Source organism: Limnobaculum eriocheiris (assembly GCF_021010575.1).
In the GTDB taxonomy this organism is placed as follows: Bacteria; Pseudomonadota; Gammaproteobacteria; order Enterobacterales; family Enterobacteriaceae; genus Limnobaculum; species Limnobaculum eriocheiris.
In genome coordinates this window covers 1-42,803 of sequence record NZ_JAJNAG010000028.1, presented here as the reverse complement: position 1 = coordinate 42,803, position 42,803 = coordinate 1, and the positions used below count along the sequence as shown (strand labels likewise).

Genomic DNA, 42,803 nt, shown 5'->3' with positions numbered 1-42,803 from the left:
GAAAAACTTCTGACATACTTGGTAAACAGGCATAGAGGTGATCTCATTGAATTGATAGCACAATCAGTAGATCACAAAACTCTATGCCTGTCTTTTTTTACCTGCTCATTACTGGGGATTCCTCAGGACCTATGCGGTTATCTATCAGGCTGCTTATGACAAGTTCTACGAAAAGGAAATGGAAACCTACGGCACCGGCAGCAACGTTGGCCGGGCGATACAGGCGGCTGGCGCGGCGCTGACTGTCGCGATGGGCGGCGGTAGTGCGGGGAATGCGGCTGCTGCGGCTTCGGCACCGTTCCTGGCGCTGGAAGTGAAAAAACTTACAGAAGGCCCAGATACAAAAGATAAAGTTATCAATGCTATTGCGCATGCTATTGTTGGCGGTGTCGTGGCACAGGCGAGTGGCAATAGCGCGGCTTCCGGGGCTATTGGTGCAGCCAGTGGTGAGCTGATAGCTCATATTATTATCAAGGATTTGTACGATGGTAAAAAACCGGAACAGCTGACGGAAGCGGAACGCCAGACGGTTATTACGCTGTCGATGATAGCGGCGGGTGCGGTTGGTGGTGTGGTTGGAGATAGTACTGAATCAACTGCAACAGCGGCCGGAGCTGGATATAACGCCGCGGCGAATAACGCGACTGCTATTATAAAAGAAGTGATAAAATTCGGGGGCAAAGCTTGTGTCTCGAATGCAGTTTGCCGGACAGAGCTGGTTAAAGTCAGTGCAGAATTATTGATAAAAGCAGGAGTTACCGCAGAGGTAGCCAACCAGATATCGAATAATATGTCTGAGGGGCAGATAGATGCACTATCTTCCTTACTGACGGGCGATGCGGTAGGGGCTACGAAATATCTGTCTCAGATAGCTGCTGAATATGTGATGGATGTGGATGGAAATAAAGGTTGGACAACAATCCTGCCAATACCAGAGCAAGACCCTAATGGTGGTAAGCTGGTTAATCCAATTACCGATCAGCAGGGTGGGACGGCGTTAGTTAATCCGGATCAGAGTGGTCAGTGGGGGGCGAGCAATACAGGGAATCAGGAAGGTGTACCTGATGTTGGAGGAAATACTACAGTAACACCAATTGCTGATGGGCCAAGTAAGGACGATCTGGCTTATTTGAGCGATAATTTTCAAAGTGGTTCAGGTAGAGGGAGTGCTATTCCGGTACCTGAACCAGTAGAAGCTATCAATGGATTAATTTATCAATCAAATGGTAAGCATACCCCTGTAAGTATCCCAAATAATAGACCCATTCACTTTTTGAGATCCTGAATTGGTTTTTATCTATTAACCGTCTCAACGTGCTGATTTAGTCATGATTAATAGATAAATCAGGCGTAAAGTTTTTGATTCATTCAGAGATCCCGAGTGATGCAATTTATAGTGTTGCCGCCAGGCGATACAGACAGTGTTTTCGCAGCGGATGACCTTCAGCGAGTGCCGGATGATCAAAATAGTCTGGTGATAGCGTCATTCCCACTCTTTCCATTACCGCTCTGGAACGCTGATTCGCGATAGTGGTAAAGGCAACAATTTCTGGCAGTTCAAGCTGTTCAAAGGCCACTTGCAGCGCGCGTTTGGCGGCCTCGGTCGCGTAGCCTTTTCCCCAAAAATTTTTTGCCAGCCGCCAGCCAATTTCCACACAGGGAGAAAAAGGAAGTTCATAAGCCGGAATATGCAGGCCAACATAACCAATAAATTGACCGGTGGCTTTTAATTCAATCGCCCATAAACCCCATCCACGTTCAGCAATCAGCGACTGACAGCGGTCAGCCATGGCATCGCTGGTCATTTTGTCCAGAGTGGAAGGGAAGAATTCCATCACTTCCGGGTCAGCATTAAGCGCAGCGAAAGGTGCACGATCTTCAGGGCACCACTGCCGCAACCGCAGGCGTTCGGTTTCAGGTTCAATCAGTTTAGGCATCGGGTGTTTCTGTTTAATAGTTATCTATACCAGAGTGTAGGCCTTTTCCAACCCGTCATCTTTGTCATCCTTATCGGGTTTATCTTCCGGTTCATGATGTTCACGAATGATAATCACCGGAGGCTCGATATCCTCACTGGCAGCAGCGGTTGTCTCTGTAGCTTCGCTGTCTGAGTTGTCCGTATCGCCAGCCTCTTGCGAAATAATGATGTCTGGCGCGGGCATGCTCTCCTGAATCATCTGTTCATCAAAGCTGGGGTTAAGGGCCGGAGAGAGCGGAGAACTCATCAGGCTGTCCGGCATGGCGATATGTGGCAATGGTGCATCTTCCACGAAATGTATTTCCTGCTTTTTCGCCATACGGCTGAGTAGTACCAGCACCAGACTACACAGGGCAAAGAAAGCATACAGAATATTGCCCCCCAGCGGCTGCATCAGGGCACCAACAATCAGTGGGCCGATACTGGCACCTACGCCAAATGACATCAGTAAACAGGCCGCCAGCGAAACCCGGCGCTCTGATTCAATCAGATCGTTGGCCAGCGCGACCACCAGAGGATAGAGGGTAAATTGCAGCATGCCTACAACAAACCCGATGCCCAGCAACAGTGCAAAAGAGATATGGGTTAGTATGGCTAGTGGTAATGTGGCTAATGCCAGCGACAGGGCGATAATGCGTAATAAAACCAGCCGGTTATAGCGGTCAGAGAGCCAGCTAAACGGCAATTGGGCAATCAGTCCGGCACAAATGGAGATCGCCATAAACATCCCGGTCTGTTCAGTGGACAGGGATTGCAGGCTGGTATAAACCGGTGCCAGACCGTAAAAGGAGCCAACCACCATGCCGATCACCACAATAGAGGCCAGTACTTTAGGAATCGAGCCAATAAAATAACGCAGCTCCATGGGAGCAGGTGAAATCTGCTGTACGTGACTACGGGTGGTCAGGGCAATGGGAACCAGACACAGCGAGAAGCAGAGGGCGATAATCAGCAGAGTTTGAATACCTAAATCCGGTTGCAGGATTAAAACAATCTGCCCCAGAGCGGTTCCCAGATAGGAGGCCGCCATATAAAAACCAAATACTACCCCTCGTTGATTCGGTTCCGCCTGATCGTTAAACCAACTTTCCAGCACCATATACTGACACATCAGACACAGGCCGATAATCAGCCTCAGGGCAACCCACAGGGTCAGAATTTCGGTAATACCGTGCATCAATACCGCTGCGGTAATAATCCCGGCACAGGCTACATAGGTTCGGATATGCCCTACCCGAATAATTAACGAGTAGCCGACCTTGCCCCCAATCACCAGACCAATGTAGTTTGCGGCAATGATTGCCCCAATAAAGGCGCCGCTAACGCTGGTTGATGCTAACCGCAGGGAGATATAAGTGGTCAGCAGCCCGGAACCCAGCAGCATGATCATGGTAGTGGTATACAGGGGGAAAAATACGCCAAGGGCTTTTCTCACGGATCCTCCGGTGGAGTTTTTAACCAACGTCCCGATGGTAACAAAATATACCCGTAAGAAATAGTGACAGGAGGTTTTAGTCTCTGCTCTGCCTGAATAACATAAAGCGTTCTCAGACGTTTGATTGATCGCTTTTCCCCCGATATGATGCAGCACTGAAGAATTGGAACGAGGTAGTGGTCATGAACGGAGAGCAGGCATCTGTACCGGCAATCGGTATTGATTTAGGGACAACCAATAGTCTTATTAGCGTTTGGCAAGATGGTAAAGCCCATCTTATTCCAAATGCGTTGGGGGAATACCTGACCCCTTCCGCCATCAGTGTTGATGAGGATGATTCTATCCTGATTGGCCGGGCGGCATTGTCTCGCCTGACAACTCATCCGACTAAAACCGCCTCACTGTTTAAACGCTATATGGGCAGCAATCGTCAGTACAAACTGGGTGATAAAACTTTTACTGCTCCCGAGCTTTCCGCGCTGGTATTAAAGTCCCTTAAGGCCGATGCTGAGGCCTGGCTAGGCCAGTCGATTACCGATGTGGTGATCTCCATTCCCGCCTATTTTAGTGATGAGCAGCGTAAACAAACGCGTTTTGCCGCCGAACTGGCCGGGCTTAATGCGGTTCGTTTGATCAATGAACCCACTGCTGCCGCCATGGCTTATGGTCTGCATACCCAGGAGTTCGGGCGAACGCTGGTGTTTGATCTGGGGGGGGGAACTTTTGACGTTACGGTACTGGAATATGCGTTGCCGCTGATTGAGGTCCACTCTTCTGCTGGTGATAACTATCTGGGTGGTGGGGATTTTACTCATGCATTGGTAAAAGCCTGCCTGAAAGAGTGGAAGCTGGATGAAAGCACCATTACCCCAGAAGCGATGGCGCGCCTTAATGACAGCGCTGAAGAGATCAAGTGTGGCCTGAATAATCAGGAAAGCGTACTAAGCTGGAACTGGCAGGATAAGGATTGGAGCTATCGCCTCGACGATCAGCAGGCTGAAAAATTGTGGTTACCGCTGATGAACCGCCTTCGGGCACCAATAGAGCAGGCGCTGAGTGATGCCCGCTTACAGCCAGGCCAATTGGATAATCTGGTATTGGTGGGCGGCGCCTCCCGCATGAGCGTTATCCAGCGCATGGTCGTGCGGCTGTTTGGCAAAATGCCCCATCAGCATCTGGATCCCAGCACGATTGTAGCGTTAGGTGCAGCAGTACAGGCCGCCTGCCGTCTGCGCAATGAAGACATTGATGAAGTTATCCTGACGGATGTTTGCCCTTACACATTGGGCATTGCCACCAGTAACGATAAAACGTCCGGTATATTTTCACCGATTATTGAACGTAATACCGTGGTGCCAACCTCCCGGGTTGAAACCTTCTATACCAATCACCCGGAGCAAAAATTCATTCGGGTGGCGGTTTATCAGGGGGAAAGCCCACGGGTAGATAACAATATTCTGGTGGAGTCGTTTGAAGTTCCGGTAGAACCTAATGGCCGCATCCAATCTTTGGATATTCGCTTTAGCTACGACATCAACGGGTTGCTGGAAGTGGATGTTAACATGCTGGAAACCGGCAGCAGCTACTCCAAAGTCATCGATCATAGCCCCATAGGACTGAGTGAAAGCCAAAAGCAGGCCAGCCATGACCGACTTAAAGCGTTAAAAATTCACCCGCGAGACGCCATCCCAAACCGCGCACTACTGGCCCGTCTGGAACGCGCCTGGTCTCAATCTCTTGGTGAACAACGTATGCAAATTGGTATCTGGCTACAAGAGTTCGACCAAACTCTGGCCGAACACAAAGAAGAACTGATAACTCAGGTACGGGAAAGACTAATCGACTATCTGAATTCGATGAAGCTGTAATGTAAGGTGTTTCATAACTGCCCCAGGCGGACCAGACACCGTTGATAAATGCCTGCTGTTTAAACAACGTTGGATCGTTACGTTTCATCAGATTGACCTCCGGAAATGGTTTTTCAGGGTGGTCTTTAAGGATAGACCATCAGGTATGGGCAATTCGTGATGGGTTATCGACATTCAAATAAACACTGAATGCCGATAACAACGAATAATATGATTTAACTACAGTAATTCAGCGATAGCTTTGCCGACTTCCTGTGTTGAGGCATTGCCGCCCATATCGCGAGTTTTTGGTCCCTGAGCGATAACCTGTTCAATTGCCTGCAAAATACCATCATGGGCCTGTTGATAACGGCTGCCTCCTTCGCCGAGGAAACTGAGCATCATGGCTCCGGTCCAGATCATGGCAATTGGGTTAGCAATATTCTGACCATAAATGTCCGGCGCGGAGCCATGTACCGGTTCAAACATCGACGGGAAGTTACGCTCCGGATTGATATTGGCAGATGGAGCAATACCAATGGTACCGGCACAGGCCGGACCAAGGTCTGACAGAATATCGCCAAACAGGTTAGAGGCTACCACTACATCAAAATGTTCAGGATTAAGCACGAAGCGGGCACAAAGAATATCAATATGCTGTTTGTCCCAGGCGATTTGTGGATAGTTTTTTGCCATTAAAGCCAGGCGCTCATCCCAGTAGGGCATGCTGATCGCCATACCGTTGGATTTAGTGGCAGAGGTCAGTTTTTTACGTGGACGAGTCAGGGCTAATTCAAAAGCATATTTCAGGATACGGTCAACGCCGTGGCGGGAGAAAATTGACTCCTGTACCACAAACTCTCTGTCAGTGCCTTCAAACATACGGCCACCGAGGGAGGAGTACTCCCCTTCGGTATTTTCCCTCACCACATAAAAATCGATATCGCCGGGTTTTTTATTGGCCAGTGGACAAGGAACTCCCGGAAACAGACGTACCGGACGCAGGTTAACATACTGGTCAAATTCGCGGCGAAACTTAAGCAGTGAACCCCACAGGGAGATATGGTCAGGCACTTTATCCGGCCAGCCAACGGCACCAAAATAGATGGCATCAAACGACTGGAGCTGTTTAAACCAGTCTCCGGCATCATGCAGCCGTGTTCGAGATAGTAATCACAGCTGGCCCAGTCAAAGGTATGGAACTCAAGATTGAGATCCCAACGCCGGGCGGCGGCTTCCAGCACGCGAACCCCTTCTGGTAATACTTCTTTGCCGATACCGTCGCCGGGAATGGCGGCAATTCTGTAAGTCTTATTCATCAGGGGCCTCGCTTGTGTGACTAAATTAACTCAGTGGGCATCTTGTGCATTTTATGGCTGATTAAACCATCCGTTAGCAGGTGGTCCGGCTTTATTGGCAAAAGGAACGCCCGGAGCCAGCAGCAGGTAGATAATGCTTAAGGTCATACTGACAGGAAAAACGGCAGATACCACTACCATGATGATAACTGCGGTACTACTCAGGTTCAGGTCATTTGCTCGTCTGATCATGGCGCCAAGGCTGCTAACCAGTAGCAATGCCACTAAGACAATAGGCCCTACTGCGCTATTGGATACTTTGATCATAAGGACGCCGATGATAGAACTGAACAGAGTACTCAATAGCAGTTGAGCGGCAAACCCGGTGCGATTCAGGCGGGAGTTAAAACGCCAGAACTCCCAGAATTTACTGGGCTGTTGGCTCTTCTGCACTGGATTTTTGGCCCGATAGTGGGATTCCTGCAGTAATAATTTAGCCACCAGACGTAACGTAATGTCTTCATTGGGATTTAGCTGGCAATCCAGCAGAACTTTCTGGGATTTTTCCGAAATAACGCGATGGGGATTGCGGTACATATTTAGCGTTTCGCTAATTAACTCTTTTAATCGGGGGTTACGTACCTCATTGATTTGGGCATAAGGCGTTGTGTTAAGCAACGCGTTTCTGAGTGCTTCTTCCGCCGCATTATCAAGTTTCATCTCTTCGATTAGCGTGGTAAAACGCTTCTCCCGACTATTGATACCAAACCAGGCGCAGGCAGTATAGAACACCAATTGATTGATATTTGAGGATTTCTCAATGCATCCCCGCCATTCCAGACTGCTGATATAAAAATGGTCAATAGAATAGGAACGGGTAGTCTGCTGATTCTCCAGATAGTTTTCCGGCGTAATTGGCAGTCGGGTCCATGAGTGGTGTTGAAGAATATGGCTGAGTGTGAGCTTATCCCGATACTGGGTGACGATATCACCCCGCTGTGGATCCAGGTCGTTTATTAACGGGCAGAATTCATACAGCGGATGCTGCTCTTCCGGAGTGATGTTTTTTGCCTGTATCAACATCGATAATGATTCTGCCGGTCTTTCCAATAACAGAACCAGTGCATAGCACTGTCGGCACCATTGCCAGTAATCTTGATTATTATCGGGTTTTGGCAGTGACACGCTGTTATTCAGGGCAATAAAACTGATCCAGTCAGTAACCGTTTCCAGATTGTTGCCAAAGGTTTCGCTATTGGCTAAACGTTCTAACTGTTCATTGGCCATCCAGCGCCGTTGTAGCAGCCAGTGCAGACACTGTAAATGCGCTTCAGAATCGCGCTGTGCCAGTTCTGCCGGTAACGCTTCCGGTTGAGCCGCATACAGCCAATGGGTAAAGGCTCGAATAACCGTGGATGTTTTCAGCCAGTCTAAACGTTGTTGAGCCTGTAGTTTGAATCGACTCAGAATCAGGTCGTCTAACGGATCGCCACTTTCCGGTTCATCAATTATTTGCTGTAGCAGGGTCTCATTTCCCAATCGCAACATACTGGCATGGCGGTAGAGGTGTACGACCGGATCGCTGCCATCATCCAGAATCAGATGACGGGCCATGGTAAGTGGCGTCTCTTTATGCAGTCGCCAGTTAGTGAAATCCTGAGCTATCAGTGGCATTGGGCTCTGTAGTACTTCACCCCAGCGCAATAAGGTTTTGGTGGTTTGGGTTGGCGTAATATAACGCTGTTCCGGCGCGTCAATGGCTACGCCATCGGCCGGAAGATATTGCGCATTATCTAAGGCCTGAATCAGCAGTGGGGTACGCTCAGGTGCATGGTTAACGCACCAGGTTAGCAGCCAGGCTTCTGCGGTGGCGTGACGTTCAGCCTGATACAAACGGATCCAAAACGGCAGCGCTTTTTCATCATGACCGGACATGGAACATTGAGAGGCATATAAATAGAGCCAGTCGCTGTTATCCGGCTCTTCGCTTAGCCGTTGCAGGCAATAGTCGTTGAGATGTTCAGAACCTATTCCCGCCAGCGTGTACCAACGGCAGCGTAGCTCCATGATCTCCGGGGACTCAGGCCAGTAGATAACCATCGGTTGCAGCAGATATTCTCGCAGCATCCAGGCCGGTCTTTCCCAAAACAGGAAATTGATCGAGTTGATATGCTCTACGCTGGCATTTTGTGCCGCCAGCGGCAGGCCAGTAAGCAGCGTCATATCAAAGATATCGCCTTTGGCAATATAGTCGAGGTAGTCGTCCAGATGCTCGACGCTTTCCCCTTTCAGTTCGGTGATCCGCTGTTTCCAGCGCATACGTTCTGCCAAAATTTGAACGCAGTTTCTGGATACATAGCTGGTGTTATATAGCACCATCAACAACTGCCAGCGCAACTGATCGGTGACTTCGATGGAGTAACGGTCAATTTTCTGAATGTAATAATGCCATGCATCCGGCTGATAGCGCTGGTGAGCGTCATCCAACAGCATTTTGAGATCGGCAATTAACCGATCGATGACCGGTTGTTCCGGATGCGGTTCCGGCTCTTCTGGTTCCGCGTCCGGCAGGGGCCGGGTTGGTGCGTCGTTCAGGGCTGAGACCGGGGCAAAGTCTGGCTGAATACCCTTTTTGGCCTGTTCATAAGCCTGACGCAGGTTTTGGAAGCCTTGTGGATCGCTCTCCGGATGATATTCAGGTAATTTTTTACGGTAAGCGTTACGGATGATTTCCTGATCGCTCGTGGGTTCAATGCCTAGTATTTCCCAACAGCTTAGACTCATGACCAGTCAACCTCCTGTAGCGACTGAGGCTTTTCCATCTCCAGACCTGCCGGATCCATCTCCCAGATAAGATGCTGATAAGGGCTATTGGGTTCAGTAAACAGATTTTGGGAAATCGCCATATTCGAATCGAGTGAACCTTTACTGTTCAGGGCGTAGCATTTGAGTTCAGGTCGTTCTTCGCTGATGGATAGCCAGAAGGTTCTGCCAATCAGAAAGCCGGAGGCGTACTCTTGCCAACTGGTGTAGTAGTGGCGGGCGCGCTGGGCGATACGACAGTGAAACCACAGGCTCTCTTGTTCGGTAATCCACTGGTTTAACACGCCAATACGGCATAGAAAGCCCATTCGACACAGGTCCCAGGCGCGAATGCCGCCCGAGCCGCACATGAGTGCGGTATCGGCTACAAACTCCAGTAACACCTGACGCGACTCTTCCTGATGGGCAGAATAATCGCGCCAACGATTTGGTGTTAGCTGGTGCCATAGATAGTAAGGATAGGAGAGTTCATCGGCATGTCCGTGGTCGATCATGCGGGTAACGGTATCGAATAATGTTTCTCTGGAGTCGATGTCCCAGCTCTCTTTTAAATCCAGAGAGGAATCGTCAGGATAGAAGTCTGGTGCGGTGTAAGATGCCCCGTATTCAATGTTTAGCGCGACCATCGGGGCCGACAGAGCGTATAGCCAGTGTTGATATTGTTGGTCCATCAATAAGCTCAACGGGATAAAAAATCATTATTCAGGATACTACTACAGAAAGAAATCGCCTTCAAAGATGGAAAAATGTGTTGTGAGACACTTCATATACTGCTATCACTTTCTTCCTGGAAAAACTGCAACTACACATTGTGATATGTCAAAAGGGATATCCGGAGGTGTGCCTTTGTTTATCAATCAGCGGATTGAGACAAATTGTTCTATGCTTCATCCGCTCTGATATTTTCTGCCTGTTATAACAGGCGCTGAAATTCTACGTTATGAGGATAACTCTGGTGTCACAAGCTACGACTTTACAAAAGACGCTGGTTCAAAAAAAGGTGTCTAAGCATAAGCTGTTGACGATTGCCGGCCTGGGCTGGATGTTTGATGCTTTGGACGTTGGGCTGTTGTCGTTTTTATTGGCAGCGCTGAAACAAGACTGGGGACTAACGGCCCAACAAATGGGCTGGATTGGCAGTATTAACTCTATCGGCATGGCGGTAGGGGCATTTGTATTTGGCGTTATGGCAGATCGTACCGGACGCAAATCGGCGTTTATTGTCACTTTACTGTTGTTTAGCGTTGGTAGTGGATTAACCGCGCTGGTATCAACACTGGCCGCTTTGCTGGTGCTGCGCTTTATCATTGGTATGGGTCTGGGTGGAGAACTGCCAGTTGCCTCAACGTTGGTCTCTGAGAGTGTTGAATCACATGAACGCGGGCGCATAGTGGTATTGCTGGAAAGTTTTTGGGCGTTTGGCTGGCTGGCGGCGGCGTTGATCGCTTACTTTATCATTCCCAGTTACGGCTGGCGTGTGGCGATGTTAATCAGTGCACTACCGGCATTCTATGCGATTTATCTGCGCTGGAACCTGCCGGATTCACCGCGCTTTAAACGGGCAGAAACCAGAGAGGCAACACCTTCAATTATCAGCAATATCACTGCCGTCTGGTCCAGCGACTATCGTAAAGCAACGCTGATGCTGTGGATCCTGTGGTTCTGCGTAGTGTTTTCCTATTATGGAATGTTCCTGTGGCTGCCAAGCGTGGTGATGTTGAAGGGCTTTAGTCTGGTGAAAAGCTTCCAGTACGTACTGATCATGACGTTGGCTCAACTTCCGGGGTACTTTACCTCCGCATGGTTGATTGAGCGCTATGGACGTAAGTTTGTGCTGGCGACCTATCTGACAGGAACGGCTATTTCGGCCTATTTATTTGGCGCATCCGATACTGTTGCTCAACTGTTGATTTTTGGCATGCTGTTGTCGTTTTTCAATTTGGGTGCCTGGGGGGCGCTATATGCCTATACCCCGGAGCAATATCCAACGGCGATCCGCGGAACGGGGGCCGGAATGGCAGCTTCGATTGGTCGGATTGGCGGTATTTTAGGGCCGCTGATGGTAGGTTATCTGGTCGCAATGAATAGCTCGATTACGCTGATTTTTAGTCTGTTTTGTGCATCCATTATGGTGGCGGTGGTAGCCGTTATCTGGTTGGGGAAAGAGACTAAACAGATGGATTTGATACCTTAACCAATAACCTGCCGGGATCCGGCAGGTTGTAACACAGTAGTGGTGTACATCTTGTGGTGTTAACATTAGTCTAATGGGATTTAGTAAACTTTTAGTTGAGAATTTATGGCGACTCTGAAGGAAATTGCTCTGGCAGCAAATGTATCGGTAGCGACAGTTTCACGCGTACTTAATGACGATCCCGGTTTGAGTGTAAAAGAAGGTACGCGACAGAAGATACTGGAAGCGGCTGAACGATTGGAATATAAACTCAGTGCTTCCCGGCGGCACTATGGGCAACGTCTTACCTTTCTGGCTTTGTATTCCTATCCTCAGGTGTTGGAACTCAACGATCCCTACTATTTGTCTATTCGCTATGGTATTGAAACTCAGTGTGAAAAATTAGATATTACGCTGATCTCTCATTATGATTCCGATTTCTCGCGTGAATTCCCTGCTGTTAATGGCGTTTTGGTTATTGGAAAACCTCAGCCAGAACATTTGGCGATGGTGACTAAAATTTCACCCAATATTATTTTTATTGATGGAATTACGGACGATTTGCACCACGACTGTATCAGCGTTGATTTGGCAAAAATCAGTAAAAATATTATTGATTACTTTATTGCCCATGGTTACGCCCGCATTGGTTTTATTGGTGGACGTGATGACATCAGCCAGGCCGATCAACGAGAACAAGCCTTTTTAGATTATGGAATATCTAAAGGGGTCGTGATGGAGCAAGATGTTTACTATGGTGATTTTACCAGTCAGTCTGGTTACCAACTGGCAACGCGCATGATAAGCAGCCATGAGGGGTATCCTGAAGCACTGTTTATTGCCACTGACTCTATTGCTATTGGTGTACTACGAGCGCTGCATGAAAATAACATTTCAGTGCCGGGACAAGTTGCACTAATCAGCGTTAATGATATTCCTACCGCTCAATTTACCCATCCGCCTCTTTCTACCGTGCGTATTCATACTGAAATTATGGGGTGCCAGAGTGTGAATATACTGGCTCAACGCATTCGCGATGAACGTACTATTCCACTGAGTGTCATTATTCCCAGTATTCTCCTGTGTCGGGGTACGACTTGCGATGCCAGGGCGTGATGGTGAGGATAAACGGATAGAGTATCGTTGAAAGGCAATTTTTACTAAAATTTTTCGCTGTCATTAAACGCCATTATCTTCATGATTATATAGAGATTAACCTCTTCTATTTTCTTTCTTTACTATTATATTGGGCGCCTGTCAGGCGCCCTTATGCTGTTTGCCGTACCACGATGATTACCCTCTCCGAATAAATTCTGTTGTTCTGTTAAATTTAATTAGCTGATTATATTAATTATTTAAAATATTTCGTGACCGGTAAAACATTTAGTAAATAATTTAGTTAATTTTTACTTTGGCTCTCTTTATAGTTCTTCCGTCTTAATCAATGTGATGAGTTAACGGAGGATAAGGTGAAGAATTGGGAAAATATTCAGCGACAGTCTGAAAACCGAATGCCTGCCAGAGCCAGCTTCTATAGTTATTTGACCCCAGAGCTTGCCCATACTTTTGACCGTTCTCTCAGCAGTGGATTTCAACTGCTGAACGGGCGCTGGACGTTTCATTTTTTTGAGCACCCGGACTTAGTTCCTCCCGAATTTTACCAACAACCTATGGCCGACTGGGGAGATATCTCCGTTCCGGGAATGTGGCAAATGGAAGGACATGGTCAACTGCAATACACCGATGAAGGATATCCTTTTCCTATTGATGTTCCTTTTGTACCAACCAATAACCCAACGGGCGCGTATCAGCGGCATTTTAGGCTGGATGAAATCTGGCTGGATCGACAAGTTATCCTTAAATTTGACGGTGTAGAAACCTATTTTGAAGTTTATGTTAACGGCCAGTACGTTGGGTTCAGTAAAGGCAGTCGGCTGGCGGCGGAATTTGATATTTCAGCTTACGTACATCAGGGCGAAAATTTGCTTTGTGTGCGCGTTATGCAGTGGGCGGACTCAACCTATATTGAAGATCAGGATATGTGGTGGAGCGCGGGTATCTTTCGCGACGTATATCTGATGGTACGTGAACAGGTTCAGGTACAGGATCTGTTTATTAAAACGGTGTTTGATGAGCATTACAGAGATGCCTCGCTGAACATTGAAATTCTGTTGCACAATGATACTAAACAGCCTGTTGCTGGTTATGGTTTACGGGCGGAACTTTTTGACGCGGAACGGCTAATCGCAAGTCAATCACTCACGCTGACGGACATGGCGATTCAACAGCGCCCGCGTTTCTCAATACCGATAAACCAGCCAAACCAGTGGAATGCTGAAAATCCCTATCTTTATCAATTACTCATTTCACTTTATGACCAAAGCGGTACGCTGCTGTCGGTTATTCCTCAGCGGGTAGGATTTCGTGATATTTGCGTGCGTGACGGTTTGTTTTATGTCAATGGCCGCTATTTGAAACTGCATGGCGTTAACCGCCATGATAACGATCACCTTAAAGGGCGTGCGGTGGATATCAATCGGATTGAAAAGGATCTGGTTTTGATGAAACAGCACAATATTAACTCGGTGCGAACGGCACACTACCCTAACGATCCCCGTTTCTACGAGCTGTGCGATATTTATGGCTTGTTCGTTATGGCAGAAACCGACCTGGAGAGCCATGGATTTGCAAACGTAGGGGATTTGAGCCGGATTACGGACGATCCCCTTTGGGAACAGGCCTATGTTGAACGTATTGAACGTCACGTTCAGGCCCAGAAGAATCATCCGTCAATAATTATTTGGTCGTTGGGAAATGAATCAGGCTATGGCTGTAATATTCGAGCCATGTATCAACGCTGCAAGCAGTTGGATGATACTCGCTTGGTGCATTATGAAGAAGACCGTGATGCTGAATGCGTTGATGTTATTAGCACCATGTATTCACGCGTTTCATTAATGAATGCTTTTGGTGAATATCCTAACGTTAAGCCGCGTATTCTTTGTGAGTATGCCCATGCTATGGGAAATGGGCCCGGTGGCCTATCTGAATATCAGCAGGTTTTTGATCGTTATCCATCGATTCAGGGCCACTATATTTGGGAGTGGTGTGACCACGGTATTCTGGCCCATGATGAACAGGGGCGTGAATGCTACCAGTATGGCGGTGATTACGGCGACTATCCAAATAATGGCAATTTTTGCATGGATGGTCTGATTTATCCGGATCAACGGCCTGGGCCTGGTTTACGTGAATATAAGCAGGTGCTGTGTCCGGTAAAAGTGCATGGTGAACAGATTGATAAGGGTCTGATTCGTATCAAGAATGCCTATTGGTTTAGCACGTTGTCCGATATTACTTTAGGAATTAACATTCAGGCAGACGGAAAAATTATCAGCCGACAAAGTATAAGACTTCCCGCAATCCAGCCCGGAGAAGAGCAAGATATTCATGTTGCTCTGATGGCCGCCGATGGGCGAGAAACCTTTGTTAATGTCATCGTTTATAAAGAGAGTAAAACAGGTTACAGCGAGCGCCTGCATCAACTGGGGCAGTATCAGTTAGCCCTCCATCCTGCAAAACCTAAGCCGATACCGGGCAGTCAACCCGCAATGGCGCTGCGATGCGTTGAAGAGCGACTATCACTGGAGATTGAGGGAAAGGATTTTGCTTTAAGTTTCTGTCGGTTAAGTGGCGAACTTCAGTCGTGGCGAGTCAATGGCGTTGAGATAGTCGCCACCGCCCCGCGGATAAATTTCTTTAAACCGTTAATCGATAACCATAAGCAAGAGAATGAGAGCCTGTGGCAACCTAATCATCTGGCTATCATGCAGCAACATTTTCGTACAATGGCGTGGTCATGGCAAAATGACAATATCGTTATTAAAGTCAGTACGTTAATTGCACCGCCGGTATTTGATTTTGGTATGCGCTGCCAGTATTGCTGGCAGATATCACCATCAGGACAGGTAACGGTCACGCTATCGGGCTCTCCTTATGGTTCTTACCATGACATTGTCCCCAAAATTGGGCTGGATTTTGGTATCAACCGTCGGTTTGATTGGGTGGAATATTATGGGCGGGGACCCGGTGAAAACTATCAGGATAGCTGTGCCAGCAATTTGATTGGTCATTATTGTCAGCGGGCCAGCGAGCTGTTTGAACACTACCCTTTCCCTCAGGATAATGGAAATCATCAGGATATCCGTTGGCTGGCGCTCTCCGATGGAGAAGGCCACGGCATTTTTATTCAGCCTGCTCAACCCATCAATTTTAGCCTGTGGCCGTACAGTCAGCAGATGTTGCATCAGGCTAAACATATCAACGAGCTGGAAGAGAGCGGCTATCTCACGTTGAATCTCGATCACCAAATTTTGGGCTTAGGCTCCAATTCATGGGGCTCCGAAGTGCTGGATACCTACCGGGTCTATTTTTGCGATTTTAGCTATAGCTTCACTTTGGTGCCTTTCCCATCACAACAGGCTAAAGCCAGTGAACTGGCTCGTTACTGTTATCAACCACCGAAAACGCAAGGTCCATCGCTACCGGTTTCAACACTGGAAGGAGTTGAACAATGATTGTTTTGCATGATTTAGCGTTGTTTAAACAACTTTACCACCAGGGGAGAAAATGGCAGCGCTGCATTGAGGCAATTAATCATGTGCCCAATATTCAGCCGGATATTTTTTACTCTATCGGTGATTCTCTGATTTATCGGTTACAGGAAGGAGGCAATGTCTCCGGCTCTGAATTTATCGGTTACCGCCGCTACCTGAACGTGCATTACTACCTGGAGGGGGGAGAGAAAGTCGAAATAGCCGATAAACAGCGGCTACAGCAAGTTAAGGCCTATGACAATTGTACAGATCGGGAATATCTCATCGGGAAAGGCAGCATTGTAGAGCTTAAACAGGGAGAGGTGGCGATCTTTGAAAACCACGAAGCCTGTCGGTTACTGGGCCCATTGGCCGCCAAAAAGCTGATATTACAGGTTACTGTCGAAGGTGGTTATTTTAAGAATAAATAAGTATTCGATGGAGGGCGAATCGCCCTCTGTTTCTACACTACTTAACTCCTTTGTGGAGGATGCTATGTCTGCTACCCCAAGAGCCACAATCGGTCGTTTTATTTTGTTATCGATGACGATTGCTGCTGTATTTAGTTTTCGTAACGTGATTAATAATAATATTGAAATTGGTTTGGTTTCGGCCCCCGCTTTTCTCGTTGCGACAATGTTCTACTTTGTTCCTTTTGTTTTTATTATCGCTGAGTTTGTTAGCCTGAATAAAAATGCGGAATCTGGTGTATATCAATGGATTAAAACATCATTAGGCGAACGGTGGGCATTTATAGGTGCCTACTGCTACTGGTTTGTTAACCTGTTCTATTTCACCTCTCTGCTACCGAATATTTTGGTGTATGCCTCTTACACCTTCTTTGGTTATGAATATGTTTTTACTCCTCTGACGGTTGCCGTACTCTCGATTATCATTTTCACCTTTTCTACCTGGGTATCCACCAAGGGGGCTAACTGGATAGGCAGTGTGACCAGTATTGGCAGTACGCTGATGCTACTGATGTCTTTTGCGTTTATCTTTTTCAGCGTAGTGGCGCTGTTGGATGGCGTAGAACCGGCAACAGAAATCAATGCCGCCAGTCTGACCCCAAATTTTGGTTGGGCATTTATGGGTACCATGGCCTGGATCTTTTTTTCTGCGGGAGGGGCCGAATCAATTGGTGTTTACATCAACGATCTAAAAGGTGGTTCGCGCGCCTTTGTACGCACTATCGTTCTTGCCGGATTACTTATCGGTGGGCTTTACTCCGTGGGCTCGCTATTGGCTAACGTATTTTTACCCTCCAGCGATCTAACTTATACCTCGGGGGTGTTTCAGGTTATGGGGGCGCTTGGGAATTATTTTGGTCTGAACACCAAAATTCTTAACCATATCATTGGATTGGTAATGCTCTCCGCTGCGTTAGGCGGATTGATGATCTGGACTTCTGCCCCGGTAAAAGTGTTTTTCTCTGAGATCCCTGCGGGTATTTTTGGCGAGAAAACCGTAGCGCTTAATAAATATGGCGTCCCTGTACGTGCTGCGTGGATACAGTTTTTTATTGTGGTTCCACTGTTGATTATTCCTGCACTCAGTTCCGGCAATATCAATCAACTGCTGAATATTGTTATCAATATGACGGCTGCAACCTCGTTATTACCACCACTCATGATTATGACGGCCTATTTTGCACTGCGTTTAAAACACGATCATTTGCCGCGTGATTTTCGCATGGGGTCGCGTCTGACCGGATTGACTATTGCCGCTATTTTGTTGGTGATATTCACAATTTCCTTCATTGCTGCAACATTCCCGTCGGGTCAAAGCCTGTGGCTGGCTCTGGCCTATAACGTGGGCGGCGTGGTGCTATTTCTGGGCTGGGCCTTCTGGAAGTATCAGCGTTATGAAAAGCGGCTGGCTCAAAATAGGGCTGTGGAGATAGGTGAACTCGACGAGGCCGCTTCATCTTCATAAACCTTCTGAAAACATGTTGCACCACATTGTCAGACTTCTCTGTTAGCGGTTAATCCGGGAGAGGGAAGTCTGTCGATATTATCAATCTACTATGGCGAGATAACGCTCATCAAAGGCGATGGGTGAGTTTGACGCTGGTAAATACACTGGAAGTATAAAATGAGATTGTTATTAACAAAGAAAGTGTTATGCGCTTGTCTGCTATTCACTGCCTGTAGCGCACTGGCAGAAAATTCACCACCGGCTGGGGAAGATCCGATCGAACATAAAACAATTTCGCCACCTGATATTTCATCATCAGCATCGTCAATTCGGTTTTATGGTGAGATGGGTTTTGGTGGTAGCGTTGCTCTTGAAGGAAAAGATAAGCACCTCTATAGCGATGGCACCTATATCGAAGGTGGACTGGAAATGAAGTACGACCACTGGTTTGGTTTGCTTTATGGCGAAGGCTGGCCGGTTCAGGCGGATAAACAGGGGAATGCCTGGGCGGCAGACCACCGTTGGCGAGGTTTTGAAGGTGGGATAAACCGCTTGTATGGCGGATATCGCACCGATGCAAAAACCGAGATGATAATGAGTGCTCGTAATGACTCGTCCCTTGACGACCTGCAATGGTGGGGCGATTTTACACCCGAGTATGGTTACGTTATTCCCAATACGCGCGATTTGACCTATTCCCTGAAAGTACAAAATCTACAGGGCGCATTGCGCTATAGCATTACGGCGGCACCGAAAAGCACGATGGATGAAAGCGAAGCCTGGCTGGACTTCGGTAAGTATGACTTTTATGCCGATAAATATACTTACCCGGCGATGGTCAATGGTTATATCCAATATGATATTCAGGAAGGGCTTACATTGCTTAATGGCCTGGAGCTGACGGATGGAACCGGGCAGCTTTATTTGCTGGGTTTGCAGGGCAAAAATCTGGCAGGGCGGGTGTGGCGCCATACGGGGAAGGGCAATGGACATGACTCCGGTTCTGAAACAGGTTTTATGGCCAGTGCTGTGTACGAAGTGGTTAAAGACGTTTCACTTTCTACCGCCTACAGCTATGCGAAACATCAGTTAGATCAGGCTCCGGATAATACCACCTCTTATATGCAGTTTGGCGTTTGGTATGAGTATGGCGGAGGGGCATTTGCGACAGCGTTAGACAGTAAGTTCTATATGAATAATGACACGACGGGTGCTAACAATTCCGTATTTCTTATGCAGTATTTTTACTGGTAACCGGCATGAAGCAAGGATTGTATAAAATGATCATAAGTAAAAAAACAGCATCGATCGTGACGGGAACTCTTGCTGCACTGGCAATGACGATAGGTCAGGCTAATAGCACGCAATCGAGTGATGACGCACTACGAGCACTGTCGTTTAAAAATGTGATTAACCGTACTGGCTCGCCGGACTATATGCGGGACTATGACTTTGATGAACACCAACGTTTTAACCCAATGTTTGATTTAGGCGCATGGCACGGGCATTTGTTACCGGATAGTCAGGATGGCACGGGCGGTTTTCCCGGTCCGGCTTTGCTCACTGAAGAATATATCAATTTTATGGCGGATAACTTTGACCGACTCAGCATCTATAAAAACGGAAAAAGGGTTGCCTTCACTTCACAGGCATATAGCATTCCTGGCGCGCTGGTTCAGGAGTTAACCGCTCCGGATATTAGGGTAAAAATGACTTTACGTTTTGCTACCGCGCGCACCTCGTTACTTGAAACCCGCATTACTACCAGCGAGCCACTTGAGTTAGTTTGGGACGGTGAATTGCTGGAGAAATATTATGCCAAAGAGCAAAAGCCGCAGTCAGAGAAAACCATCAATCAGGCTTTTCCTGACTACCAAAGGAAGCTGGTTGCTACTGATGATGGCGTAAAGGTCTTGTTTGGCAAAGTGCGTTCCACCTGGGAGCTTCTCACCTCTGGAAGTTCAGAATATCAGGTACATAAATCTCTGCCGGTACAGACGCAGGTTGAGGGACTTCGGTTTGTCTCAAAAGCAAAGATTGATAACTCTGTCACTCTCTATACCACCTATTCGCATTTGCTAAACGCGGCGGAAGTTGCGCAAGAGCAGCCCAAAATAGCGGATATTTTCCATCAGCCACAAAAATATATGCAGGCTTCAATACGGCGTTGGGAAGGCTATCTGGAAAAAGGATTAACAAATCAACATGCTACACCGGAACAGGAACGAGTAGCGGTAAAAGCGATAGAAACGCTAAACGGTAACTGGCGCAATGCCGCAGGGGTCATGAAGTTTGATTCAGTAACACCTTCTGTGACCGGCCGCTGGTTTTCCGGTAACCAAACCTGGCCGTGGGATACCTGGAAACAGGCTTACGCGATGGCCCACTTTAATCCTGATGTTGCAAAAGATAATATTCGGGCGGTTTTTTCCTTCCAGATTCAGCCTGACGATCCGCTACGTCCCTGGGATGCGGGTTTTGTTCCCGATTTGATAGCCTATAACCTCAGTCCTGAGCGCGGTGGTGACGGAGGTAACTGGAATGAGCGTAACACCAAGCCAAGTCTGGCGGCCTGGGCCGTTATGGAGGTTTACAAACAGACCGGTGAAAAAAACTGGCTGGAAGAAATGTATCCTAAACTGGTTGCTTATCATGACTGGTGGCTGCGTAATCGCGACCATAATGGTAATGGCGTGCCGGAATATGGCGCCACTCGCGATAAGGCACATAATACAGACGCGGGTGAGATGTTATTTACCGTTAAACGCGGTGATAAGGAGCAAACATTATCCGGCCTTGGCAACTATGACAAACTGATTCGCAGTGGAAAATATGACAGCATAGAAATTCCGGCTCAGGTAGCGGCATCATGGGAATCGGGTCGTGATGATGCCGCTGTCTTTGGTTTTATTGACAAACCGCAGTTGGCGAAATACGTCAAACAAGGGGGAAAACGCGAGGATTGGGTAGTTAAGTTTGCTCAAAACCGTACTAAAGAGAATGTGCTATTGGGATATTCTTTATTACAGGAGTCGGTGGATCAGGCCAGTTATATGTACAGCGATAACCATTATCTGGCTGAAATAGCAGATATTTTAGGTAAGCGCGAGCAGGCGGCGGCTTTCCGGAGCGAAGCGAAAAAACTGGCTGACTATATCAATACCTGCATGTTCGATGCAGCAAGCGGGTTCTATTACGATATTCGTATCGAAGATAAGCCTCTGCCTGATGGTTGTGCCGGTAAACCGATTGTGGAACGCGGAAGAGGGCCTGAAGGTTGGTCTCCGCTGTTTAATGGTGTTGCTACTCAACAGCATGCCGACGCAGTTGTGAAAGTCATGACCGATGCAAAAGAGTTTAATACTTATGTCCCCTTGGGCACAGCTTCCCTGACCAATCCGGCATTTGGCCCGGATATCTACTGGCGCGGGCGAGTATGGGTCGATCAATTTTATTTTGGCTTGAAAGGGATGGAGCGGTATGGCTATCGGAAAGAAGCGGTTGCGATGGCGCAGACTTTTTTTGCTCACGCCGATGGTCTGGTAACCGATGGACCTATCAGGGAAAACTATAATCCACTAACCGGAATGCAGCAGGGCGCACCTAACTTTTCGTGGAGTGCAGCTCATCTCTATATGTTATATAACGATTTTTTCACCCGATAATAGCATCACCGCCAGCGCATTTGCGCTGGCGGTTGTAGTCAGTTAAATGGCTGCATGGAGGATTAGATACAACAATAAGAAAAAGAGTAATTAAGAGCAGCGATTATTTTTCCTACCACTATTTCTTCATTTTGATGATGTTCCGACACCGGTTTGGGAGCATGTTGGACGAATCGCGATATGAACTTTGACCTATTAACTTCCAATCTCAACAAAATGTAAAAGGGTACTTTGATTTGTACTCTGCCCGTCTGGCGCCTTGCTGATAGTAAAAAACGATGGTTTTCAGGTTGCCAATATCTCTGATTCGTTATTCATAAATTTCTTTGCCCAAGCGAATTGTACGTTTTACGATCCAGATCGTAGTACAATTTATTTAAATTGAATTACAATAATTCATCACAATGGAAATACTTGCCATTTTTGACACCCTGTACAAGACAGGTGAGAGTCAGACAGATAAAGTTGGTAAAACCGAAACTGATGCCGTAGTAGCACAGTCCTCAGTACAACAATGACATTTATCACTTTGGAGTTACTGATGCCACAGTCTGAAATGAGCAAAACCGATCGCATTATTATCGAGTTAGGTAAGCAGATCGTACACGGTAAATATATTCCCGGTTCTGCACTACCCGCAGAAACCGACCTTTGTGAAGAATTTAATACCTCACGCAATATTATTCGTGAGGTGCTGCGCGCGCTGGCGGCAAAGCGTTTAGTCGAGGTTCAGCGTTATCGGGGGGCATTTGTCACTTTCCGCAATCAGTGGAGTTATCTCGACAGTGATGTTTTGCAGTGGATTCTTGAGTATGACTATGACCCACGGTTAATTGCCTCAATGAATGAAGTGCGTCATTTAGTTGAGCCGAGTATGGCCCGCTGGGCAGCCGAACGAGCAACGCCCATCGAGCTGGTGCAGATTGAAAGAGCCCTGAATGACATGATTATTTACAGTCAGGACCGCGAGGCGTTTAACCAGGCGGATATCCGTTTTCATCAGGCGATTATGGTGGCAACCCATAACCCGATATTGCAGCAATTAGGGGTTGCGATTAGTTCGCTACAGCATGCGGTGTTTGAGCGTACCTACATGCCTGATGAAGACAATATGCCCCGTACACTGCGGGAACATAAGGATTTGTATGATGCGGTACGTCATCAGGATATCCCTGCCGCAGAGAAGGCCGCGCTGGCAATGATTGCCAGTTCTACCCAACGTTTAAAGGAGTCTACATGATTGAGCAATTTATCGGCGTTGATTGGGGTTCAACCAATCTGAGAGCCTGGTTATTTGATGGCGATCTGTGCGTCGATACGCTGCGTTCTGAACGAGGGGTAACCCGCTTTGACGGCCAACAGCCGGAGGCTATTTTTCATCAGCTGTTTGATAACTGGCTGGCTCAGTATCCTGACGGTATCCCTGTGGTTATGGCCGGTATGATTGGTAGCAATGCCGGATGGATCCCGACGCCTTATCAAATGTGCCCTGCCAATTTAAGCCAAATCGCCCATCACTTGATGCCGGTCGCTCAGTTGGCCCCAATGCGTGCCTGGATTGTGCCGGGGCTTGCCATTAATCAGGATGGCAACTGTAACGTTATGCGTGGTGAAGAGACGCAGTTAGTGGGTGCTCATGCACAAAAACCAGCGGCTTACTATGTGATGCCCGGTACCCACTGTAAGTGGGTTCAAATGGATGGCGATACGGTGGCCGATTTTCGCACGGTGATGACCGGGGAATTGCACCATCTGCTGATTAACCATTCTCTGGTAGGAGCCGGTATCGGCGTGCAGCGAGAGTCACAGCAGGCATTCAGGCAGGGCATGGAAATTGGCTTTAATGAAACTCATATTATCCGTCGTCTGTTTGAAACCCGGGCGGCCCATGTTCTTGGTCAGTTAGATCCTTCCGTGGTTCAGGAGTGGTTGTCCGGACTGCTTATTGGTAATGAAGTGGCGCAAATGCAGCAGCAATATGCCGATGTAAATCAGCGCGGCGTCACCATTATTGGTAACCAGAGTTTAACGGCTCGCTATCGTGAGGCGTTGGCTTTAGCCGGTATTCCACATCAGGCCATTGATGGTGATGATGCCTTTAAATCCGGTATAAGGAGTCTGGTTTATGAGTTGGAAAACTAATTTTCCGCTAATTGCTATTTTGCGTGGTATCAAGCCTCAGGAGGTGGAATCTCACGTTTCTGCCCTGATTGAGTCTGGTTTTGATGCCATTGAAATTCCGCTGAATTCGCCTCAGTGGGAGATCAGTATTCCAAAGATGGTAGAACAGTTCGGTTCCCGGGCATTGATTGGTGCGGGTACGGTATTAACGGTTGCTAACGTGGAGCGTTTAGCTTCAATGGGCTGCCAAATGATCGTCACGCCAAATACCAATCCAGCCGTTATTCGACGCTCGGTGGAGTTTGGTATGACGGTATGTGAGGGCTGTGCTACGGCAACAGAGGCCTTTACTGCATTAGAGGCCGGCGCTCAAACGCTAAAAATATTCCCGTCTTCATCGTTTGGTCCTGACTACATTAAAGCGCTGAAAGCGGTGTTACCGCCAGAAATACCGGTATTTGCGGTGGGTGGCGTGACACCGGAAAATCTCCACCAATATATGCGGGCGGGATGCGTGGGTGCCGGACTGGGAAGCGACTTGTATCGTGCTGGTCAGACACCAGAGCAAACTCGTCAACAGGCGCAACGTTTTGTTAAAGCCTATAAGGAAGTGCAGTTATGAAAATCACTAAACTCACCACTTACCGTTTAGCCCCGCGCTGGATGTTTCTTAAAGTAGAAACGGATGAAGGCGTGACTGGCTGGGGGGAACCGGTGATAGAAGGTCGCGCTCGCAGCGTTGAAGCTGCAGTACATGAACTGTCAGAGATGATCATCGGTCAGGATCCTGCCCGTATTAATGATATCTGGCAAACCCTGTATCGCGGTGGATTTTATCGCGGTGGCCCTATTCTGATGAGCGCTATCTCTGGTATCGATCAGGCATTGTGGGATATCAAAGGTAAAGTATTAGGGGTTCCGGTTTACCAACTGCTGGGTGGACTGGTACGCGATAAGATTAAAGCCTACAGCTGGGTTGGTGGCGATCGCCCATCGGATGTGATCTCTGGTATTAAGAAACTGAAAAGTATCGGCTTTGATACCTTTAAGCTTAATGGCTGTGAAGAGATGGGGATCATTGATAACTCACGTAAAGTGGATGAAGCCGTGGGAGTCGTGGCAGAAATTCGTGAGGCTTTTGGTAATAGCATCGAGTTTGGTCTGGATTTTCATGGTCGTGTTGATGCACCAATGGCAAAAGTTCTGATTAAAGAGCTGGAACCTTATCGTCCGCTGTTTATTGAAGAACCAGTACTGGCAGAGCAGGCGGAATATTATGTTCGTCTGGCAGCGCAAACCCATATTCCTATTGCGGCTGGTGAACGTATGTTCTCTCGCTTTGAGTTTAAACGCGTACTGGCAGATGGCGGCCTGGGCATTGTTCAGCCAGACCTTTCCCACGCTGGTGGTATTACCGAGTGCTATAAGATTGCGGCCATGGCGGAATCTTATGATGTAGCGTTTGCAGCACATTGCCCACTGGGGCCGATTGCGCTGGCTTCCTGTCTGCATATTGACTTTGTGGCGCGTAATGCAGTGCTTCAGGAACAGAGCATGGGTATTCACTATAATCAGGGTGCAGAGTTACTGGATTATGTACTGAATAAAGAAGACTTCTCGATGGAAGATGGTCATTTCTATCCACCAACCAAACCAGGGTTAGGGGTAGAGGTGAATGAAGAACTGGTGATTGAACGTAGTAAACATGCTCCTGACTGGCGTAACCCGGTTTGGCGTTATCCGGATGGTGCTGTTGCCGAGTGGTAATAATATTGTGGAAGCATGGCGTTTATTTAAAACGTAATTAGTCGGTCATTTTAAATATTAAAGCAATAAAAAGGCGTAAATACCCGCTGGGGTTCCTTTGCGCCTGAATCTGACCGGGGTTGTTCTGGTTGCGTTGAAAATAGGGCAATAGAGCAATTTTTATTATTTTCCGGCAGGATAAAAACAATTAAACAGGATACTCTACAATGGATAAAACAATCGATTCGGTAGAGGTAATAAAGCCCACCAAGCGTCGCTATATTACCTTATTGATGATATTTATTACGGTGGTAATTTGCTATGTTGACAGGGCAAACCTGGCCGTAGCATCCGCTAAAATTCAACAGGAATTTGGTATTACCAAAACGGAGATGGGATATATTTTCTCCGCCTTCGCATGGACCTATACCGCCTGTCAAATCCCTGGCGGTTGGTTTTTAGATCGGGTTGGTTCCAAACTGACCTATTTTATTGCCATCATGGGCTGGTCAGTCGCCACCTTGCTGCAAGGTTTTGCTGGCGGCTTAGCCTCTCTGATTGGTTTACGGGCCGTGACCGGTTTGTTCGAAGCCCCGGCTTTCCCGGTGAATAACCGTGTTGTTACCAGTTGGTTCCCTGAACAGGAACGTGCCGGTGCGGTTGGTTTTTATACTTCCGGGCAGTTTGTTGGTCTGGCATTTTTAACACCAATGCTGATTTGGGTTCAGGAAATACTGAGCTGGCACTGGGTGTTCTTTATTACCGGTGCAATTGGTATTGTCTGGGCATTGATCTGGCACTTTAATTATCAAAGCCCAAGAAAAAGCAAAAGGATAAATCGTGCCGAGCTTAAGTATATTGAGCAAGGTGGCGGTATGGTGGATGGCGATGCTCTGATTGAGAAAAAAGAGAAAGTGCCATTTACCCGTGCAGACTGGAAACTGATTTTCCATCGTAAACTGATTGGCGTCTATTTGGGCCAGTTTGCGATAGCCTCTATGTTGTGGTTCTTCCTGACCTGGTTCCCTAACTATCTAACCCAGGAGAAAGGCATTGCGGCGTTAACCGCTGGCTTTATGACGACGGTTCCTTTCCTGGCCGCTTTTCTGGGTGTGTTACTTTCTGGTCAACTGGCCGATAAGTTAACCCGTAGCGGTAAGTCCATTGGTTTTGCGCGTAAAACCCCAATTATCTGTGGTTTATTGCTCTCTTCCTACATCATGGGCGCTAACTACACCAACGATCCGATTTGGATTATGGTGCTGATGGCCGTGGCATTCTTTGGTAATGGTTTTGCTTCTATTACCTGGTCGCTGGTTTCTTCACTGGCTCCGGTTCGTCTGATTGGTTTAACCAGCGGGGTATTTAACTTCATCGGCGGTTTGGGTGGTATCACTGTACCTCTGGTCGTGGGTTATCTGGCACAAAACTACGGTTTTGCTCCTTCACTGATCTATATTTCAGTGGTGGCGGTGATTGGGGCGCTCTCCTATATTTTACTGGTTGGAGAAGTGAAGCGGATTGCTTGATTTGCCCGGGGCTATAACTGATTGGTTATAGCCCCTGAGTTCTTTCCAAATTATTTTTATTCACTATTGTGTCTATTCCGGCCGTAAAGGCGATGAGCTTATAACACCTCTGAGCCCGGCCGGAAAACCGTTCATCAGACCGGCTCCTGCGCCATCTTCATTCGAACTTATGCTCCGGCATGGATTCACTTCATTCATAACAGCCATCTAAAGTTTTTATTGGGCATACAGCTCCCATTCAGTTTCCCGCGTTTAATTGAAAGGTGCTGAGGAGCCGCCCTGAATCTTGTATCTATGGGTCTTTTCTCTCATCTCACCTTGCCGTAACCTTAATTTCCTCCTATATCTATTTAACATCATTATGTTATTAATTTTCTTAATGGTGAGGAAATAGCGATAACGGTGGAATTTTTTATAACCTTTCAGTGACAGTTGAAAATTTATCTTGCAACATAAAGATTCGTACAGGCGACAAGGTAGGAGCACATCGATGCGTGAAACAGAAAAACAAATTACCTATACGCCCTGCAACCACCAGTTAACTAACGTTAACGTATGGACACCGGACAGTCAGTGGCTGGTTTATGATGTCCGGCCCGATGGTTCGTCGTTTACCGGCGAAACTATCGAACGGGTGAATATTGATAGCTGTGAAGTTGAGATTATTTATCAGGCCGAGCCGCAAAGCTATGTTGGTGTAGTGACCGCCAGCCCGGTTGAGCCGGTGCGCTATGCCTTTATCCACAGCCCGGAAAAGCCGGATGAACAGTGGCACTATGACTTTCATCACCGTCGCGGTGTGATAGTCACTGAACCCGACCGAAAGCATGCAGTTACGCTGGATGCATTAGATTATACGCCCCCCTATACCAGCGGCGCGTTGCGCGGCGGTTCCCATGTGCATGTTTTTAGTCCGGACGGCAGTCGACTGAGTTTTACCTATAACGATCATGTGATGCATGAGAAAGGGCCACAGTTCGATCAACGCAATATTGGTGTTGCGGTGCCATTGCACTCCGTTAAGGTTGAAAAGCAACACCTTCGAGAATATGACGGTAGCCATTTCTGTGTTTTAGCCAGTTCAACGGTGTTGGTTCCTGAAGCCGGTAGTGATGAAATCAGCCGGGCTTATGAAGAGGGATGGGTGGGAAATCAGGGCTATATGACCGCGCAGGGAACAACTCAGCGCTGGGCGCTGGCGTTTATTGGTGATACCCGTTCGGAAGATGGCAGTAAGCTTTCAGAAGTTTTTATTGTTGATTTACCGGAACATTTAGAGGATTACGCCAAACCCGGTGAGTACCCACTAACAGGAACGGAGGAACAGATGCCGGCACCTCCGGCTGGCGTCAGTCAGCGTCGTTTGACTTATACCGGCGATCGTCGCTTTCCGGGAGTAGTCTCTTCACCGCGCCACTGGGTGCGCAGCTCGCCGGATGGCAGCAAAATTGCCTTTTTGATGAAAGATGATTTTGACGTGGTTCAGGTTTGGCTGGTTTCTCCGTTAGGCGGTGAGTTAAAGCAGGTGACCAGCGGTGGTTACGGAGTCGATTCGGCATTTAGCTGGAGTCCGGATGGCCGCAGTTTAGTCTTCGTTATGGATGGCAGTATTGTGCTCTGTGATGTTAACAGCGGCGTGGTTAAGCGTTTAACGGAAAAGAGCCTGAACCACCTTTGTGCGGATGCGGTGGTGTATTCACCCAATGGTGAATACATTGCTTATATGCGAAAAGTAGAGGGTTTTTCTCAATTGTTTATTACTGGTACCGAATCGGATTAATACAAAATTAGTGTGTGAACGGTTCGTGGGATATACTATAAACAGCGCTTATTTCTCACTGACGAGCTGGTTTGGCTCAGATTTAGTGGGTAATAAGTGGTGTTTAAACATTTTAACTGCTGTTGGAGAATATAATGGGAATGTTATTCAATTTTGTTAAGGAAGCAGGCGAAAAGCTTTGGGATAGTGTCTCTAGCAAACCAGAAGATAAAGCAGCAAAACTGAAAGCGCACCTGGATAAAATGGGTCTGCCTGGTTCAGATAAAGTTGATATTAAAGTAGAAAACGACACCGTTATCGTTGGTGGTGAAGCTGCGGATCAGGAACTGAAAGAAAAACTGATGGTTATTCTGGGTAACGTTGCATCTATCGGTAACGTGCAGGATCAAGTTTCTGTTGTTCAACCTTCAGAAGAAGGTAACTTCTATACCGTTCAGAAAGGCGATACGCTGGGTGTTATTGCTAAGTCTCAGTATGGTGATGCCAACAAATACCAGAAAATTTTTGAAGCTAACAAACCAATGTTAAGCCATCCGGACAAAATCTATCCGGGACAAGTTCTGCGTATTCCTAAAATATAATCAGTTATTAATTAATTGATTTAGAAACCCCCAGACTTTAATTGGTTTGGGGGTTTTTTTATTTATTATTTTCATATTTACTTTCGTGCTTTTTATGCTGTTGAAATTAATTCTTATTTATTTTTGGCATTTAATAGAATAAACCGGCTAAGTTTTAGATTCATATCTTATTTCACCCCGATTTATTGAGCATTAATAACCGTGTTTTGAAAAGGTTATATTATTTTTCATTAGCTTAATGAAAATAATATATGTGTGTTATTTATTCATATCAATGAGTTACATATTATTACACTTTGCATGGGATTAATTACAGCTCGGTTGATTCATGTAGTTTTAATCGAATATATAATTACTGAACACGGAGTTTATTTTTCCGCTGAGTCCAGGGATGTTAGCAATATTGAATTCGACTGATATTTGTCATATCCCTCTAATATTGTTCCGGTTAATTTTTGAAAGGAAATAATGTGAAAAAGTTCATCGCCGTTTGTGGTCTGGCATTATCTTTTAGTGCGCTTGCTTCTCCTCATTGGGAATATAGCGGCGAAGCCGGTCCGGAGCATTGGGCTGATTTATCACCAGAGTTTGCAGCCTGCCACGCTCAAAACCAGTCGCCGGTTAACCTGACCGGTACCGTTAAATCCGATCTAAAACCTTTCCATATTACTTATGCTGCGGGCGCAGAGAATATGGTAAATAATGGCCATACGTTACAGGTTAACTATGCGTCAGGTAGCAAAATTGAGGTTGATGGTACTTCGTTTGAGCTGAAACAGTTCCATTTCCATACTCCGGGTGAAAACCAAATTGAAGGTAAATCTTTCCCGATGGAAATTCACTTTGTTCACGCTAACAGTAAGGGTGAACTGACAGTATTAGCCGTTATGGTGAAAGAGGGTAAAGCTAACCCAACACTGGCTAAACTGTGGAAAGAGATGCCTAAAAATGGTGAAACAGTAACCTATGATCAAAAGATCAACGCCAAAGATTTGCTGCCAGCTAATCTGCACTACTATCGCTTTAGCGGTTCTCTGACCACTCCTCCTTGTACTGAAGGGGTTCGTTGGTTAGTACTGAAAAATCAGATCACTGCCAGCCATGAACAAATTCAGGCGTTTACCGCACTGATGGGCCACCCAAATAACCGTCCGGTTCAGCCAATCAATGCCCGTGAAGTTCTGAAAGACTAAGTAAACTGCGTCCTGCCGGCGTTAATCATGCTTAATTAACGCTGGCTGGATTATGTCTTTTCCTCCTTCCAGATTGCTCAAAATATTATCTATTCCAATTCAGTCAGTTATCTTCTTCACTTCGATCGATATCACATAATTTAAACAATTCGATTGTTTTTTATTCTCTGCTTTCATAAGTTGCTAACTCGACGCAGCATTGAGTGTGGAGGCATTGTGGAGCAGCAGTTTTTTATCGGAGTTGATGTAGGTTCTGCCAGTGTCAGGGCCGGTATTTTTACCTCTCAGGGGGAGCGGTTGGCGTTTTCCGTGCGGGCTATTCAACAATTCCACTCCCGTACCAATATGGTTGAACAGTCATCTGCAGATATCTGGCAGCAGGTGTGTGCGGTGGTAAAAGAAGCTGTGGAGTTATCTCAGGTAGATATTCATTCCATTTGCTCCATTGGTTTCGATGCGACTTGTTCTCTGGTCGCTGTTGCACAGGATGGTTCGCCAGTCTCGGTTGCTGAAGATGGTGATGTAAATCGGGATATCATCATGTGGATGGACCATCGAGCTATTGATGAAGCGACGGAAATTAACCTGACTAACGATCCGGCGTTGCAATATGTCGGTGGTGAAGTCAGCGTAGAGATGGAATTACCCAAAATTCTTTGGTTGAAAAGACGCTATCCTCAACGCTATCAACAGGTATGGCGTTTCTTTGATCTGGCTGATTATCTGGTCTGGCGCGCCAGCGCTGCCGATGTGGTCAGTATTTGTACTCTGAGTTGTAAGTGGAATTATCTCGCCCATGAAGGGCGTTTTAGCCATAGCCTGTTGGATGCCGTAGGGCTGTCGGAGTTAACCGACAAAGTACCCACTACGGTTTTAAATCTGGGTGAAAAAGCGGGAACACTTAATCCGGAAGTGGCCCATCAGTTTGGATTACCAGCCAGTGTAACCATTGCCAGTGGAATTATTGATGCCCATGCCGGAGGTTTGGCTTTGGTAGCCGCACAGCCGCAAGCTAGCCTGGCGATTATCAGCGGCACTTCTAACTGCCATATGGTGGTAAGCCCACAGGCAGTGATGGTACCCGGCGTATGGGGGCCATATTTTAGCGCGATGATCCCTGACTGGTGGTTGAATGAAGGCGGACAAAGTGCCGCAGGTGCGCTGGTTGAATGGACGCTGCGTCAAAGTGATGCCTGGCCCGAGCTGGAAGAGATGGCTAAACGCCAACAGTGCAGTTACTACCAAATTCTGAATCAACGGGTTGCTCAACTTGAACAGCAGCATCCGTTCCCTACTTATCATTTTCATATTCTGGCGGATCACCACGGCAACCGCTCTCCCCGCGCCAATCCTGATGCAAGAGGTATGGAGTCAGGTCTAACGCTGGAAACGGGGATGGATGCATTGGCCCGCCGCTACTTAGCAACGCTACAGGCCATTGCCTATGGTACTCGTCATATCATCGATGTATTGGAAGAGTCAGGCCATCAGATTGACCGCCTGATTTTGTGCGGCGGTGCGACTAAAAACCCACTTTGGCTCAGGGAGTATGCCAATGCCACTCAGCGCACCATTCATCTGGCAAAAGAAGAAGATGCGGTCACGCTGGGGGCTGCTTTACTGGGGGCTGTGGCATGTGGCGCCTTTGCCGATTTCTCTGAGGCGGCCGGGGCCATGGTTCGATATGGCAACAGTATTCAGCCCGATGATTCAACCGCTTCATTCCATCAGGCTAAGTATCAGGTCTATTTACAGATGTATCAGGATCAGCAGCGTTACCATCAGATGATGAGTAAGGCCGAATTATTAGCGTAAATTTTATCAGAACAGGAAAATCAACGTGTTAAAACTTAATCTGCCACCGTCACCGGCGAAAATAGGGGCGAAGAGTAAGCAGGTACTGATGGTGACTAACGCAGATTTACGTGAACCTGCAAACGTCACCTGCTGGCCGGTACAGAAGAAATTTGAAGATAAGCTGGAGCAGGCGCTGGAACAACTGGGTTACTCCATGAAACGAGCGCATCCGGTAAGCCAGAGCCGCGGTCATGGTTTTATCAGCAGTCAGCGTGAAGGCAGTGATTTGTTTGCTGCTATTGAGCCCGATGCGCCAGTTATTGTGCTGTTAACCGCCTGGCAGTACTCACACCATATTGCTCCGTCGTTAGCTCACCATCGTGGTCCGGTGTTGCTGCTGGCTAATTTTGATGGTACCTGGCCGGGATTGGTGGGTATGCTTTGTCTGGCGGGCACCTTAACCAGTCTGGATAAACCCTATTCTCGTTTATGGTCAGAAAGTTTTGACGACAAGTTCTTTATGCAAGGTCTGCAAACCTGGCTGCGTTATGGGTCATTACAGCATAAGAATAACTATTTGCACGATGTGGCACCGACCCACCCGGTGATGGCTACCCTGGAGGGTGCCGTAGGTCGCAAAGTCGGTGAATATATTTTGCAGCATAAAGAGATTTTGGGATTATTCGATACTTTCTGTATGGGGATGATCAACGGTGTCTTTCCACAGCAAGCGCTGGTGAATATTGGTATGCCGCTGGAGTCGCTGTCGCAGTCTGCTTTACTGGTTGAAATGGCTAAAGTGCCCGATGAGCTAAGGGAGGCCTGCCTGAACTGGTATGAAGCGCGCGGTATGAAATTCCAGTTTGGTGAAGATAACGCCACCGAGCTGACCCGTGAGCAGGTTAAAGAACAGTGCGCCATGATGATTGCCATGGCGCGTTTTGTGAAACGTTTTGGCTTATCCGCGGTAGGCGTTCAGTATCAGCAAGGGTTAAAAGATAGCTGTGCTGCCTCTGACTTTGCGGAAGGTGCCATTGGTTCTACGGAGCGTTTCCCTATTCCTGACGAACAGGGTGAGATTATTTGCCCAAATCAGGCTATTCCCTGCATTAATGAAGTGGATATGGGGACGGCTATTCCTCAAACCATGCTATGGCGTTTGCTGAGTTCATTAGGGCTACCGGCAGAGACCACATTGCATGATATTCGCTGGGGCAGTGAGTATCGGGGTACCTTCTATTGGGATCTGGAAATATCTGGTGCGGTGCCGTTTGAACATCTGAAAGGCGGTATTGCCGGAGCTACCGGCTATCGTCAACCGCCTATGTTCTTCCCTTATGGTGGTTCAACCATTTGCGGACAGGGTAAAGCCGGGTGCTTTATCTGGGCGCGGGCCCACTATGAAGGAACTAATGTGGTGATGCATATTGGTACCGGTCATGGCGTTGAGTTACCGGACGATGAGTTTGAGCGTCGCCGTCGGGCCACTAACTATGAATGGCCACTGCTTAACTGTGTACTGGATGGTGTGCAGCGCGATGACCTGATGTCAGGACACCAGAGTAACCATATTACTATCGCTTATGTAGAACAGGATAAACTGGGTAGCGTACTGCGAGCATTTGTCGCTCAGGCGCTGACTCAGGGGATCCAGGTAAAAGTGGCGGGCGATGCACTGCATGCGCTTCAGAAGGAAGCATAACGTGAACCAACAAAAATATACCGGCGTCTGGCCGGTGATGCTAACGCCGTTTGATGAACGTAAAGAGATTGACTGGCACTCATTGGAAAAGCTGATTGAGTGGTATCTGGCTGCCGGTGTTCACGGGCTATTTGCCGATTGCCAGTCGAGTGAGATGTTCTTTTTAAGCGATGAAGAAGCCAGAAAATTGGTGCGTTTTATCGTCGAAAAAGTCGATGGGCGGGTGCCGGTGGTGGCATCCGGCCATACGGCCAATGCGTTCAGCCATCAGAGTGAACAGTTGATCAGCATGTCTGAAACCGGAGTTGACGGTGTGATTATGATCAGCAATCGTCTGGCGCTGGCGGGTGAAAGTCAGGAGAAAGCGCTGGAAACCTTACAGCGTTTAACGGCTCAGGTTCCGGTATCGGTAGACTTAGGGATATATGAATGCCCTTATCCTTATAAACGCCTGCTGTCGGAAGAGACGGTTGCCTGGTGCGCTCAAAGTGGTCGTTACACTTTTATCAAGGATACCTGCTGCGATTTAGCCATGATTAAACGTCGCCTTGAACTGGCAAAAGGGACGCGTTTGCATCTGGCAAATGCGAATAGCCAGACGCTGCTGGCCTCTTTTCAGGCAGGTTGCCAGGCCTTTAGCGGCGTGATGGCTAACTTTCACCCTGACCTGTATGTTTGGCTATATGAAAACTGGCAGGCAGAGCCGGAAAAAGCCCGGAAGTTGTCCGACTACCTTTCTACCGCTGCGTTAGTAGAAAACCTGGACTACCCAATTTGTGCGAAAAATTTCCAGCAATCCATTGGGAATTTCCATACTATTGCCTGTCGGGTGCGGGACAGCAGTGGATATCTGCAAACATTCTATCCGGAAGCCATTAATGGCATGGTGCGTTTGGGGCAGGATATTCGGCGCTATCTGGAGCTATAAGGAAAAATATTGAGATGCATTTTATTAAACAGTCTTTGCAGTTTTTATTGGATGTGAATCATCAACTTTTTAATAACTGTCATGCATCAACATTAGTGGTACTGCCAGACAGTGATGAACTGCTGGTAGCCTATTTTGCCGGACAAAAAGAGGCCAGTGGCGATACGGCGATTTGGCTATCCCGCTGCGTCAAAGGGGAATGGTTGCCGGCGCAAAGAGCCATTGCTCAGGATGGTCTGGCGCACTGGAATCCGGTTCTGCACTATCAGTGCGGTACGTTATGGCTGTTTTATAAAGTGGGGCCGGATGTACATCACTGGATAACACGTTATGTGACATCCGGAGACGGCGGTCAGAGCTGGAACCAACCTCAGGAACTGATGGAGGGAGACTTGCTCCCTCGTGGGCCGGTTAAAAATAAGCTGTTGGTGATGTCCAATGGCGAGTGGCTGGCTCCTTCTTCCATAGAGAATGACCGCTACTGGGATGCTTTTGTCGATATCTCCGCCGATTTAGGTGAGCGCTGGCAGCGGGTTGATATTCCCATTGCTCATATTAATCCGGCATCTGCGGATGAGCGTGATATCTGGCAGGGCTTAAAAGATGACGCACTGTGGGAAACCGATCTGCAACGTGTATTTCAATGGGATGGTGTGATTCAGCCAACGGTATGGGAGTCCGCTCCCGGTCAGGTACATGCGATGATGCGCAGTACTCGTGGGCGAATTTACCGCAGTGATTCAAAGGATTATGGTCGTAGCTGGTGTCCGGCCTATGAAACAGAACTGCCAAATAATAACAGCGGTATTGATGTGGTCGCGTTGAAAAATGGTGGTCTGGTACTGGCCTGTAACCCTATTGAAGGCAACTGGAATCGTCGTTATCCCATATCAATCAGTGTCTCGCAGGACAACGGCAAAACCTGGTCGATTCCGTTAGATCTGGAAAGTGGTGAAGGAGAATTTTCCTATCCGGCGATTATCGCCGATGGTGAAACACTCCATGTGACCTATACATGGAACCGTAAGAACATCGTGTACCAAAAAATAACTTCTGATAATGATAATAATGGAGTGCCCTCATGAAAAAAAATCTGCTTCCTCTGCTCGCGTTAATGCTGCCCTTCGGGATGGTTCAGGCGGAGCAAACGTTAACTTACCCTACCAAAAATATTGAAGTGGTTATTCCTAAAAACCCTGGCGGTGGTACTGATACCTCAGCCCGTACGGTGATTGAATTTGCCCGTGACCGTATGCCAAAGGGAACCATGTTTGTACCAGTGAATAAACCAGCGGGTAATGGCCTGACCGGGTTGATTGAAGTGGCGAAAGCCAAACCTGATGGTTATAAGCTGGTAATGACAACCGTTGAGCTGGCGATGTTCCCACATCAGGGAAAATCACCGGTGACCTACAAAGATTTTACTCCGCTGGTGACAACCATTGCCGATCCGGTCGCGGTGGTGGTTAATGCTAAATCACCTTATAACACGCTGCAGGAGTTTATTGATGCAGCAAAAGCTAATCCGGGCAAGCTGAAAGTTGGTAACTCCGGTATGGGGGCTATTTACCATCTGGCCGCCGTCAATATGGAAAAAACGCTGGATGTGAAGTTTAACCATATTCCTTATAACGAAGGTACCGGACCTTCGATTGCCGCACTGGTTGGTGGCCATATCGATTCCGTATTAACCACACCTGGCTCGGTAAAATCGCAGGTAGATGCCGGTATTCTGAAAGTGCTGGGTGTGATGGACGAAAAACGTTTTGAGTTGTTCCCGGACGTGCCGACCTTTAAAGAGGCGCTTGGTCTGGATGTTAACGTCAAAATGCGCGCCTGGGCCGTACTGGCAACCACTGCCAAAGTACCGGATAACGTGAAACAAGAGCTGGTGAATACCTTTACTGAAGTAGTAAAAACTCCGGCCTATCAGGAAGCGTTGAAGAAGCAGGGCATTATGCCGGTAGTGATTGCCGGTGATGATGCTTACAACATGATGAAAGAAGATGATGAGATGTATAAAACGCTGATCGACGAAACCATGAAAAAATAAATAGAGGTATCTCCTGCCGGTTCGCCGTCAGGAGGGAGACGATGTCATGCGGAAATTAAATATTCTTGTCGGTTTACTCTCGGTTCTGTTGGGTGGTGCAATCATGTATCTCTCCCGGGATATGAGCATGTTTGATCAATATGGCGTGCCCGGAGAGCGTTTCTGGCCTTATGGTCTGGCCTGGTTATTTATTGGATTAGGCGTTTTACAGTGGATTGAAGTAGCCGTTCAGCGGGTAAAAACCGCCGGTGTCTCGGTTGATTTAACCTCGGTATCGGTGCGCAGAGCCTATGTACTGGCGATAGTGATGGTGCTGTATGGCGTATTGCTTAACTATACCGGCTTTATTGTGGCTTCGCTGTTGTTGAGCCCGGTAGTGATGTGGATGATGGGTGAACGACGGGCGTGGTTTTTAGCACTGATCTCAGTGGTAATTGTGACCACTATTTATGTCTCATTTACCCTGATATTTAATTCCCCTCTGCCTGTATCTGAATTCTTAGAATAAAAGGATAAAGGGATCGCTATGAATGAAGTTTTAGAAGCCCTGTTTATCGTATTTAGCCTTGAAACGGTATCCATGATTCTGTTGGGCGTACTGGCCGGCATTATTATTGGCGCACTGCCGGGATTAACCGTTAACATGGGGATCGCTTTACTGTTGCCGCTAACCTATTCTTTTCAGGGCATGACCGGGATCCTTTTGCTGTTGGGGGTTTATTGTGGCGCCGTATACGGTGGTTCGATTACGGCTATTTTAATTAGTACGCCGGGTACGCCCGCTTCCGCCGCAACCGTGCTGGACGGCTACCCAATGGCGAAAAAAGGTGAGGCGGGCCGCGCATTAGGGCTGTCTACTATGGGCTCCATGTTTGGCGGCCTGTTCAGCACCATCGCTCTGGTGCTGATTGCACCTCTGTTGGCAAAAGTCGCTACCGGTTTCTCCGCGGCAGAGTATTTTGCTCTGGCGGTATTTGGTATCAGTATCATCACCAGCGTTTCATCTAACTCAATTATTAAAGGATTAATTGGTGGTGGTATTGGTTTGTTTATTGCCACCATCGGTCTGGATCCGATGACCAGTGGAATGCGTTTTACTTTTGATTCCATCTATTTAATGGGTGGGGTTTCTTTTATACCGGTGCTGGTGGGGTTGTTTGCTTTTTCTCAGGGCTTGTTGAGTTTTGAAGAAGACCATCGTGAGCGTATTGCCGGGCAGGTGAAGATTATTCGGGCTAATATTACGCGCATTTTACCAACCTGGCTCGATTTTAAACGGGTGTTACCAACCTATGTTCGTTCTTCGGTAATTGGTACCGGTATTGGTGCAGTACCCGGCGTTGGTGGTGATATTGCTTCTTTTATTGCTTATAACGAAGCGAAACGCTGGTCTAAGCATCCTGAAGAGTTTGGCCATGGTTCTCCGGAAGGGGTATCTGCCCCGGAAGCGGGAGCTAACTCGGTGGCGGGTGGTGCTATGGTCCCTCTGATGACGCTGGGGATTCCTGGCGATGGCGCAACAGCCATCATTATGGGCGCTTTTATGGTACAGGGGCTGGCGTTAGGCCCTCAGTTGTTTACCGACCATCCGGTTGAAGTGAACTCTATCTTTATCGGTCTGTTTGCTGCCAACGTATTTATGGGCATCATGGGCTTTATGGGGATGCGTCTGTTTGCCAAAGTGATGGATATTCCACGCCGCGTGCTGGTACCCATTATTCTGATGCTCTGTTCTGTCGGTGCCTACTCGGTTAACCACAGCATGACCGATGTATTTGTGATGATGGGTTCCGGGTTCTTAGCTTACATTTTGATTAAGCTGGATTTCTCTATGTCACCTATTGTCATCGGTATTATTCTCGGGCCGATGGCTGAATCTAACCTGCGTCGGGCGCTGATGATGTCTGAGGGCGATCCTATGGTATTACTGACTCGTCCAATATGTGCAACATTTTTAGCCATTGCAGTGTTAACATTACTGCTGCCGGTATTTGGACCGAAAATTAAATCACTAATGAAAGTCCGTCTGGCATAAGATTGTGATACCCGCAGGATATGGCGTGCGGTAGCAGAAAATTTGCCATATCCTGCACTATCAGTATTCACCATGTTTAATCAGTTAAATGGAACCGACGAGACACCATGGCTAAAACGGTAGAGCAAATTGCGAACGATTTAAACCTCTCCATTACTACGGTTCGTTTAGTATTAAATGGTAAGGCCGAACAGTATCGCATCAGCGTAAAAACTCAGGAAAAAATAGCTCAATACGTTGAATTACATGGTTATACTGTCAATCATACTGCGCGCAGTCTTAAACTGAACAAGACTGAAACTTTTGGTTTAGTTATCCCTCGTTTATCAAACCCTTTCTTTTCTGCGCTGGCCGAGCTATTGGAAATTCGCTGCCGGGAGGCGGGCTATCAACTGATGATCTGTTGTACCTATGGCGATCCCCGGTATGAAAATAAACTGGTGAAATCGCTGGAAGAGCGCAACGTTGACGGGATTTTTATCGTTTCGGTTGATGCTAAAAGTCAGGCTCACCACGTTAAACATCGCAATAAACCGCTGGTTTTTCTGGACCGGGATTTTGGCGTAAAAGGCGCTTCCTGCGTGATCACCGATAACTGTAAAAGTGGTTATCATCTGACTCGCGCCATGCTGGATAAAATTCAGCAACCGATTCACTTCTTTGTTGGTGATGCCGGGCTACCCACCATTGCCGAACGTTTGAAAGGCTACGTCAAGGCCTGTAATGAGTCGGGCTTTTCTCAGGAGAAATCTCTACTCTCTTATGCGGACCATAACCGGGTTGAAGATGGTGAACTGATGATGAATCAGTTTATTGAACAACAGGGTGAGTTTCCGGTTAATTTTATCTCTTCATCATTACCGATTCTGGAAGGTGGATTAAGCGTATTGCGTCAACGATATGGCTATATTCCCGGCGAGATTAATCTTGGTACCTTTGATGAACACGTCATGTTGAGCTTTTTGCCCAATAATATCTGGTCGATGCGGCAGGATGAGAAGACGCTGGTGGAGCAAGCCTGTGAAATAATGAGCAAAAAGATCGATGGATTAGCGGATAGCCAACTGTTTGTTGCTGATGCTGAGTTGATAGCCCGTATTACTTCTTATCGCTAGCTTTTTCCTGAGGAGATGGAGAATAGCCGGACCCTTTCATTAGCCCCTTTTCTTGCTTCTCTTTGTCTGAGTCTGAAATGGTTTTTCGTGGAGAAGAGCGGCCTTCGGTATCGCTGGCACGATAAAGATCATAAGGCAGCAATACCGTATCTAACATTGCAGAGAAGGGCAGATCGACAATCAACAGGCTACGCATTAACCATCCATGATTGTCGTCACCAATTATATCAATATCATGGGCGGTGCCGGGATAATACCGTTCATAAGGCGCCACGTGAGCCATCAGGCTGGAGCAACCAGAAAGTGCAAACATTGTTGTACTGACGCAAATGGGCAGTAGAAAACTTTTAACAGTAGTCATCATTGTTTGCTATCCACAAAACGCATAATACGTTCTGACAGTTAATGATCTTGAATTGAAGAGCAACGTTATAGCACTCAACTATCTAAATTTGAATAAGTAACACCAGATTAATGGCGTGTAGTTATAAAATTTAGCTTAGAAATCTATTTTTGCCGTTGAAAAATGAATTTATGCCTCCATTTTATTTACTGTGATCGATAAAGCAATGCCAATAGGGTTGTTGATCGCTGGAAGTTCATCTGTCCTGTAAGGAAGATGATGTTATTTAACCTCGCTGATCTATTTAGGAGGCGTATTTTATGCGTAATTTTGATCTTTCCCCACTGTATCGTTCAGCCATTGGTTTTGACCGGATGCTGAATACCCTTGAGTCAGGCCAGAGCCAGAGCAATGGCGGCTACCCTCCCTATAACGTTGAGCTGGTTGATGAGCACCACTACCGTATTGCTATCGCGGTTGCCGGATTCGCCGAAACCGAACTGGAGATTACCGCCCAGCCAAACCTGTTAGTAGTACGTGGTGCCAAACAGAGTCAGGAACCGGCAAAAACCTATCTTTATCAAGGTATTGCCGAGCGCAATTTTGAGCGTAAATTCCAACTGGCTGAACATATTCAGGTTGAAGGCGCTCATTTAGAAAATGGCTTGCTGTATGTCGAGCTGGCGCGGGTTATCCCTGAGGCATCAAAGCCACGCCGTATCGAAATTAAGTAATAAAATTTTAAGACGTTAAACGTCGAAACCGTTATTTGCCCGCCGTAATGGGGGCAGACCTCACTCGCTTCAAAGAAGGAGTTATATTATGCGTAATTATGATTTATCACCGTTATTTCGTCAGTGGATCGGATTCGACAAACTGGCCAGTACCATGCAGGGGAATACGGATTCTGGTTTTCCTCCTTACAATATTGAGAAAAGTGACGATAACCACTATCGCATCACATTAGCCTTAGCCGGGTTTAAGCAGGAAAATCTGGAAATAGAATCAGAAGGCCAGCGCCTGACGGTAAAAGGCAACCCAACCCAAATAGAAAAAGAGGTGCAGTATCTGCATCAGGGGCTATCCTGCAAGGCGTTTGAACTGAGCTTTACTCTGGCAGACCATATGGTAGTCACCGAAGCCAAATTTGAACTGGGGCTGCTGCATATTGATATTGAACGCAGAGTGCCGGAAGCGTTACAGGCACAGCGGATTACTATTGGTAAACAGGGTGTGATTGAGCACCAGCAATGATATTTGCTGAAAAATAATGGTATTTCATTTGTCGCCGACCGGGCGTAATAGCATTGCCTGATAAATATTCAGGAATTAACAAATCAATATCACAACCTTCCGGCGACAACTGTCGCCGGGAATTTATTGGCTCGACCTATAAACCAATATATAGAATACTTGTTTCTAATTTGAGGTTATTAATAACCTCAAATTTTCCTGGCCTGTATTTCAGCCTGCATACCTTAATTGAACAATAAATAGTGTACTGGTTTAATATCAATAAAGTGTATTCATTGTGTTATTTCATCAAATGCGCCTGGGTACTATTTTAGAACCTAATTCTGATTATTAGATTTTTACGAGTTTATTATCTGAAAATATGCCATTAATCTCATAGCTATCGTTCATTCTTAATCGGTTATTTTTATTCAGTAAAAAAATAATATCATATAGCAATTATTTGTATTCAACGGACTAATAGAACAATGCGTAAAGGGAGTTTCCTGTTTGTATTATCTTTTTGGATAATACAATCTCCAGGACTGACTTGAGGTTGGTACTCTATCTATTACCGTATTGGATTAATGTTTTAATTAAGCGCATCAGGATTCAGTAACAATGAAAAACAACATGGATGTGTTACCGGTTTCAATCAGCCGTTGCGTACTGAGCTATTTGATGAGTGCGTTGCTGTGTATTCAACCAATAGCGCCAGCGTTGGCTGCCGGTATTGATGTGGCATCGGGTAACACCAGTGCAGAAAATGCACCTAATGGTGTCCCGGTAGTGAATATCGCCACGCCAAACGGCGCGGGGGTTTCCCATAACCAGTACCAGAATTTTAACGTCGGTAAAGACGGGCTGATTTTAAACAATGCCACAGGAGCACTGAATCAGACCCAACTGGGCGGAC

33 protein-coding genes and 1 pseudogene are annotated in these 42,803 nt (G+C 47.1%); 28 read left to right on the top strand and 6 right to left on the bottom strand.

Translation table 11 applies throughout. The annotated features are described in order from the left end of the window. Positions 1–178 precede the first annotated feature (178 nt). A complete protein-coding gene (locus LPW36_RS12125; protein ID WP_230609947.1) occupies positions 179–1,285 on the top strand; it encodes a VENN motif pre-toxin domain-containing protein in 1,107 nt (368 codons plus the stop codon). Between the two features lie 106 nt (positions 1,286–1,391). On the opposite strand, the gene LPW36_RS12120 is transcribed toward LPW36_RS12125, so the two are convergent. Then, complete coding sequence (locus tag LPW36_RS12120; RefSeq protein WP_230609945.1) at positions 1,392–1,937, bottom strand: GNAT family N-acetyltransferase; 546 nt, start codon at positions 1,935–1,937, stop codon at positions 1,392–1,394. A 24-nt stretch (positions 1,938–1,961) separates the two neighbouring features. Then, complete coding sequence (locus tag LPW36_RS12115; RefSeq protein WP_230609943.1) at positions 1,962–3,413, bottom strand: MFS transporter; 1,452 nt, start codon at positions 3,411–3,413, stop codon at positions 1,962–1,964. Positions 3,414–3,595: 182 nt separating this feature from the next. Between LPW36_RS12115 and LPW36_RS12110 the strand changes: the two genes are divergently transcribed. Further along, positions 3,596–5,281, top strand: a complete 1,686-nt coding sequence (locus LPW36_RS12110) for a molecular chaperone HscC (RefSeq protein WP_230609941.1) — start codon at positions 3,596–3,598, stop codon at positions 5,279–5,281. Between the two features lie 219 nt (positions 5,282–5,500). Here the strand turns inward: LPW36_RS12110 and LPW36_RS12105 are convergent. From LPW36_RS12105 to LPW36_RS12095, 3 genes and pseudogenes are all read right to left on the bottom strand, one after another. Beyond that, positions 5,501–6,579, bottom strand: a pseudogene (locus tag LPW36_RS12105) (tartrate dehydrogenase). Positions 6,580–6,630: 51 nt separating this feature from the next. Further along, on the bottom strand, positions 6,631–9,342 hold the full coding sequence (locus LPW36_RS12100) for a DnaJ domain-containing protein (protein ID WP_230609939.1): 2,712 nt from the start codon (positions 9,340–9,342) through the stop codon (positions 6,631–6,633). Then, positions 9,339–10,052 carry a DUF1266 domain-containing protein gene (locus tag LPW36_RS12095; protein WP_230609937.1) on the bottom strand — a complete coding sequence of 238 codons (714 nt, stop codon included), beginning with the start codon at positions 10,050–10,052 and terminating at the stop codon, positions 9,339–9,341. The genes LPW36_RS12100 and LPW36_RS12095 overlap by 4 nt, the downstream gene beginning before the upstream one ends. A gap of 284 nt (positions 10,053–10,336) precedes the next feature. Between LPW36_RS12095 and LPW36_RS12090 the strand changes: the two genes are divergently transcribed. The 23 genes from LPW36_RS12090 to LPW36_RS11980 all read left to right on the top strand — a co-directional run bounded on the left by LPW36_RS12090 (position 10,337) and on the right by LPW36_RS11980 (position 40,311). Continuing rightward, the gene (locus LPW36_RS12090; RefSeq protein ID WP_338085986.1) at positions 10,337–11,575 is read left to right on the top strand and encodes an MFS transporter; all 1,239 of its coding nucleotides are present in this window, start codon (positions 10,337–10,339) and stop codon (positions 11,573–11,575) included. 105 nt (positions 11,576–11,680) lie between these two features. Then, entirely contained in the window at positions 11,681–12,670 is a 990-nt protein-coding gene (ebgR, locus tag LPW36_RS12085) for a transcriptional regulator EbgR (protein WP_230609935.1), read from the top strand. A 353-nt stretch (positions 12,671–13,023) separates the two neighbouring features. After that, a complete protein-coding gene (ebgA, locus tag LPW36_RS12080; RefSeq protein ID WP_230609933.1) occupies positions 13,024–16,131 on the top strand; it encodes a beta-galactosidase subunit alpha in 3,108 nt (1,035 codons plus the stop codon). Further along, positions 16,128–16,580 carry a beta-galactosidase subunit beta gene (locus LPW36_RS12075; protein WP_230609931.1) on the top strand — a complete coding sequence of 151 codons (453 nt, stop codon included), beginning with the start codon at positions 16,128–16,130 and terminating at the stop codon, positions 16,578–16,580. The genes ebgA and LPW36_RS12075 overlap by 4 nt, the downstream gene beginning before the upstream one ends. A 64-nt stretch (positions 16,581–16,644) precedes the next feature. Further along, positions 16,645–18,084: an amino acid permease gene (locus LPW36_RS12070; protein WP_230609929.1), complete on the top strand. Its 1,440-nt coding sequence runs from the start codon at positions 16,645–16,647 to the stop codon at positions 18,082–18,084. 159 nt (positions 18,085–18,243) lie between these two features. Next, positions 18,244–19,320, top strand: a complete 1,077-nt coding sequence (ygjJ, locus tag LPW36_RS12065; RefSeq protein ID WP_230609927.1) for a protein YgjJ — start codon at positions 18,244–18,246, stop codon at positions 19,318–19,320. A gap of 26 nt (positions 19,321–19,346) precedes the next feature. Further along, complete coding sequence (ygjK, locus tag LPW36_RS12060; protein ID WP_268991665.1) at positions 19,347–21,731, top strand: alpha-glucosidase; 2,385 nt, start codon at positions 19,347–19,349, stop codon at positions 21,729–21,731. Positions 21,732–22,272: 541 nt separating this feature from the next. Further along, positions 22,273–22,971 (top strand): FadR/GntR family transcriptional regulator, encoded by a 699-nt coding sequence (locus LPW36_RS12055; protein WP_230609925.1) that lies wholly within the window; start codon positions 22,273–22,275, stop codon positions 22,969–22,971. Continuing rightward, the gene (locus tag LPW36_RS12050) at positions 22,968–23,873 is read left to right on the top strand and encodes a 2-dehydro-3-deoxygalactonokinase (RefSeq protein ID WP_230609923.1); all 906 of its coding nucleotides are present in this window, start codon (positions 22,968–22,970) and stop codon (positions 23,871–23,873) included. The genes LPW36_RS12055 and LPW36_RS12050 overlap by 4 nt, the downstream gene beginning before the upstream one ends. Further along, positions 23,857–24,474 carry a 2-dehydro-3-deoxy-6-phosphogalactonate aldolase gene (locus tag LPW36_RS12045; protein ID WP_230609921.1) on the top strand — a complete coding sequence of 206 codons (618 nt, stop codon included), beginning with the start codon at positions 23,857–23,859 and terminating at the stop codon, positions 24,472–24,474. The genes LPW36_RS12050 and LPW36_RS12045 overlap by 17 nt, the downstream gene beginning before the upstream one ends. Next, the gene (dgoD, locus tag LPW36_RS12040) at positions 24,471–25,619 is read left to right on the top strand and encodes a galactonate dehydratase (protein ID WP_230609920.1); all 1,149 of its coding nucleotides are present in this window, start codon (positions 24,471–24,473) and stop codon (positions 25,617–25,619) included. Before LPW36_RS12045 ends, dgoD begins: the two co-directional genes overlap by 4 nt. A 206-nt stretch (positions 25,620–25,825) precedes the next feature. After that, a complete protein-coding gene (locus LPW36_RS12035) occupies positions 25,826–27,127 on the top strand; it encodes an MFS transporter (protein WP_230609919.1) in 1,302 nt (433 codons plus the stop codon). A 490-nt stretch (positions 27,128–27,617) separates the two neighbouring features. After that, a complete protein-coding gene (locus tag LPW36_RS12030) occupies positions 27,618–28,907 on the top strand; it encodes a YidR family protein (RefSeq protein WP_230609918.1) in 1,290 nt (429 codons plus the stop codon). A 134-nt stretch (positions 28,908–29,041) separates the two neighbouring features. Then, positions 29,042–29,488, top strand: coding sequence for a peptidoglycan-binding protein LysM (lysM, locus tag LPW36_RS12025; RefSeq protein WP_230609916.1), 447 nt, complete (start codon positions 29,042–29,044; stop codon positions 29,486–29,488). A 470-nt stretch (positions 29,489–29,958) separates the two neighbouring features. Further along, complete coding sequence (locus tag LPW36_RS12020; RefSeq protein ID WP_230609914.1) at positions 29,959–30,681, top strand: carbonic anhydrase; 723 nt, start codon at positions 29,959–29,961, stop codon at positions 30,679–30,681. Between the two features lie 216 nt (positions 30,682–30,897). After that, on the top strand, positions 30,898–32,496 hold the full coding sequence (locus LPW36_RS12015) for an FGGY-family carbohydrate kinase (RefSeq protein WP_230609912.1): 1,599 nt from the start codon (positions 30,898–30,900) through the stop codon (positions 32,494–32,496). Positions 32,497–32,521: 25 nt separating this feature from the next. Continuing rightward, entirely contained in the window at positions 32,522–34,180 is a 1,659-nt protein-coding gene (locus tag LPW36_RS12010) for a signal transduction protein (protein WP_230609910.1), read from the top strand. Between the two features lies 1 nt (position 34,181). Continuing rightward, a complete protein-coding gene (locus LPW36_RS12005) occupies positions 34,182–35,108 on the top strand; it encodes a dihydrodipicolinate synthase family protein (protein WP_230609907.1) in 927 nt (308 codons plus the stop codon). A 14-nt stretch (positions 35,109–35,122) separates the two neighbouring features. Next, the gene (locus tag LPW36_RS12000) at positions 35,123–36,193 is read left to right on the top strand and encodes a sialidase family protein (protein ID WP_230609905.1); all 1,071 of its coding nucleotides are present in this window, start codon (positions 35,123–35,125) and stop codon (positions 36,191–36,193) included. Continuing rightward, positions 36,190–37,161, top strand: coding sequence for a tripartite tricarboxylate transporter substrate binding protein (locus LPW36_RS11995; RefSeq protein ID WP_230609903.1), 972 nt, complete (start codon positions 36,190–36,192; stop codon positions 37,159–37,161). Before LPW36_RS12000 ends, LPW36_RS11995 begins: the two co-directional genes overlap by 4 nt. 46 nt (positions 37,162–37,207) lie before the next feature. Beyond that, positions 37,208–37,669 (top strand): tripartite tricarboxylate transporter TctB family protein, encoded by a 462-nt coding sequence (locus tag LPW36_RS11990; protein WP_230609901.1) that lies wholly within the window; start codon positions 37,208–37,210, stop codon positions 37,667–37,669. Positions 37,670–37,687: 18 nt separating this feature from the next. Further along, entirely contained in the window at positions 37,688–39,196 is a 1,509-nt protein-coding gene (locus LPW36_RS11985; protein WP_230609900.1) for a tripartite tricarboxylate transporter permease, read from the top strand. A 107-nt stretch (positions 39,197–39,303) separates the two neighbouring features. Next, positions 39,304–40,311: a LacI family DNA-binding transcriptional regulator gene (locus LPW36_RS11980; RefSeq protein ID WP_230609899.1), complete on the top strand. Its 1,008-nt coding sequence runs from the start codon at positions 39,304–39,306 to the stop codon at positions 40,309–40,311. On the opposite strand, the gene LPW36_RS11975 is transcribed toward LPW36_RS11980, so the two are convergent. Next, the gene (locus tag LPW36_RS11975; RefSeq protein ID WP_230609898.1) at positions 40,295–40,675 is read right to left on the bottom strand and encodes a YceK/YidQ family lipoprotein; all 381 of its coding nucleotides are present in this window, start codon (positions 40,673–40,675) and stop codon (positions 40,295–40,297) included. The two genes, LPW36_RS11980 and LPW36_RS11975, sit on opposite strands and share 17 nt — an antisense overlap. 299 nt (positions 40,676–40,974) lie before the next feature. Between LPW36_RS11975 and ibpA the strand changes: the two genes are divergently transcribed. From ibpA to LPW36_RS11960, 3 genes are all read left to right on the top strand, one after another. Beyond that, positions 40,975–41,388: a small heat shock chaperone IbpA gene (ibpA, locus tag LPW36_RS11970; protein WP_230609896.1), complete on the top strand. Its 414-nt coding sequence runs from the start codon at positions 40,975–40,977 to the stop codon at positions 41,386–41,388. Between the two features lie 88 nt (positions 41,389–41,476). After that, positions 41,477–41,908 (top strand): small heat shock chaperone IbpB, encoded by a 432-nt coding sequence (gene ibpB / locus LPW36_RS11965; protein WP_230609894.1) that lies wholly within the window; start codon positions 41,477–41,479, stop codon positions 41,906–41,908. A 600-nt stretch (positions 41,909–42,508) separates the two neighbouring features. Beyond that, positions 42,509–42,803: filamentous hemagglutinin N-terminal domain-containing protein (locus LPW36_RS11960; protein ID WP_230609892.1), on the top strand; the 295-nt coding region annotated here is incomplete at its 3' end.

Coding starts and splice junctions, on each gene's coding strand:
- LPW36_RS12000 (WP_230609905.1), top strand. CDS start 35,123: ATGCATTTTATTAAACAGTCTTTGCAGTTTTTATTGGATGTGAATCAT.
- LPW36_RS12055 (WP_230609925.1), top strand. CDS start 22,273: ATGCCACAGTCTGAAATGAGCAAAACCGATCGCATTATTATCGAGTTA.
- LPW36_RS11975 (WP_230609898.1), bottom strand. CDS start 40,675: ATGATGACTACTGTTAAAAGTTTTCTACTGCCCATTTGCGTCAGTACA.
- LPW36_RS12100 (WP_230609939.1), bottom strand. CDS start 9,342: ATGAGTCTAAGCTGTTGGGAAATACTAGGCATTGAACCCACGAGCGAT.
- LPW36_RS12045 (WP_230609921.1), top strand. CDS start 23,857: ATGAGTTGGAAAACTAATTTTCCGCTAATTGCTATTTTGCGTGGTATC.
- LPW36_RS12070 (WP_230609929.1), top strand. CDS start 16,645: ATGTCTGCTACCCCAAGAGCCACAATCGGTCGTTTTATTTTGTTATCG.
- LPW36_RS12120 (WP_230609945.1), bottom strand. CDS start 1,937: ATGCCTAAACTGATTGAACCTGAAACCGAACGCCTGCGGTTGCGGCAG.
- LPW36_RS12075 (WP_230609931.1), top strand. CDS start 16,128: ATGATTGTTTTGCATGATTTAGCGTTGTTTAAACAACTTTACCACCAG.
- ibpB (WP_230609894.1), top strand. CDS start 41,477: ATGCGTAATTATGATTTATCACCGTTATTTCGTCAGTGGATCGGATTC.
- ibpA (WP_230609896.1), top strand. CDS start 40,975: ATGCGTAATTTTGATCTTTCCCCACTGTATCGTTCAGCCATTGGTTTT.
- dgoD (WP_230609920.1), top strand. CDS start 24,471: ATGAAAATCACTAAACTCACCACTTACCGTTTAGCCCCGCGCTGGATG.
- LPW36_RS11985 (WP_230609900.1), top strand. CDS start 37,688: ATGAATGAAGTTTTAGAAGCCCTGTTTATCGTATTTAGCCTTGAAACG.
- LPW36_RS12125 (WP_230609947.1), top strand. CDS start 179: ATGGAAACCTACGGCACCGGCAGCAACGTTGGCCGGGCGATACAGGCG.
- ygjJ (WP_230609927.1), top strand. CDS start 18,244: ATGAGATTGTTATTAACAAAGAAAGTGTTATGCGCTTGTCTGCTATTC.
- LPW36_RS11990 (WP_230609901.1), top strand. CDS start 37,208: ATGCGGAAATTAAATATTCTTGTCGGTTTACTCTCGGTTCTGTTGGGT.
- ebgR (WP_230609935.1), top strand. CDS start 11,681: ATGGCGACTCTGAAGGAAATTGCTCTGGCAGCAAATGTATCGGTAGCG.
- LPW36_RS12110 (WP_230609941.1), top strand. CDS start 3,596: ATGAACGGAGAGCAGGCATCTGTACCGGCAATCGGTATTGATTTAGGG.
- LPW36_RS12095 (WP_230609937.1), bottom strand. CDS start 10,052: ATGGACCAACAATATCAACACTGGCTATACGCTCTGTCGGCCCCGATG.
- LPW36_RS12030 (WP_230609918.1), top strand. CDS start 27,618: ATGCGTGAAACAGAAAAACAAATTACCTATACGCCCTGCAACCACCAG.
- lysM (WP_230609916.1), top strand. CDS start 29,042: ATGGGAATGTTATTCAATTTTGTTAAGGAAGCAGGCGAAAAGCTTTGG.
- LPW36_RS11995 (WP_230609903.1), top strand. CDS start 36,190: ATGAAAAAAAATCTGCTTCCTCTGCTCGCGTTAATGCTGCCCTTCGGG.
- ygjK (WP_268991665.1), top strand. CDS start 19,347: ATGATCATAAGTAAAAAAACAGCATCGATCGTGACGGGAACTCTTGCT.
- LPW36_RS12050 (WP_230609923.1), top strand. CDS start 22,968: ATGATTGAGCAATTTATCGGCGTTGATTGGGGTTCAACCAATCTGAGA.
- LPW36_RS12035 (WP_230609919.1), top strand. CDS start 25,826: ATGGATAAAACAATCGATTCGGTAGAGGTAATAAAGCCCACCAAGCGT.
- LPW36_RS11980 (WP_230609899.1), top strand. CDS start 39,304: ATGGCTAAAACGGTAGAGCAAATTGCGAACGATTTAAACCTCTCCATT.